At 67.3% G+C, this 57245-nt stretch carries 50 protein-coding genes (2 of these 50 cut by a window edge); 32 read left to right on the top strand and 18 right to left on the bottom strand.

Features of this window, described 5'->3' with window-relative positions:
• A protein-coding gene (gene xth / locus HAV22_RS11615) for an exodeoxyribonuclease III (RefSeq protein WP_166859238.1) crosses the window boundary here: on the bottom strand, positions 1-768 show its 5' portion. It extends 18 nt beyond the left edge of the window; only the first 768 of its 786 coding nucleotides appear in the window; it begins with the start codon at positions 766-768; the stop codon falls past the left edge of the window.
• A 187-nt stretch (positions 769-955) separates the two neighbouring features.
• Here xth and HAV22_RS11610 point away from each other — a divergent pair, with 187 nt between their 5' ends.
• Together HAV22_RS11610 and HAV22_RS11605 are read left to right on the top strand one after the other, a co-directional pair.
• A complete protein-coding gene (locus HAV22_RS11610) occupies positions 956-3355 on the top strand; it encodes a glycoside hydrolase family 31 protein (protein ID WP_166859237.1) in 2400 nt (799 codons plus the stop codon).
• A gap of 117 nt (positions 3356-3472) precedes the next feature.
• Positions 3473-5107, top strand: coding sequence for a hypothetical protein (locus tag HAV22_RS11605; protein WP_166859236.1), 1635 nt, complete (start codon positions 3473-3475; stop codon positions 5105-5107).
• An 18-nt stretch (positions 5108-5125) separates the two neighbouring features.
• On the opposite strand, the gene HAV22_RS11600 is transcribed toward HAV22_RS11605, so the two are convergent.
• Complete coding sequence (locus HAV22_RS11600; protein WP_166859235.1) at positions 5126-5515, bottom strand: cupin domain-containing protein; 390 nt, start codon at positions 5513-5515, stop codon at positions 5126-5128.
• A 199-nt stretch (positions 5516-5714) separates the two neighbouring features.
• Between HAV22_RS11600 and HAV22_RS11595 the strand changes: the two genes are divergently transcribed.
• Positions 5715-8057, top strand: a complete 2343-nt coding sequence (locus HAV22_RS11595; RefSeq protein WP_166859234.1) for a PAS domain S-box protein — start codon at positions 5715-5717, stop codon at positions 8055-8057.
• 4 nt (positions 8058-8061) lie between these two features.
• Here HAV22_RS11595 and HAV22_RS11590 read toward each other — a convergent pair whose 3' ends face one another.
• Complete coding sequence (locus tag HAV22_RS11590; protein ID WP_166859233.1) at positions 8062-8436, bottom strand: group III truncated hemoglobin; 375 nt, start codon at positions 8434-8436, stop codon at positions 8062-8064.
• Positions 8437-8749: 313 nt separating this feature from the next.
• Here HAV22_RS11590 and HAV22_RS11585 point away from each other — a divergent pair, with 313 nt between their 5' ends.
• Both HAV22_RS11585 and HAV22_RS11580 read left to right on the top strand, forming a co-directional pair.
• Positions 8750-9667 (top strand): PLP-dependent cysteine synthase family protein, encoded by a 918-nt coding sequence (locus HAV22_RS11585; RefSeq protein ID WP_371869614.1) that lies wholly within the window; start codon positions 8750-8752, stop codon positions 9665-9667.
• A 21-nt stretch (positions 9668-9688) separates the two neighbouring features.
• The gene (locus HAV22_RS11580) at positions 9689-10234 is read left to right on the top strand and encodes a hypothetical protein (protein WP_166859232.1); all 546 of its coding nucleotides are present in this window, start codon (positions 9689-9691) and stop codon (positions 10232-10234) included.
• Here the strand turns inward: HAV22_RS11580 and HAV22_RS11575 are convergent.
• Both HAV22_RS11575 and HAV22_RS11570 read right to left on the bottom strand, forming a co-directional pair.
• A complete protein-coding gene (locus HAV22_RS11575) occupies positions 10231-10497 on the bottom strand; it encodes a cupin domain-containing protein (RefSeq protein ID WP_166859231.1) in 267 nt (88 codons plus the stop codon). The two genes, HAV22_RS11580 and HAV22_RS11575, sit on opposite strands and share 4 nt — an antisense overlap.
• 95 nt (positions 10498-10592) lie before the next feature.
• The gene (locus tag HAV22_RS11570; protein ID WP_166859230.1) at positions 10593-11963 is read right to left on the bottom strand and encodes an amino acid permease; all 1371 of its coding nucleotides are present in this window, start codon (positions 11961-11963) and stop codon (positions 10593-10595) included.
• 149 nt (positions 11964-12112) lie between these two features.
• On the opposite strand from HAV22_RS11570, the gene HAV22_RS11565 reads away from it, so the two are divergent.
• The gene (locus HAV22_RS11565) at positions 12113-14719 is read left to right on the top strand and encodes an EAL domain-containing protein (protein ID WP_166859229.1); all 2607 of its coding nucleotides are present in this window, start codon (positions 12113-12115) and stop codon (positions 14717-14719) included.
• 15 nt (positions 14720-14734) lie between these two features.
• Here the strand turns inward: HAV22_RS11565 and HAV22_RS11560 are convergent, their stop codons facing one another.
• From HAV22_RS11560 to hmgA, 6 genes are all read right to left on the bottom strand, one after another.
• On the bottom strand, positions 14735-15436 hold the full coding sequence (locus HAV22_RS11560; protein ID WP_166859228.1) for an MBL fold metallo-hydrolase: 702 nt from the start codon (positions 15434-15436) through the stop codon (positions 14735-14737).
• The gene (locus HAV22_RS11555) at positions 15437-15907 is read right to left on the bottom strand and encodes a DUF6691 family protein (RefSeq protein WP_166859227.1); all 471 of its coding nucleotides are present in this window, start codon (positions 15905-15907) and stop codon (positions 15437-15439) included. It abuts the gene before it with no gap.
• Between the two features lie 10 nt (positions 15908-15917).
• On the bottom strand, positions 15918-16352 hold the full coding sequence (locus HAV22_RS11550; protein WP_166859226.1) for a YeeE/YedE family protein: 435 nt from the start codon (positions 16350-16352) through the stop codon (positions 15918-15920).
• 27 nt (positions 16353-16379) lie between these two features.
• Positions 16380-17159, bottom strand: a complete 780-nt coding sequence (locus tag HAV22_RS11545; RefSeq protein ID WP_166859225.1) for an OBAP family protein — start codon at positions 17157-17159, stop codon at positions 16380-16382.
• Positions 17156-18469, bottom strand: a complete 1314-nt coding sequence (locus HAV22_RS11540) for a hemolysin family protein (protein ID WP_166859224.1) — start codon at positions 18467-18469, stop codon at positions 17156-17158. Before HAV22_RS11540 ends, HAV22_RS11545 begins: the two co-directional genes overlap by 4 nt.
• Positions 18470-18568: 99 nt before the next feature.
• On the bottom strand, positions 18569-19849 hold the full coding sequence (gene hmgA / locus HAV22_RS11535) for a homogentisate 1,2-dioxygenase (RefSeq protein WP_166859415.1): 1281 nt from the start codon (positions 19847-19849) through the stop codon (positions 18569-18571).
• Between the two features lie 136 nt (positions 19850-19985).
• Between hmgA and HAV22_RS11530 the strand changes: the two genes are divergently transcribed.
• The 6 genes from HAV22_RS11530 (at position 19986) to HAV22_RS11505 (ending at position 26492) form a co-directional block, all read left to right on the top strand.
• Complete coding sequence (locus HAV22_RS11530) at positions 19986-20891, top strand: LysR family transcriptional regulator (RefSeq protein WP_166859223.1); 906 nt, start codon at positions 19986-19988, stop codon at positions 20889-20891.
• Positions 20892-20916: 25 nt separating this feature from the next.
• Entirely contained in the window at positions 20917-21996 is a 1080-nt protein-coding gene (hppD, locus tag HAV22_RS11525; RefSeq protein WP_166859222.1) for a 4-hydroxyphenylpyruvate dioxygenase, read from the top strand.
• Positions 21997-22377: 381 nt separating this feature from the next.
• A complete protein-coding gene (locus HAV22_RS11520) occupies positions 22378-23193 on the top strand; it encodes a TorF family putative porin (RefSeq protein ID WP_166859221.1) in 816 nt (271 codons plus the stop codon).
• An 8-nt stretch (positions 23194-23201) separates the two neighbouring features.
• The gene (locus HAV22_RS11515; protein ID WP_166859220.1) at positions 23202-25214 is read left to right on the top strand and encodes a methyl-accepting chemotaxis protein; all 2013 of its coding nucleotides are present in this window, start codon (positions 23202-23204) and stop codon (positions 25212-25214) included.
• Between the two features lie 185 nt (positions 25215-25399).
• A complete protein-coding gene (locus tag HAV22_RS11510; RefSeq protein WP_166859219.1) occupies positions 25400-25759 on the top strand; it encodes a CidA/LrgA family protein in 360 nt (119 codons plus the stop codon).
• Positions 25752-26492 (top strand): LrgB family protein, encoded by a 741-nt coding sequence (locus HAV22_RS11505; RefSeq protein ID WP_166859218.1) that lies wholly within the window; start codon positions 25752-25754, stop codon positions 26490-26492. The genes HAV22_RS11510 and HAV22_RS11505 overlap by 8 nt, the downstream gene beginning before the upstream one ends.
• A gap of 96 nt (positions 26493-26588) precedes the next feature.
• On the opposite strand, the gene HAV22_RS11500 is transcribed toward HAV22_RS11505, so the two are convergent.
• Positions 26589-27170 carry a hemerythrin domain-containing protein gene (locus tag HAV22_RS11500; RefSeq protein ID WP_166859217.1) on the bottom strand — a complete coding sequence of 194 codons (582 nt, stop codon included), beginning with the start codon at positions 27168-27170 and terminating at the stop codon, positions 26589-26591.
• A 315-nt stretch (positions 27171-27485) separates the two neighbouring features.
• On the opposite strand from HAV22_RS11500, the gene HAV22_RS11495 reads away from it, so the two are divergent.
• The 3 genes from HAV22_RS11495 (at position 27486) to HAV22_RS11485 (ending at position 30619) form a co-directional block, all read left to right on the top strand.
• Positions 27486-28427 carry a manganese catalase family protein gene (locus HAV22_RS11495; protein WP_166859216.1) on the top strand — a complete coding sequence of 314 codons (942 nt, stop codon included), beginning with the start codon at positions 27486-27488 and terminating at the stop codon, positions 28425-28427.
• A 160-nt stretch (positions 28428-28587) separates the two neighbouring features.
• Positions 28588-29541, top strand: coding sequence for an IS1595 family transposase (locus HAV22_RS11490; RefSeq protein ID WP_166859215.1), 954 nt, complete (start codon positions 28588-28590; stop codon positions 29539-29541).
• Between the two features lie 124 nt (positions 29542-29665).
• Positions 29666-30619, top strand: coding sequence for an IS1595 family transposase (locus HAV22_RS11485; RefSeq protein WP_166859214.1), 954 nt, complete (start codon positions 29666-29668; stop codon positions 30617-30619).
• An 88-nt stretch (positions 30620-30707) separates the two neighbouring features.
• Here HAV22_RS11485 and HAV22_RS11480 read toward each other — a convergent pair whose 3' ends face one another.
• Positions 30708-32054: an MFS transporter gene (locus tag HAV22_RS11480; protein WP_166859213.1), complete on the bottom strand. Its 1347-nt coding sequence runs from the start codon at positions 32052-32054 to the stop codon at positions 30708-30710.
• A 149-nt stretch (positions 32055-32203) separates the two neighbouring features.
• Between HAV22_RS11480 and cyoA the strand changes: the two genes are divergently transcribed.
• From cyoA to HAV22_RS11440, 8 genes are read left to right on the top strand one after another with little or no spacing between them, the layout of a single operon-like run.
• Positions 32204-33226, top strand: coding sequence for a ubiquinol oxidase subunit II (cyoA, locus tag HAV22_RS11475; RefSeq protein ID WP_166859212.1), 1023 nt, complete (start codon positions 32204-32206; stop codon positions 33224-33226).
• 2 nt (positions 33227-33228) lie between these two features.
• Positions 33229-35232, top strand: a complete 2004-nt coding sequence (gene cyoB, locus HAV22_RS11470; protein WP_166859211.1) for a cytochrome o ubiquinol oxidase subunit I — start codon at positions 33229-33231, stop codon at positions 35230-35232.
• The gene (cyoC, locus tag HAV22_RS11465) at positions 35225-35860 is read left to right on the top strand and encodes a cytochrome o ubiquinol oxidase subunit III (RefSeq protein WP_166859210.1); all 636 of its coding nucleotides are present in this window, start codon (positions 35225-35227) and stop codon (positions 35858-35860) included. The genes cyoB and cyoC overlap by 8 nt, the downstream gene beginning before the upstream one ends.
• Positions 35857-36264 (top strand): cytochrome o ubiquinol oxidase subunit IV, encoded by a 408-nt coding sequence (gene cyoD / locus HAV22_RS11460; protein WP_166859209.1) that lies wholly within the window; start codon positions 35857-35859, stop codon positions 36262-36264. Before cyoC ends, cyoD begins: the two co-directional genes overlap by 4 nt.
• A complete protein-coding gene (locus HAV22_RS11455) occupies positions 36264-37079 on the top strand; it encodes an SURF1 family protein (protein ID WP_166859208.1) in 816 nt (271 codons plus the stop codon). The genes cyoD and HAV22_RS11455 overlap by 1 nt, the downstream gene beginning before the upstream one ends.
• A gap of 13 nt (positions 37080-37092) precedes the next feature.
• Entirely contained in the window at positions 37093-38445 is a 1353-nt protein-coding gene (locus HAV22_RS11450; RefSeq protein WP_166859414.1) for an ATP-binding protein, read from the top strand.
• The gene (locus tag HAV22_RS11445; RefSeq protein WP_166859207.1) at positions 38435-38992 is read left to right on the top strand and encodes a response regulator transcription factor; all 558 of its coding nucleotides are present in this window, start codon (positions 38435-38437) and stop codon (positions 38990-38992) included. The genes HAV22_RS11450 and HAV22_RS11445 overlap by 11 nt, the downstream gene beginning before the upstream one ends.
• 44 nt (positions 38993-39036) lie before the next feature.
• The gene (locus HAV22_RS11440; protein ID WP_229421190.1) at positions 39037-40440 is read left to right on the top strand and encodes a metallophosphoesterase family protein; all 1404 of its coding nucleotides are present in this window, start codon (positions 39037-39039) and stop codon (positions 40438-40440) included.
• Between the two features lie 198 nt (positions 40441-40638).
• Here the strand turns inward: HAV22_RS11440 and HAV22_RS11435 are convergent, their stop codons facing one another.
• Positions 40639-41151: a MarR family winged helix-turn-helix transcriptional regulator gene (locus tag HAV22_RS11435; RefSeq protein WP_166859206.1), complete on the bottom strand. Its 513-nt coding sequence runs from the start codon at positions 41149-41151 to the stop codon at positions 40639-40641.
• A 74-nt stretch (positions 41152-41225) separates the two neighbouring features.
• On the opposite strand from HAV22_RS11435, the gene HAV22_RS11430 reads away from it, so the two are divergent.
• The 3 genes from HAV22_RS11430 (at position 41226) to HAV22_RS11420 (ending at position 47921) form a co-directional block, all read left to right on the top strand.
• Positions 41226-42563, top strand: a complete 1338-nt coding sequence (locus HAV22_RS11430; RefSeq protein WP_166859205.1) for a chloride channel protein — start codon at positions 41226-41228, stop codon at positions 42561-42563.
• A 51-nt stretch (positions 42564-42614) separates the two neighbouring features.
• Positions 42615-45437: a bifunctional diguanylate cyclase/phosphodiesterase gene (locus HAV22_RS11425; RefSeq protein WP_166859204.1), complete on the top strand. Its 2823-nt coding sequence runs from the start codon at positions 42615-42617 to the stop codon at positions 45435-45437.
• Between the two features lie 78 nt (positions 45438-45515).
• Positions 45516-47921, top strand: coding sequence for a penicillin-binding protein 1A (locus tag HAV22_RS11420; RefSeq protein WP_371869612.1), 2406 nt, complete (start codon positions 45516-45518; stop codon positions 47919-47921).
• Between the two features lie 4 nt (positions 47922-47925).
• Here HAV22_RS11420 and HAV22_RS11415 read toward each other — a convergent pair whose 3' ends face one another.
• From HAV22_RS11415 to HAV22_RS11405, 3 genes are all read right to left on the bottom strand, one after another.
• Positions 47926-48783: a glucose 1-dehydrogenase gene (locus HAV22_RS11415; RefSeq protein WP_166859203.1), complete on the bottom strand. Its 858-nt coding sequence runs from the start codon at positions 48781-48783 to the stop codon at positions 47926-47928.
• A gap of 74 nt (positions 48784-48857) precedes the next feature.
• Entirely contained in the window at positions 48858-49976 is a 1119-nt protein-coding gene (locus HAV22_RS11410) for a mechanosensitive ion channel family protein (protein ID WP_166859202.1), read from the bottom strand.
• 155 nt (positions 49977-50131) lie between these two features.
• A complete protein-coding gene (locus HAV22_RS11405; protein WP_166859201.1) occupies positions 50132-50317 on the bottom strand; it encodes a DUF3606 domain-containing protein in 186 nt (61 codons plus the stop codon).
• A gap of 199 nt (positions 50318-50516) precedes the next feature.
• Here HAV22_RS11405 and HAV22_RS11400 point away from each other — a divergent pair, with 199 nt between their 5' ends.
• The 4 genes from HAV22_RS11400 (at position 50517) to HAV22_RS11385 (ending at position 53179) form a co-directional block, all read left to right on the top strand.
• A complete protein-coding gene (locus HAV22_RS11400; RefSeq protein ID WP_166859200.1) occupies positions 50517-50840 on the top strand; it encodes a thioredoxin family protein in 324 nt (107 codons plus the stop codon).
• Complete coding sequence (locus tag HAV22_RS11395; RefSeq protein WP_166859199.1) at positions 50837-52141, top strand: MFS transporter; 1305 nt, start codon at positions 50837-50839, stop codon at positions 52139-52141. The genes HAV22_RS11400 and HAV22_RS11395 overlap by 4 nt, the downstream gene beginning before the upstream one ends.
• A 19-nt stretch (positions 52142-52160) precedes the next feature.
• Positions 52161-52565 carry a GFA family protein gene (locus HAV22_RS11390; RefSeq protein ID WP_166859198.1) on the top strand — a complete coding sequence of 135 codons (405 nt, stop codon included), beginning with the start codon at positions 52161-52163 and terminating at the stop codon, positions 52563-52565.
• Between the two features lie 125 nt (positions 52566-52690).
• Positions 52691-53179, top strand: a complete 489-nt coding sequence (locus HAV22_RS11385) for a hypothetical protein (RefSeq protein WP_166859197.1) — start codon at positions 52691-52693, stop codon at positions 53177-53179.
• 76 nt (positions 53180-53255) lie between these two features.
• On the opposite strand, the gene HAV22_RS11380 is transcribed toward HAV22_RS11385, so the two are convergent.
• Entirely contained in the window at positions 53256-54059 is an 804-nt protein-coding gene (locus tag HAV22_RS11380) for a DUF481 domain-containing protein (protein ID WP_308789213.1), read from the bottom strand.
• Between the two features lie 262 nt (positions 54060-54321).
• On the opposite strand from HAV22_RS11380, the gene HAV22_RS11375 reads away from it, so the two are divergent.
• Together HAV22_RS11375 and HAV22_RS11370 are read left to right on the top strand one after the other, a co-directional pair.
• The gene (locus HAV22_RS11375; protein ID WP_229421189.1) at positions 54322-54969 is read left to right on the top strand and encodes a response regulator; all 648 of its coding nucleotides are present in this window, start codon (positions 54322-54324) and stop codon (positions 54967-54969) included.
• 329 nt (positions 54970-55298) lie between these two features.
• A protein-coding gene (locus HAV22_RS11370) for a GGDEF/EAL domain-containing response regulator (RefSeq protein ID WP_166859194.1) crosses the window boundary here: on the top strand, positions 55299-57245 show its 5' portion. It continues 705 nt past the right edge of the window; 1947 of the gene's 2652 nt are visible here — the first part of the coding sequence; it begins with the start codon at positions 55299-55301; its stop codon lies off the right edge, out of view.

Below are 57245 nucleotides of genomic sequence, written 5' to 3'. Positions count from 1 at the left end.
GTCCAGTTCGACCCACGTCGGCGCATGGTCGCTGGGTTTCGGGCGCGCGCGCACGTCGCGGTCGACGCCGGCCGCCTTCAACTTCGGCGCCAGCGCGGGGCTGAGCAGCAAGTGGTCGATGCGCAGGCCCGCATTGCGGCCGTACGCGTCACGGAAATAGTCCCAGAACGTGTAGATCACTTCGTCCGGATGCATCGTGCGCAGCGCATCCGTCCAGCCCTGGTCGAGCAGCCGGCGGTACGCCGCGCGCGTCTCCGGCCGGAACAGCGCGTCGTCGACCCAGCGCTCGGGCTTGTAGACGTCCAGCTCCGTCGGCATCACGTTGTAGTCGCCCGCGATGACGACGGGCGCGCCCGAATCGATCAACTCCTGCGCCCGCACCTGCAGCCGGTCGAACCAGCGCAGCTTGTAATCGAATTTCGGCCCCGGCGCCGGATTCCCGTTCGGCAGGTACAGGCAGGCGACGAGGATGCCGTTCACGGCGGCCTCGATGTAGCGGCTCTGTTCATCGTCCGGGTCGCCCGGCAGCCCGCGCTGCAATTCCTGCGGTTCCACGCCGCGCGCGAGGATCGCGACGCCGTTCCAGCTTTTCTGGCCGTGCCAGATGGGGCAATAGCCGGCCGCGCGGATGTCCATCTCCGGGAATTTTTCCTGCGGCGCCTTCAGTTCCTGCAGGCAGGCGACGTCGGGCTGCGTCTCTTCCAGCCATTGCAGCAGGGCGGGGAGACGGCTGCCGATCCCGTTGACGTTGAAGGTGGCGATGCGCATGGGGTCTCTCGTGTATTGTCGTCGCCGCTATTCTGACCCGGGAATGCGAAGGCTGCCGCACGGCGCGACGAAGTAGTCAAACTACGGCGTATTTTAACGGATTCACGGCAAACTTACACGGCGATGTAATTTTTCTACGTTAACCGGTTAGAATTCCAGCTTCCAACAACGACAACGACGGGAGACCATGAAACCCATCCCCCATGCCGTGCTCGCCCTGTGCCTGCTCGCCAGCCTGCCCGCGTCCGCGCAGACCGATGCCCGCACCTTCCTCGGCTACCGCAACGACAACGGCACCCTCGACATCGCCGCCAGCGACGGCCGCTACCTGATCCGGCCGTATGACGCGAACATCGTCGAGACGACGTTCGTGCCGCGCGGCGAGACGTTCGACCCCGTCTCGCATGCCGTCGTGCTGGCGCCCGGCCAGGCGAAGGCGACGATCACGGACGCGGACGACCGCATCCGGCTCGTCACCGAGGGCATCACGGTGACGGTCGAGAAGTCGCCGCTGCGCATCAGCTACGCGTACAAGGGCCGGCCGCTCGTCGCGGAGAAGGGCGGTTACGGCCACGCGGGTGACCTGGAGAGCATCGAGTTCGCGCTCGAGGGCGACGAGGCGCTGTACGGTGCCGGCTCGCGTGCCGTCGGCATGGACCGCCGCGGCCACCGCTTCCGCCTGTACAACAAGGCGTCGTACGGCTTCGGCGACCACGCGGAGCAGATGGGATATGGCATTCCGATGGCGCTGTCGTCGCACAAGTACGCGCTGCACTTCGATAATCCGCAGGCCGGCTGGCTCGATTTCGACAGCCGCAAGGACGGCACGTTGCGCTACGAAGTGATGGGCGGCCGCAAGACGTATCAAGTGATCGCGGGCGACGACTGGGCGCAGGTGATGGACGAGACGACCCGGCTGACGGGCCGCCAGCCGCTGCCGCCGCGCTGGGCGTTCGGCAATTTCGCCAGCCGCTTCGGCTATCACACGGAAAGCGAGGCGCGCGCCGTCGTCGACAAGTTCATCGCGGACGGCATCCCGCTGGACGCCATCGTGTTCGACCTGTACTGGTTCGGCAAGACCGTCAAAGGCACGATGGGCAACCTCGCGTGGGACCGCGACAGCTTCCTGCACGCGGAAGCGATGATGGCCGACTTCAAGAAAAAGGGCGTCAACACCGTCGTCATCACGGAGCCGTTCGTGCTGACGACGTCCAAGCGCTGGCAGGAAGCCGCGCAACAGGGCGTCCTCGCGACGGACGCGGCCGGCAAGCCGTTCACGTTCGATTTCTTCTTCGGGAACACGGGCCTCGTCGACGTGTTCAAGCCGCAGGCGCGCGACTGGTTCTGGCACATCTACAAGGACCTGAAGGCGGGCGGCGTCGCCGGCTGGTGGGGCGACCTCGGCGAACCGGAGATGCACCCGTCGGCCGCGCACCACGCGACGGGCACGGCGGACCAGGTCCACAATATCTACGGCCACGAGTGGGCGCGGCTGATCGCGGACGGCTACGCGCGCGACTACCCGCAGGAGCGTCCGTTCATCCTGATGCGCTCCGGTTATTCGGGCTCGCAGCGCTTCGGCATGATCCCCTGGTCCGGCGACGTGCACCGCGGCTGGGACGGCTTGCAGTCGCAGATGGAGATCGCGCTGCAGATGGGCATGCAGGGTCAGGCCTACATGCATTCCGACCTCGGTGGTTTCGCGGGCCCCGTGTTGGACGACGAGCTGTACGTGCGCTGGCTGCAGTACGGCGTGTTCCAGCCGATCTTCCGCCCGCACGCGCAGGAAGAAGTGCCGGCGGAAGCCGTGTTCCGCACGCCCGCGGTGAAGGCCCTCGCGCGCACGGCGATCCGTCTGCGCTATGCCATGCTGCCGTATAACTACACGGCCGCGTTCGACGACAGCGTCACCGGCATGCCGATGATGCGTCCTGTGCTGTTCGACGATCCGGACGCCGAGATGATGTCCACGAAGGACGTCGCGTCGACCTATCTGTGGGGCCCGGACTTCCTCGTCGCCCCGGTCACGGCGCCGGGCGCGGCGCGCAAGGAGGTCGTGTTCCCCCGCAAGGGCAGCGTGTGGTTCGACTTCTACACGGACGCGCCGCACCGCGGCGGCATCGTCGAAGTCGTTGCCACGCGCCCCGACCGGATCCCCACGTTCGTGCGCGCGGGCGCGTTCGTCCCGCTCGCGCAGCCCGTGCAGAGCACGCGCGACTATTCGACGGCGAAGCTGGACCTGCATTACTGGCACGATGCCGGCGTCGCGCGCGCCGAGGGGCACCTGTACGACGACGACGGCCACACGGCGCACGCGTACGAGTCGGGCAAGTACGAGCTGGTGCGGTTCGCGAGCCGTTTTGCGGACGGTCGCCTCGCGCTCACGATCACGCCGGAGGCCGGCGCCGCTGCGACGCCGACGGCCCGTACGTTCGGTCTCAAGGTGCACAACGTGGGCACCCGCCCACGCGCCGTGCGCGCGGGCGGCAAGGCCGTCGTGTTCCGCTGGGATGCGGCGCGCCGCCTCCTCGACGTACCGCTGCCTGCCGTCCGGTCGGCGCCGCTGGAAGTCGACGTGACCTTGTGAGGTGACTTCGGATCGTACGTCGTGGCAACAGCGTACGATCCGCGGCGGCAGGCGCGCTCCGCACTCGTACCGGATTCGGTACACTGCCCATCCGGGATACCGGAACGCAGACGCGCCATGAAGACCCAATTGTTGCAAGACCTCCAGGAAAGCGGCTCCACGCCGCTGGCTGCCGGCGAAGCGATGCCGCCACCGTCCCAGCCGCGCCGCAAGCCCGTCGTGCTGGCGGACGAGACGCGGACGCCGTCGATCCCGCCTCCCCCAACGGCGGCGGTGCCAGCGGACGAGGCCCACACACCACCTGAACCGCCGCGCAGGCCCGCCGTGTGGCACGGCCCGGCGGCGCAGCGGGTCGATGCGGGTACGCCCGGACAACGACTCGGACCCCGTACCGCGCGGCGTGCACCCGACGTGGCGGCACGCGGGACCGGTGTCGCCATCGAAGCGTGGGCCGAACGGGCCGCGCTGGCAGGTGCAGGGGAGTCCCGGCCGGCACCTGCGCCGCAGCAGGGCGGGGCGCCGGGACCGGAGCGGCCGACCATGGACGTCGCGGCGTTTTTCGGTCGCGACGAACGCAGGAGCGCATCACACCCGGCAGGGCCGCAAACCGCCGCGGTGGAGCCGGCCCGAGCGGCCACATCCGGCGACTCGACACCTGCACTCCCTGCCACGCCGGCGCCGCGCACCGCGCCCGCAGGCACCACGCAGGGCGACGCTCTGGCGGGGGCCGCGGCCGTACCGCGCCGTCCGGATCCGAGCGACGTGCCCGCCGGCCTCGCAGAGCGCGAATCCGGCATCGGCCCTGTGCCGCCGCCCGTCGCGGCGCCGGGCGGCGACGCACAAGCGCCTGTGTCGGCCCGGCCAGCGGACGGCAGCGCGCCGGGCATCCCCGTTCACGGACACGTGCCTGCCGTCCAGTCGAACGCCAGCGTACGACCGCAGGGTGTCGAACCCGACCGCGCGGCCCGCCAACTGCCGACCGCGCGGCCGGACGACACGACGTTGTTGCGTGCCCCAGCCGACGAACGCGGGCCAGCCGCGCAATGGAGCGCGACGCCGCGCGCGTCCGCGCCCGATCCACGTACGGAACCGATGCCGGAGAGAGTCGCCTCCCCGGTCCGGGCCGCAGCGGATACGCCTGTGTCGCCTTGGCGCCGGCTGTGGAAGCGCCGCGTCGTGGCGTGGAGCGCTGCCGGCGCATTGGCAGCGGGCGTCGGGGGTGGCGCCGGGTGGCTGTACGCGGGAAGCCGCGCCGAGAGCGTGCCCGTGGCCGCGAACACGGCGCAAGCCACTGCGACGCGCGGCGCACAGGCCTATGCCGCCCGCGAGCCGGCCCCCACGGTCAAGGCACCGCCGACCGCCTCGGCGCCCGAACCGGCCCAAGCGCCGACCCCGTCATCGGCCGCGCCCATCGACGCTGTGAAGCCACCTCCGCCGGCCGAACCGGAGGTCAAGCCCGCCCCGCCAGCCCCCGCGCCGGCCGTGACTCCGGCCGCGCCGCGGTCCGTGGCGACGGTCGACCTCGACGCACCCAAGCGCGCCGCGCGCCACGCTGCTGCTGCCCGCAGGCGCGCGGCCGAGAAGGCACGGCGTGACGCTACGCCGGAGGTGCGGCCGGCCAAGGCGGAGCCGTCGCCGCGCGAGCGCCGCGAGGAAACCCTGATGCAATGCCGGGCGCACGGCTACGACGAACGCCAGTGCATCCGGCGCGGCTGCGCGATGACGCGCTATGGCTTTGCTTGCCGTGGCTAGGCGCGGGCCGGTCGTGGATCAGTGGTGACCGTGCTGTCTTTCGTAGTCGTCCGCTTCGGCCTTGGTCGCGTGGACCGTGCCGTCGGGATGCTCGGGTGGCGTGTAGAGTGTGTACAAGCGCATCGGTTCGGTGTCCGACGTGTTCACGACGTTGTGTTCCGTGCCGGCCGGGATGACGACGGCGACGCCGTCCTCGAGGTCGTGCCGTTCGCCATCCAGGGTGGCGACGCCGCGTCCCGCTTCCACGCGGATGAACTGGTCGTGGCCCTCGTGCTTCTCGAGGCCGATCTCTTCGCCGGGCTGCAGGGTCATGATGACGAGCTGGCTGCGGGGTGTCGTGTAAAGCACTTCACGGAAATTGTTCCCAGCTAGCGTTTTTTCTTCAAGGTTGATGCTGTAACCCGACATGGTGGCTCTCCGAAATGGTCGTTGACGCGGCCCGGCGACGGCCGGACGCCCGGATTGTAGCGGACGCGCCCCGTTGCCGCACACGCAAGTGGTAACGGGCATGCAATATTGTCTGTAAGGATATAAAAGTTTCAACCTGAGCATTAAAATTCCCAAGAATGTTATACTTGGATTGTGAACGTTTGACCTTCTTGCCTCCATGACTTCTGATTTCAACACGCAGCGCCGCATGCAACTGCTGGTCGAGCGCGTCGCCGACTATGCGATCTACATGCTCAATCCGGACGGCACGGTCGCGAGCTGGAACGCGGGCGCGCGCCGCTTCAAGGGCTATACGGAGGCGGAGATCCTCGGCGAGCATTTCTCGCGCTTCTACACGCCGGCCGACCGGGCTGCCGGCCTGCCGGAGCGGGCGCTCGCCACGGCGCTGGAAAAGGGACGCTTCGAGGCGGAAGGCTGGCGCGTGCGCAAGGACGGCAGCCATTTCTGGGCGTCCGTCGTTATCGATCCCATCCTTGACGACGAAGGGCACCTGCTCGGCTTCGCCAAGATCACCCGCGACATCAGCGACAAGAAGCTGGCGCGCGAAGCGCTGCGCCGCAGCGAGGAACAGTTCCGGTTGCTCGTCGACAGCGTCATCGACTACGCGATCTACATGCTGTCGCCGGAAGGCCTCGTCACGACGTGGAACGCGGGCGCGCGCAATATCAAGGGCTATGCGGCCGACGAAGTGATCGGCACGCATTTCAGCCGCTTCTACACGGAAGAAGATCGGCGCGGCGGCCTGCCGGAACGCGTGCTGGCGACGGCGCGCGAGCACGGACGCTTCCACGGCGAAGGCCTGCGCGTGCGCAAGGACGGCTCGAGGTTCCGGGCCGACGTCGTCGTCGATGCGATCCGCGATGCCGAAGGCCGCCTGGTCGGCTTCGCGAAGATCACGCGCGACGTCACGCAGCGCGTGCAACTGGAAGAAGCGCGGGACGCGCTGCAGCACGCGCAGCGCCTGGAAGCCGTCGGCAAGCTGACGGGCGGCGTCGCGCACGACTTCAACAACATCCTGCAGGTGATCGGCGGGTGCCTGCAATTGCTGGGCGGGGCCGTGGCGGGCCAGCCGTCCGGCCAGCGGCACCTGCAGATGGCGCTGGGCGCCGTCGACCGCGGCGCCAAGCTGTCGTCGCAGCTGCTCGCGTTCGCGCGCCGCCAGCCGCTGCAGCCGTATGTGCTGAACCCGGGGCGTATCGTGCGCAGCATGGAAGACCTGGTGCGGCGGGCCGTCGGCGAACACGTCGAGGTCGAGACGGTCGCGTCGGCGTCGCTGTGGAACACGATGCTCGACCCGCACCAGCTGGAAAACGTCGTGCTGAATCTCGCCATCAACGCGCGCGACGCGATGCCCGGCGGCGGCAAGCTGACGATCGAACTCTCGAACACGATGCTGGACGATACCTACGTGAGCGCCGCGCACGAAGTCCCGTCGGGGCAGTACGTGCTGCTCGCGATTTCCGACACGGGCACCGGCATGACGCCCGACGTGCGTGATCGCGCGATCGAGCCATTCTTCACGACGAAGGGCGAAGGGCAGGGCACGGGCCTCGGCCTGTCGATGGCGTTCGGCTTCGTCAAGCAGAGCGGCGGCCATTTCCGCATCTACAGCGAAGTGGGGCACGGCACGACGATCAAGGCCTACTTCCCGCGCGCGCTGGAGGCCGAGCAGACCTTGCCGGAACCCGTCGCGGGCGAAGTGCGCGGCGGTACCGAGACGATCCTCGTCGTCGAGGACGATCCGAACGTCCAGGCGACCGTCGTCGGCATGCTGACGGAACTGGGCTACCACGTGCTGCGCGCCGACGATGCCGACATGGCACTGGCCGTGCTCAAGGCCGGCGTGCGCTGCGACCTGCTGTTCACGGACGTCGTCATGCCGGGCAAGGTGAAAAGCACGGAGATGGTGCGCCAGGCCAAGGCGCTGCTGCCGGACATGAAGGTCCTGTACACGTCCGGCTATACGCAGAACGCGATCATCCATGGCGGCCGGCTCGACCCCGGCGTGGAACTGCTGTCGAAGCCTTACCGCCGGGAGAAGCTGGCCAGCAAGGTGCGCCAATTACTCGGCACGCCGGAGGCCGCGGCGGAAGCGCCCGCGCAGGCTTCGGGCAATCCGGCGCCCCTGTTGCGCGTGCTGCTCGTCGAAGACGATGCCCGGGCGCGCGAACTGTATCGCGACATCCTGCTGCCGGCCGGCATCCAGGCTGACGAAGCGGCCACGGCCGGCGCAGCACTCGACATGCTCGCGCGCGAACGGTATGACGCCGCCGTCGTCGACTACAGCCTGCCCGACCTGGACGGCTTGACCCTGGCCCGGCGTATCGTGGCCGCGTATCCCGACGTGGCGCTCGTGTTCGCGTCGGGCTACGGCAGCCTGGTGGCGGGCGTGTCCGACGTCACGGCGCGCGTGCTCACGAAGCCGTTCACCGACCTGCAATTGAAACAGGCGCTGCTCGCGGCGGCGGCCGACCGCACGGCGGCCGCCCAGCGCGCCTGACGCCTCAGACGCGGATATCGCCGAAGAAGCCCAGTTGCAGGCTGGACGCGATGCGCTGCGCCACGACGAGAGCGTCCGACGCGCCGTCGATGCCGAACACGTCGATCGCCGTCAGGCGGAACAAGGTGAGCCAGCGGACGAAGTGGTCCGTCTCGATGCCGGACAGCGCCATGTGCTTGCCGAACACATTGCCCTGGAAGTCGCCCTTACCGAGCAGCACCTTGGTCCAGAACGCGTACATGCGCGGCATGTGCTCGTGCCAGCGGCCGGCCAGCTTCGCCTCGAACACGGGAGACAGCACGGCGTCGTCGCGCACGCGCGCGTAAAACGTGTCGACGAGGCGGACGATCGACGCTTCGGTGATGGCGGGAGAGGTCATGCGGGGCTCTGCGTGGAATGAAGGTCCCGGCGGCGCGGATCGCCCGGGAACTTCATTCTAGCAAAGATGCATCTGATATGTATCTTCTGCGGCTGCTGTGGCGGCGCAGCGATACAGGCATTTTCATACGGACGTTGCGGCTGCCTGGATAAACCAATTTGGCGACACCCGCCGTCGACTGCCTTGCCGGCGAGGGCCGCTGCCGGTTAAGGTGGACGATTGCCCGCGCGGCGCGCACGATTTCCAATCCGACGCCATCGAAAGGATTGTTGTGCTAGTCTTTCTTAGCGGCAATCTCAGTGAAAGGATCGGCGTGGAATCGCAAGTCAAGTCTTCCGTGATGGACGCAATCGGCAACACCCCCGTCGTCAGGCTGGCGCGCCTGTTTCCCGACGTGGACGTAGTGGCGAAACTGGAATATATGAACCCCGGCGGCAGCATCAAGGACCGCATGGTGCGGCATATGCTGAAAAGCCTGCCCGCCGGGACGGCGCGCGTCGTCGAAAGCTCGTCCGGCAACACGGGCGCCGCGCTCGCGATGGCCAGCGCCGTGCTGGGGCTGCGCTGCGACGTCACCGTGCCGAAATCGACCAGCACCGAGAAAATGAAGCGCATCCGCGCCTACGGAGCCGAGGTCCATCCGTGCGCGCCCGACGACGGCAGCGATCCGGCCGGCGGCTACCACGCCGTGGCCGAACGCCTCGCGCGGGACGGTGGCGCCCATTACCTCGACCAGTACCAGTCGATATTGAACCGCGAAGCGCACTACCTCGACACGGGCCCGGAACTGTGGCGCCAGGTGGCGGGTGAGATCGACGTATTCGTGTGCGGCATCGGCTCGGGCGGCAGTATCTCGGGCATCGGCCGCTACCTGAAGGAGCAGAAGCCCGGCTTGACCGTCATCGGCGTCGAGCCGAGCAACTCGGCGTACCGGGAAGCCGTCACGGCCACGCCCGCCGCCGGGCCGTTCGCGAGCGTCGTGGAAGGCGTGGGAAAGCGCCTGCCGTCGCGCAGCTTCGACCCCGGCGTCGTCGACGACGTCGTGCAGGTCGCGGACGACGTCGCGCTCGACTGGTGCCGTCGGCTCGCGCGGGAAGAGGGCATCCTGGCCGGCGGATCGAGCGGTTGCGTCGCGGCCGGCATCGCGGCGCTGCTGCCCCGTCTCGCCGGCAAGCGGATCGCAACCGTGTTTCCCGACTCCGGCGTGTACTATCTGTCAAAGTACTTCTGATTCCTGATATCGGACCTGACCGTGTCGGACCTGATCGCCCTGCTCGGTGCCCGCATCCCCGCCAACCTGGCGCCGTTCATGCTGGCCAACGTCGCCGTCCCCGCCGTGCGCGGGCTGCCGCATGGTCCGGACGTCGTCGCCCGGCGGCTGGGCTGCCCGTGCGGCAGCTGGGAGCTGAAGCTGCGCACGGCGCGGCGGCGCGAGCGGCGCGGGCTGTTCGGCCGCAGGATGGTGACGGCGCCCGTCGCCCCCGTGTACGCGGCGTGCCCCGTGTGCGGGCGCGAAGTGCTGTTGTTCGACCCGGCCGTGCACGGCTGGAACGGCCGCCACGGCCACGGTGTGCGCCCGGATGCGGACGACGAGGCGTGGTTCGGCACGGCGGCCGGGGAGGTGATCGTCACCTACGCGTACCAGGCCGAGGACGAATACCGCGCCATGCTGGAGGATGGCTGTCCCGACCCGCAGGACTGGTTCGACTGCTTCGCCGTCGTGTTCCGCGCGGCCGGCACGCCGCCCGTGCTCGTGCTTGCGGACGAGTGCGCGACGCGCAAGGAAACGCGCGTCTAGCGCCGCCCGGACAGGTAGTCGACGCCCTCGGGCCCGTAGCTTTCCCGGTGGGGCTCGGCGCGGCGCAGGTGGAACACGTCGCCCGCGCGGTAGATCTTGATCTCGCCGCCCGCGTGGATGCGGATCTCACCGGCGAGAATCAGCGCCTTCGCCTCGAACGGATGGGCGTGGTCGGCGAGGCTGCCGTTCGGTTCGCGGTGGACGCGGACGGGTTCCGCATAGCCTTCCGCCTTCAAGGTATCGAGAAATGCCTGTTGTTCCATGCCGGGCTCGCAGTGGTTGCAGTTCGCGGTTCGTGATCAGGGAAGTGTACCATTCGTCCCGCACGATACGCGCGCCGGCAGCGCCGCCGTCGGCGTCAGGAAGCGACCCGCGCAACGCGCGCGCGCCGTCCCTCGGCGACGCGGTAGCCCGCTGCCAGCACGACGAGCCACGCCGGGATCATCCACACGGACGGACGCAGGTCGGGCGTCGCATACATGATGGCGACGATGCCCGCGAGGTACACGAGGCACACCCAGTTCGTCAGCGGATACAAAGGGCTCGGGAACGCCGTCGGCACCCCGGCCGCCCGCTTGGCGGCGCGGAAGCGCAGATGGCTCCAGCTGATCATCGCCCAGTTGATGAGCATGCCGGCGACGGCGAGGCCCATCAGCAGGCCCAGCGCCTTGCCCGGCACGGCATAGTTCACGCCGACGCACAGCGCGGTGGCGACGGCCGACACGCCCAGCGACGTGAGCGGCACCCCGCGCGCGTTCACGCGCAGCAGCGCGCGCGGCGCGTGGCCCTGCACCGCGAGGCCGTACAGCATGCGGCTGTTCGAGTACACGCAGCTGTTGTAGACGGACAGCGCGGCCGTCAGCACGACGACGTTCAGCACGTGCGCGACGATGCCGGCGTCCAGCGCCTTGAAGATGAGGACGAACGGGCTCGCGCCCGGTACGATCTGGTCCCACGGGTACAGCGCCAGCAGCACGGCCAGAGCGCCGACGTAGAACACGAGGATGCGCCACAGCGTCTGGTTCGTCGCGCGCGGGATCGAGCGCGCCGGATCGGCCGCCTCGGCCGCCGTGATGCCGATGACTTCCAGCCCGCCGAACGAGAACATGATGATGGCCATCGACATCACGAGGCCCTTGATGCCGTGCGCGAAGAAGCCGCCGTGCGTCCACAGGTTGGCGACGGACGCCTGCGGCCCGGCGCCGCCGCTCGCCAGCAGGAACACGCCGTAGACGATCATCGCGACGATGGCGGCCACCTTGATGACGGAAAACCAGAACTCGCTCTCGCCGAACGCCCGTACGTTGATCAGGCTGATGCCGTTCGCCAGCAGGAAGCAGCCGAGCGCCGACACCCACGTGGGCACGTGCGGGAACCAGTACTGCACGTAGATGCCGACGGCCGACAGTTCCGCCATGCTGACGAGCACGTACAGCACCCAATAGTTCCAGCCGGAGACGAAGCCCGCGAAGCGGCCGCAGTATTTGTCTGCGAAGTGGCCGAACGAGCCGGCGACCGGTTCGTCGACCATCATCTCGGACAGCTGGCGCATGATCAGAAAAGCGATCAGGCCCGCAATGGCGTAGCCTAGCAACACGGACGGTCCGGCCAGCCGGACGGTCTCCGCGACGCCGAGGAAGAGGCCCGTGCCGATGGCGCCGCCGAGGGCCATCAATTGGATGTGCCGGCTCTTGAGGCCGCGGTGCAGTTGGGTGTCGTCGGAGGCCATGATGTCCGCTTGCTAAAAGACAAGGATTCTAAAGCAAACGGAGCCAGCGGGGAATTGTCACAAATAACTTGCAAACATGCTTTAAATTAAGCACTCTTAATGCGAATTCGTCTCTGGGCCGGACGACGAACCTCCGAGGTGAGAATGTCATGATTCAACCTTCCGATGCCGGATTTGCCGCGCTGTTTTATGCGCATCCCGTACCGATGTGGGTCTACGACCTCGAGACATTCCGGTTCGTGGCCGTCAATGCGGCGGCAATCGTGCATTACGGGTATTCGGAGGCCGAATTCCTGGCCATGACGCTGCACGACATCAGGCCGCCGGAAGAACAGCTGCGCCTGAACGAGAACCTGCGGCAGCCGTCGGTGCCGAGTATCGAGAAGTCCGGAATCTGGCAGCATGTGAAGAAGGACGGCGCATTGATCGACGTGGAGATCACGTCGCATCCGCTGTGGTTCAACGAACGGGCTTGCCGGTTCGTGCTGGCCCACGACGTCACGGAGCGGCTCGCCGCGCACGACAAGATCATGCGCCTCAGCCGGATCTATGCCGTGTCGAGCGGCATCAACGCCGCCATCACCCGCATCCATACGCGTGATGCGTTGTTCGACGAAGTGTGCCGCATCGCCGTGCACGACGGCGCGTTCAAGACGGCCTGGATCGGCGTGCTCGATCCCGGCACCGTCGACGGGCGCGTGGTCTCATGGTACGGCAGCGAACGACGCAACGTCGACCGGGTGCGCCTCACGCTGCGCACCGACGGCCCCGACAGCATGAGGCCGGCCTGCGTGGCCGCGCGCGAAGGCCGCGTCGTGATCTGCAACGACGTGTCGACGGACCCCAGCCTGGCGGCGATCGCGCAGGACATACTCGAGGAAGGACATCGTGCCATCGCCGCGATGCCGCTGTCGTCGGGGGGCCGTGTCGACGCGGTGATGGTGTTCGTCGCCGATACCGTCGGCTTCTTCGACGCGGAAGAACTCAAGCTCCTCGACGACCTGGTCGGCGACCTCGACTTCGCATTGCAGTTCATCGACAACAAGGAGCGGCTCAGTTACCTGGCGTATTACGACGTGCTGACGGGACTCGCGAACGGCAGGCTGTTCGAGGACCGGCTCGCGCAGTTCATCCATGCGGCGCAACCCGGACAGGGTATCGGCACGGTCGTCGTCAACATTGACCGCTTCACGCAATTGAACGATGCGCTCGGACGTCACGCGGGCGATGCCCTGTTGAAGCAGGTCGCGCGGCGGCTCGACGAGGTACTCCCGAGCGGCGCCAGCCTCGCCAGGATCGGGGGCGCCACGTTTGCCATCGCGATCGCCGAACTGGCGCACGACGCCGATCTTGAAAACATCGTCGAAGAAGCTGTTCTGGCGACGATCAATCAGCACTTCAAACTGGACCCGCATGAGGCGCGCATCCACGCACGCGCCGGATTGGCCCTGTTCCCGCGCGATGGCGGCGATGCCGAAAAGCTGCTCAAGCACGCGGAAGCGGCCTTGCAAAGTGCCAAGCGACTGGGCAAGTCGTATCTGTACTACTCGCCGGCGATGAACGCCGCGCACGCCTCCAGGCTCGCGCTGGAATCGGAGCTGCAGCACGCCCTCGACGCGCAGGAATTCGTCGTGCACTACCAGCCGCGCGTCGACCTGCTGAGCGGACGCATCGTCAGCGCCGAAGCGCTGATCCGCTGGCAGCATCCGCGCCGCGGCCTCGTGTATCCCGGCACCTTCATTCCGCTGGCGGAAGAGGTCGGGCTGATCGAGCCGATCGGCGACTGGGTGCTCGACACCGTCTGCGCGCAACAGGCCAGCTGGCTGGAACGCCAGCTGGCCATCGTGCCCATCGCGGTCAACCTGTCGGCAGCCCAGCTCAAGAACCTGAAGATCGTGCAAAAGGTCAGCGCTGCGCTGGCCCGGCATCAACTGCCTGCCCACCATGTGGAGCTCGAACTGACGGAGTCCATGGTGATGCACGACGTGGAGACGGCGGCAACCCATTTGCAGGCCTTGAAGGCGCTGGGCATCCAGTTGTCGCTGGACGACTTCGGCACCGGCCACTCGTCGCTCGCCCACTTGCAGCGTTTTCCGTTCGACGTTGTCAAGATCGATCGGGCGTTCATCCGCGACGTGAATTCGAATACGGGGAATGCGGCGATCGCGACCGCGATCATCGCGATGGCGCACAGCCTGCACCTGCGCGTGGTCGCGGAAGGCATCGAAACGGAAGGGCAGTTGCAATTCCTGCGCAGGCGCCGCTGCGACGAGATCCAGGGGTTCTACGTCACCGAGGCGGTGCCGGCCGCTCAGTTCGAAGTGATGCTCGTCCACAAGATGCAGCTGATGCTGGGGGACCAGGTCGACGACGATACCTTGCTCATCGTCGATGATGACGCCGGCAACCTGGCGATCCTGCGCCGGCTGCTGCAGCGGGAAGGCTACCGCGTGCTGACGGCAAGCAGCGGGCAGGAAGGTTTCGACCTGCTCGCGTTGAACAAGGTGCGGGTCATCGTGGCCGACCAGGACATGCCCGGCATGTCGGGCACCCAGTTCATGGGCATCGTCAGGGAACTCTATCCGGACACGATCCGCATCATCCTGTCGGGACACACCGATCTCGCTGCGGTCACGGACAGCGTGAACCAGGGCGAACTCTTCAAGTTCATGACGACGCCGTGGGACGATGGCGAGCTCGTCAGGAATATCCGCGACGCGTTCCGGCTGCACCGCCAACGCAACGGCCAGTTGTGACGGGCGCCGCGGCGATCAACCGCCGTGCGGCAACCCGAGATTCCGGTTCGCGGGCACCGCAATGTCGATCAGCTTCGGCTGCGGCAGGTGCAGGTTGTCCATCAAGGCGATGAATTCGTCGCGGCTGCGGCCGACGACCCGCGCGTTGTGCGCCTTTTCCCAGCCGATCGTCGTCACGGCCTGGCCGTTGTAGTCGTGTGCGGGCCACACGCGCGTCGTGTCGGGCAACGCGAACAGGGTAGCGGTGATGCTGTCGTACAGCGCGGCCGAGCTGCCGCCTTGAAAGTCGGTGCGGCCGCAGCCGCCGATCAGCAGGGTGTCGCCCGTGAACACATTGTCGCGCCAGACGTACGACATATGGCCGGCCGTGTGGCCCGGCGTGTGCAGCACGGTGATCGTCTCGCCGGCGCCGAAGCGGATGACGTCGCCGTCGTGCAGCTGGAGTTCCGCTGACGGTACGCCGCATCCGCTCGGCGCGGCCGTGTGCGCGCCCGTCAGCTGGTGCAGGCGGCCGGCCGACGTGACGTGGTCGGCGTGGACGTGCGTCTCGATGACGTAGTCGAGCCGCAGCCCCAGGCGCGCGAGGTGGGCGAGGTCGCGTTCGCAATGATGGTCGACGGGGTCGATGATGACGGCCCCGTCGCCGCCCGGACCGGCGAGGATGTAGGTGTACGTCGACGACGCCGTGTCGAACAGCTGGATGGGATTTGTCTGCATTCAATCTCCTGGCGGGCCCGCCGCGGCGTGGGCAGCGCCGCCGTGCGTGCCGATACCGGCGCGGATCCGCTCGACCGTTTCGAAGATGGCCATGCCCGCCACCATCGCCGCAACGAACAGCAAGGTCGAACGGCCGCCCACGGCGAGCGCGGTCAGCGCCGGTCCCGGGCAATAGCCGACGAGGCCCCAGCCGACGCCGAACGTCACGCTGCCCAGCACGAGCGGCACGTCGATCCGGCCCGCGCCCGGCACATGGATGGCGCTGCCGAACAGCGGCCGCACGCGCGTGCGCGCGACGCGGAACGCGACGGCGGCCACGAGCACGGCGCCCAGCATGACGAACAACAGCGACGGGTCCCACTGGCCCGCCACGTCGAGGAAGGCCAGCACCTTGGCAGGGTTGCTCATGCCGGACAGGATCAGGCCGCCCCCGAACAGCAGGCCGGCGAGGAAGGCGGTGACGAGGTTCATCGCGGCCTCCTCAGCGCCCCAGCACGTGGCGCACGACGAACACGGTGACGAAGCCGGCCGCCATGAAACACGCCGTCGCCAGCAGCGAGCGCGGAGACAGCCGGGCGACGCCGCACACGCCATGGCCGCTCGTGCAGCCGGACCCGAACCGCGTGCCCACGCCGACGAGCAGCCCGCCGAGCGCGAGCAGCGCCGGGGAATGGTCGATCTGTGCGGGCGGCATCGCGCGCATCGCCAGCCAGACGATGGGTGCGACGAACAGCCCGAGCACGAATGCGACACGCCACGCGACGTCGCCGCGCGCCGGACGCAGCAAGCCGCCGAGGATGCCGCTGACACCGGCGACGCGGCCATTCGCGAGCAGCAGCAGGGCCGTTGCCAGCCCGATGAGGATGCCGCCGGTTAAGGACGCCCACGGCGTGAAATGCAGCCAGTCGATGCGCATGATCAGTCCTCCTGTGAAGACCCCAATCTACCGCGCCGGCGCCGCGCTGTCGACGACTCCCGGTATGTCTTGCGTGGCCTGCTGGAATGTTCCCTTCAGCGCATCGACGCCGCCCTGCGGATGGGCTTGCGGCCTCAAGTCCGCGCGTGCCTTGCGCTTGCTGCCGGTGTGCACTTTCATGCGGATGTCGCGCTCCTCGACCACGCTGGGAAAGACTTCGCCATCGCGGTTGAACGACCAGCCCAGCATCGGCGCGCCCAGCGGCAGCGCGTCGCCCGGCTTGCCGTTTGCGCCCGTGTTCCACACATGCCACGTCTTGCCGTAGCTGTTCATCTTCTTCGCCATCAGCGCATGCTCGGCCGCCGCCGGCAGGCCGGGCGCGACCAGGAGGCCGCTCAGGATTTCGCCGTTGTGCGGGTGCCAGTAGGGGCGCTCGTCGGCCGGCAACGTGGCGTACAGTTTTTCCGAAATGATGTATTCGATCCCGGTCAGGTTCGCCGTGCGCGTATTGCCGTCGAACAGCGCGCACTGCGCGAGGTCTTCGTTCACCTGGCGGCAGAAGTGGTGCGCTTCGACCTGCATGTCCGGATGGTCCTTCATCGGATGAAATCCGTCCAGGTAGATGTCGAAGCCGGCCAGCGGTGCGTTGCCTTGCAGGATCTTCGCGCCGGCCTCGAGCGCGCGCGTGCCCGCCGCCTTGGGCGCCCCCGCGGGTGCGGTGGGCGGTGGGGTGCGCTGGGCGGCAGATGCCGTGGCGGCGGCGAGCAGGGCGCAAGCCAGGGCGGCGGCGAAACGGGGATGGGTCATGGCTCCTCCTTGGGTAGCGATGGGGTGACGAGCAGGCGGTCGATACGGTTGCCGTCCATGTCGGCCACTTCGAAGCGCCAGCCGGCCCAGTCCAGCCAGTCGCCGGTCCGGGGGATGACGGCCAACTGGTACAGCATGAAGCCGGCCAGGGTGTGGTAGGCGCCGCCGTCCTCGTCGGGAAAGCGGACGGCGGCGCCCGTCAAGTGGCGGAAGCGGTCGAGCACCATGCTGCCGTCCACGAACCAGCTGCCGTCCTCGCGCCGGACGGCATCCGGCTGGCCGTGGTCGACCGGGGGCGCGACGCCGCCGACGAGCGCCGTCATCACGTCCGTCAGCGTCACCATGCCCTGGATGTCGCCGTATTCGTCGACGATCAGCGCGAGTTCCGTGCGCGCCTGCTTCAGTTGCTCCAGCAAGTCGATGGCGCTGCTCGTGTCCGGCACATACAGGATCGGCTCGACGGCGGCCGCGATGTCGATGCCCTGCAACGACTGGCCGCGGATCGCCTGGCCGAACAGGTTGCGCGCCCGTACGATGCCGAGCACCTGCGAGCGGTCGCCACGGTACACGGGAAAGTGGCCGTACGGCGACGCGGCGATGCGCTCGAGGTTGCGGTCGAGCGGCTGGTCGAGGTCGAGGCAGTCGAGGTCGACGCGGGGCGTCATCAGCGCGCGCAGGTGCCAGTCGTCCAGGCGCAGCGCGCGCGCGGCGATGTCGTACTCCGCCTTCTCGAACACGCCCGCATCCGCGCTTTCCTTGATCATGCCCGTCACTTCCTCCTCGGTCGGCGTCTCGTCCTTGCTGTGATGCATGCCGAGCAGGCCCATGATGCCGTCCGTCGTCATCGCGAACAGGCGCACGAACGGGTGCGCGAGGCGCGACAGTACGTGCAGCGGCCGCGCCATGGCGGCCGCAAGCTGTTCCGGGTACAGGATCGCGATGCGCTTTGGCACCAGCTCGCCCAGCACGATCGACGCGAACGTGATGCCGGCGACGACGACCACCAGCGCGGCCGGGCGCGCATAGCCGTCCGGCATGCCGATGCGGGCGAGGCCGGGTGCCAGCTGCGTCGTCAGCGACGCTTCGCCGAACGCGCCGTTGAAGATGGTGATGAGGGTGATGCCGACCTGCACCGTCGACAGGAGGCGGGTCGGGTCTTCGTGCAGCTCGAGCGCGCTGCGGGCGCCGGCGCTGCCCGCGGCCGCCAGCTTTTCCAGCCGCAGGCGCTTGGCGGACACAACGGCGAGCTCGGACATGGCGAACACACCGTTGAGCAGGATGAGGGCGAGGATGATGACGACGTCGGCCATGCGTGTCCCGGGCGGTGCCGGGGCGGCCCGCGCCGCCCGCCGGCGGATCGATCATCGCATGAGGGAATCGGGTCGGGTCGCACAGCTCGACCCGGCCGTTCAGGGCTTCGCTGGATTGAAATGCTTGGCGATGCCGGCCCAGCACTCGTGGTAATTGCCCTGCAACTGGGGTGATTGCAGCGCGTACGGCGTCGCGGCGAGCGGATTGCGCGTCTCGAACATGAATGCCATCGTGTCCGTGACCTTGTGCGGACGGCTCGTGTCGGCGCCGCTCGCCTTGTCGAACGTGGCGGCGTCCGGGCCGTGGCCGCTCATGCAGTTGTGCAGGCTGGCGCCGCCCGGCAAGAAGCCGTCCGCCTTCGCGTCGTAGGCGCCGTGCACGAGGCCCATGAATTCGCTGGCAACGTTGCGGTGGAACCAGGGCGGGCGGAACGTGTCCTCGCCGGCGAGCCAGCGCGGCGGGAAGATGACGAAGTCCAGCGTGTCGACGCCGGGCGTGTCCGACGGGGCCTGCAGCACGAGGAAGATGGAAGGGTCAGGGTGGTCGTAGCTGATCGAGCCGATCGTGTTGAAGTGGCGCAGGTCGTATTTGTACGGCACATAGTTGCCGTGCCACGCGACGACGTCCAGCGGCGAGTGCTTGACGCCGGCGCGCCACAGGTTGCCGCCGAATTTCGCGATCAGTTCGAAATCGCCTTCCACGTCTTCGTAGCGCGCGACCGGGGTGAGGAAGTCGCGGGGGTTGGCGAGGCCGTTCGAGCCGATCGGGCCCAGGTCCGGCAGGCGGAGCAGGGCGCCGAAGTTTTCGCAGACATAGCCGCGTGCCTCGCCGTCCGGCAGGTCGACCGTAAAACGGACGCCGCGCGGGATCACGGCGATCTCCTGCGGTTCGACGTCGAGCAGGCCCAGTTCCGTCGCGATGGCGAGCCGTCCTTGCTGCGGCACGATCAGCAGCTCGCCGTCCGCGCAGTAGAAATAGCGGCCCTGCATGGGACGGTTCGCGGCGTACACGTGGATCGCGCAGCCCGTCATTGCGGCCGGCAAGCCGTTGCCGGCCATCGTCACGAGACCGTCGATGAAATCCGTTGGCGCGTCGGGCATCGGCAGCGGGCTCCAGCGCATCTGGTTCGGCGAGGGTGCGATGCCGTCGAAGCCGGCGGAGATGCGGCCATTGCCCATCGGTTCGAACGGGCCGTGCATGGCGGACGGGCGGATGCGGTACAGCCAGGAGCGGCGGTTATGGCCTCGCGGCGCCGTGAACGCCGTCCCGGACAATTGTTCAGCGTACAGGCCGTAGGCGACGCGCTGCGGTGAATTGCGGTGCGCCGGCAGGGCGCCGGGCAGGGCCTCCGTCGCGAACTCGTTGCCGAAGCCGGACATGTAGCCGTCAGTCGAAACAGTCAAGGGAATCTCCAGATTGCGTGGTGTTTATGACACTGTAGAGGACTGCGCGTAGTTTTACGAGATGAATACAAAAATGTAGACTATTTAGACTATCAATAACACTATCTCGTGCATGATCGAACCCTCTAGCATCGACCTGAATCTGTTGTCGGTATTTCAGGAGGTCTACCGCGAACGCCAGATCTCGGCCGCCGCGAGGCGCCTGGGCCTGACGCAATCGGCCGTGAGCAATGCGCTGGCGCGGCTGCGGCGCACGTTCGGCGACGAGCTGTTCGTGCGCACGGCGCACGGCATGCAGCCCACGCCGCTCGCGCAGCAGATGGCCGAGCCGATCGGCGCCGCGATGGCCCAGGTGGCCCTCGCGCTGTCGCAGCGCAGCCGTTTCGACCCGGCCACGAGCGGCCGCCGCTTCACGCTGGCGATGACGGACGTGGGCGAGGTGTACTTCATGCCGGTGCTGATCGAGCGCTGCCGTGCGATCGCCCCGAACGTGGAGATCGCGTCGATCCGGGCGAACGGCCTGACGTTGAAGGACGACATGGAGACGGGCAGGGTGGACCTGGCGATCGGCGCGTTCGAGGACGTGTCGGAAGCGCTGTACCACCGCGCGCTGTTCCGCCAGCGCTTCGTGAGCATGTTCCGCAAGGATCATCCGCTCTCGACGGGCAAGGTGGACCTGGCGCGCTTCGTGGCGGCCCCGCACCTGATCGTCGATGCGGCGCAGAGCCCCTACGACCGCGTCAACGGATTACTGGAAAAGGCCGGGGTGACGGCCGGTGCCCGCTTCCGGGTGCCGCATTTCACCGCGGTGCCGTACATCGTCAGCACGAGCGAGCTGGTGGTGACGGTGCCGCAGAAACTGGCCGAGAGCGCGGCAAGCCCGTTCGGCCTGAAGTGGATCGAGCCGCCGCTCGCCCTGCCGACGTTGCAGACCAACGTCTTCTGGCACCGGCGCTTCAACCACGATCCCGGCATCCAGTGGCTGCGGGGACTGATCGCCGACGTGTTCGCAGAGTGACAATTTAATCGATAGAGGATAGACAATGGCCGACCTGTTTGACAATCCGATGGGGCTGATGGGCTTCGAATTCGTGGAATTCGCATCGCCCACCCCGGGCGTGCTGGAACCCGTGTTCGAGGCGCTGGGCTTCAAGAAAGTTGCCGTGCACCGCTCGAAGGACGTCGTGCTGTACCGCCAGGGCGACATCAACTTCATCGTCAACAACGAGCCGAAGAGCGCCGCGTATTATTTCGCGGCCGAGCACGGCCCGTCGGCCTGCGGCATGGCGTTCCGTGTCCAGAACGCCCATAAAGCCTACGCGCGCGCGCTCGAGCTGGGCGCCCAGCCGCTCGACATCCCCACCGGCCCCATGGAGCTGCGCCTGCCGGCCATCAAGGGCATCGGCGGCGCCCCGCTCTACCTGATCGACCGTTTCGAAGACGGCAAGTCGATCTATGACATCGACTTCGAATGGATCGAGGGCACCGAACGCCACCCGGTCGGCCACGGCCTGAAGATCATCGACCACCTGACGCATAACGTCTACCGCGGCCGCATGACCTACTGGGCCGGGTTCTACGAGAAGCTGTTCAACTTCCGCGAGATCCGCTACTTCGACATCAAGGGCGAGTACACGGGCCTCACGTCGAAGGCGATGACGGCGCCGGACGGCATGATCCGCATCCCGCTGAACGAGGAGGGCAAGGCGGGCGGCGGCCAGATCGAGGAATTCCTCCTGAAGTACAACGGCGAAGGCATCCAGCACATCGCGCTGCTGACGGAAGACATCTTCGCGACCGTGGACGGCTTGCGCGCGGCGGGTGTTCCGCTGATGGCCGCGCCGCCGGCCACGTACTACGAGATGCTGGAAGGGCGCATCCCCGGCCACGGCCAGGACGTGGAAGCACTGAAGGCGCGCGGCCTGCTCGTCGACGGCACCGTCGAGGATGGACACCAGCGGTTGCTGCTGCAAATTTTCTCCGAGACGCAGCTGGGGCCCGTGTTCTTCGAATTCATCCAGCGCAAGGGGGACGAGGGCTTTGGCGAAGGCAACTTCAAGGCGCTGTTCGAATCGATCGAGCGCGACCAGCTCAAGCGCGGGGCGCTCAAGACCGCCGCGTAATCGCATGCGCCTGGTGGGCACCGGGTAACCACCGGCATACCTCGTACAGCACCGTAGGGTGGGCACCCCGTGCCCACGCGTCCAGCCCGCGCGCCACAATCGGCCCGGCGCCCGAAAATCCCGTCTTTTCAAGGTGTTAAGCGTTTTTCGCGCACACCCGTTCACTTCATTTTCAGTCATGTAACGCCGCAACCACCAACTGTTGCGCGCATGTCTCATTCCGGCGTTTCCCACAAATTTCACGCAAATTTGTAACCAAAAAACGCTGAGCACCGACTAGAATTTCCGTGCGGCACTACTTCCGACCGACTTTCAGTAACCGAACCGCCCGGCCACCCGCGGTGGCGCATCGCCGTTCACGAACCCCGACTACCGACACCAATGAGCACCCGACACCGTCCGGCCCTTGCGCCGTTTGCCTGCCTGCTGGCCGCCTGCACCTTCGCGCACGCGGGCGAAGCGACGCCCGACGCACCGATGACGGCGGAGGCGCCGGCGGCCGACAGCCCGCTGAGCGCGACAGTGTCCATCAACTCGCAGTACGTCTCGCGCGGCATCCGCCAGACGTGGGGCCGCCCAGCCGCGATGGCTGCCGTCGACTACGCGCATCCGAGCGGCTGGTCCGCGGGCACGTCCGTCATCAACGTCGACGACCGCTTCATCGAGAAGGGTACGGTCGAGTGGGACCTGTACGGCGGCTATAGCGGGAACGCGGGGCCGATCGGCTGGTCGGCGATGGTCTACTGGTACAAATACCCCGGCGCCCGCATCGGCGCGACCGATACCTCGTTCGACTATGGCGAGCTGTCCGGCGGCCTCAGCTGGAAATCGCTGTACGCCCGCTACAACTACACGTTCAGCCGCGATTTCTTCGGCATCCAGAACGCCCGCGGCACGGGCTACCTGGACGTCGGCGCCGACCAGCCGCTGACGAAGTCGCTCACGCTGAACGTGCACGCGGGCGACGGCCGCGTGGCCGGCAGCGGCAACGGCATCTGGGACTGGCGCGACGTCAAGGCGGGCCTGACCCACAAGCTCGAGGACGGCTGGACCGTCGCCCTGAACTACACCCGCGCGCTCGGCGCGACGGGCGTCTATGACCGCTACACGACGGGCGTGCCCCGTGCCGACGGCCGCCTCGCCGTGTCGAACGTGGCGCGGCGTGCCGTCGTGCTGTCGCTGACCCGCAAATTCTAGGAGATTCCATGAGCCGCACCCCCCTGCCGTCGCTGTCCCTGACGGCGAAGATCTGCGCCACGGCCACCACGCTCGTCGTGCTGAGCCTCGCGGCCACGTCCGCCGTCATCGCCGTGCGCAGCAGCGATTCCGCCGAAGACGCGAGCATGCGCCTGGCGCGCACGTCCGCGCGCGAAGCCGCCGCGGCCGTGCAGGCGCAGCTCGGGGCCAAGCTGGGCGCCGTCTCCAACCTCGCGGGCGCCATGAGCGCGCTGCGCGCGGGCGACATCGTGCCCACCCGCGAGCAGTCCGCGTCGATGACCCAGGCGACGATCCGCGGCTCGGCCGACTTCATCGGCGGCGCCGTCACGTGGGAACCGAACGCGCTGGACGGCAAGGACGCCGACTACGCGGGCAAGGGCCCCGAATACGATGCGACGGGCCGCTACATGCCGTATTACACGCGCAACCCGGACGGCACCATGCACGTGGAACCGATCGTGTGGCCGACGACGCCGGGAGCGAACGACTGGTACGACATACCGAAGCGCACCGGCAAGGTGTTCTTCACGGAGCCGTACACGTATCCCGTCAACGGCAAGGACATCATGATGGCGTCGCTCGTCGCGCCGATCCTCGTCAAGGGCGAGTTCCGCGGCACCGCGAGCGCCGACTTCCAGCTGACGCACCTGGGCGAGATCCTGGGTGCGATCCGCGTGCTCGACGGCGGCCGCTTGTCGCTCGTCTCGAACGGCGGCCTGTACGCGAGCAACCCGGACGCGGCGAAGACGGGCAAGAAGGCCGACGACCTGCCGGCCGCCGCGCTGGCCGCCGTGCGCGCGGGCCAGACCTACGAATTCGTCGACCGCGGCCGCATGGTGCACTTGCTGCAACCGCTGCGGCTGCACGACGACATCGCGCCGTGGGCCATCCAGCTCACCTTCCCGCACAGCGTGGCGACGGCCAGCGCGCGCCATCTGATCGGCTATTCGCTGATCGCGTCGCTGATCTGTGCGATCGTCGCCGCCATCGTGATGGTCGCCGTGCAGCGCCGCCTGACCCGCCCGCTGCGCGTCCTCGGTGCCACGATGACGGACCTGGCCGGCGGCAACGCCGACCTGTCGGCGCGCCTCGACGCGCGGGGTCGCGACGAGCTCGCGCTGATCGCCGCCGGCTTCAACGGCTTCGTGGCGAAAATCCAGGACGTCCTCGTGCAGGTGCGCGCCAGCGCGGGCAGCGTGGCCGCCGCCAGCGTCGAGATCAGCCGGGGCAATATGGACCTGTCGGGCCGCACGGAGCAGCAGGCCGGCGCGCTCGAAGAGACGGCGGCATCGATGGAACAACTGACGGCGACCGTGAAGCAGAACGCGGACAATGCCCGCCAGGCCAACCAGCTCGCGTTGTCGGCGTCGGAGACGGCGCAGCGCGGCGGCGCCGTCGTGGCCGAAGTCGTCGAGACGATGGCCGCCATCGACACGGCGTCGCGCAAGGTCGTGGACATCATCGGCGTGATCGACAGCATCGCGTTCCAGACCAACATCCTGGCGCTGAACGCGGCCGTCGAAGCGGCGCGGGCCGGCGAGCAGGGCCGCGGCTTCGCCGTCGTCGCCTCCGAGGTGCGGGCGCTGGCCCAGCGCAGCGCGGGCGCCGCGAAGGAAATCAAGACCCTCATCGGCGCCGCGTCCAGCGAAGTGGAGGCGGGCAGCGCGCTCGTGCACGACGCCGGCCGCACGATGGCCAACGTCGTCGCCAGCGTGCGCCAGGTGAGCGACATCGTCGCCGAGATCACGGCCGCCAGCGTGGAACAGAGCACCGGTATCGGCCACGTCAACCAGGCCATCGTGCAGATGGACGGCACGACGCAGCAGAACGCCGCGCTCGTCGAAGAGGCGGCGGCCGCCGCCGACAGCCTCCACCAACAGGCCGAGCTGCTCGTGGCCCTTGTCGGCGAATTCCGCCTCGACGGCGAGGCAGCCGCACCGGCGCCGGCCCGTCCCGCGCTGGCCGCGCCGGCACCGCGTCAGGCCCTCGCGGCGGCCTGACGTTCGCGCCATCGCCGCTGCCGCTGAACGCGGACGACACCATGTCGTACGTCGACGCGATGACGAGCCTCCTGCAGCCGACGCGGCGCTGACCGCGCGGCCACGCGGCGGGCCCGTTGCTGCTATGCTTCGGACGGCGCGGCCGCCGGGGCCGCATCGAATCTGCTGTCGCCGAAGGAGGTCGCTTGCTGCTCGCGTTTGCCGTTTTGCTTGTATTTCAATGTCTCGGAGAAGGGTTCGTATTCCTGACCGGACTGCCGGTGCCGGGCCCCGTCGCCGGCATGCTGCTGTTGCTGGTTGCCCTCGTCGCGTACCCGCGGCTGCACGAGATCGTCGAGGCGGGCGCGAACGAGTTGCTGCGCCACCTGTCGCTGCTGTTCGTGCCGGCCGGTGTCGGCATCGTCGTGGCGGCCGCCAGCGGGAATGGGCACTGGCTCGCGATCTGCGCGGCGGTCGTCGGCAGTACGTTGCTCACGCTGGCCGTCACGGCACTCGTGCTGCAGGCGCTGACGCCCGCGCACAGGAAGGGGAAGGGCGATGTTTAGCTTCCACGAACTCACCCATTTCTGGGTCTACCTGTCGGCGTCGCCGCTGCTGGGCCTGACCGTCACGTTGTGCGCGTACCTGTTCGCGCAATGGGTGTACGCGCGCTGCGGGTTTTCTCCGCTGGCGAATCCCGTCGCCATCGCGATTGCCCTGGTCAGCCTCGTGCTCGCGGCGAGCGGCATGTCGTACCAGCGCTATTTCGCCGGTGCGCAATTCGTCCACTTCCTGCTGGGTCCCGCGACCGTCGCCCTCGCCGTGCCGCTCGCGCGCCAGGTGCCGCGGCTGCGGCGCAGCCTGTTTCCCCTGGCGTGCGCGCTGCTGTGCGGCTGCGTGACGGCGATCGTCAGCGCAGTCGGCATCGCCGTGCTCATGGGCGCGTCGCCGGAACTGGCGCGCTCGCTGGGACCGAAATCGGCCACGTCGCCCATCGCGATGGCCGTCTCCGAACACCTGGGCGGCTTGCCGGCACTCACGGCCGCTCTCGTCGTCAGTACGGGGATCTTCGGCGCCGCCACGGCACGCTTCCTGATGAGCGCGCTGCGGGTCGAGTCGCACGCGGCGCAGGGGCTCGCGTTGGGCGTGGCAGCGCACGGCATCGGCACGGCGCGCGCGTTCCTGGTCAGTCCGGAGATGGGCGCGTACGCGGGCCTCGGCATGGGGTTGAACGGGGTGTTGACGGCCTTGCTCGCGCCGTGGCTGGTGCCACTGCTGCTCCGCTGGTTCGGCCAATGAGAAACCCGCCACCGCGCGCGGACGCGGTGGCGGGCGAGGCGAGGACGCGAGGTCCTGCCGGGGAGCGCATGCGGCCTGCGCCGCAGCGACAAACCGTCAAGCCGGCTGCTTGCGCGTGAACGCGCGCGCGGCGAACAGCGCGCTCGCGACGCCGACGACGATGGCGGCCGTGCTGCCCGAGAAGCCGACGGCCGTGTTGGCGGCGATCTTGCCGGCCTTCGGCGTCACCAGCTCCAGCCGGCGCCGCGTCATCAGCACGCCCAGCTCGCACAGCCGGTCGCGGCTCAGCGCCTGCTCCGCTTCCGGCAGCAGCACCGTTTCCTCGTCGGCCACATGGTGCTGCACGTCGCGCATCAGTTCGAACACGAGGTCGTCGTGGCGCGGCGACTTCGGGTCGGTACGGCGCAGTTCCGCGATGACGCCGCGCATTGCATCGTGTTCCGGCACGCTCTTGTCCATGACTTTCTGATCGTGGGTACGTTCGCGCATGACGGGATAGAAGATTTCCTCTTCCAGCGTCGCGTGGATTTCCAGTGCATCGCAGATCGTTTCGGCCAGCGCCTTCTTGACGGCGGGACGCTTGTCGCGGGTGTACTGGTGGAACGTCACCATCACGTGCGAGTGATCGAAGCGGATCATGTCGGTGATGGACGGACTGAGTTTTTTCAGGGAAAACATGAGCGTCTCCTGTATGCAGTGGCGTCGGTATAGATGCATGGTAGTGCGCACGCTAGAGCTGCCGCGTAGGAGGGCAACGCACGATCTTGTCGGCCGATGACGCATGGGACGCCGGGTCCGGGCCGGCAATCAGCAGTCCGTTCCCTCCTGTCCAGAACGCGCTGTGCGCGGCAGGTCATCGCTTCGGCTCCTACACAGACACGGCATCGTTTCTGATGTCGGCACTCCGTAACGCTGCGAAGATGGCAACAGGTCCGCGCGATCACGCAGAACGCGTTGCGCGCGGCCATCCAATCACACTCTGGAGGGATCGGAATGTTTGCACACAACAAGCGCCTGCAATACACCGTGCGCGTCAATGAGCCGAATCCGGGTCTGGCCAACCTCATGCTCGAACAGTTCGGCGGCCCGCAGGGCGAGTTGGCGGCGGCCATGCGTTACTTCACCCAGGCCGTCAGCGAGGACGATCCGGGCCGCAAGGACATGCTGTTCGACATCGCGACGGAGGAGCTGAGCCACCTCGAGGTAATCGGCCACATCGTCGCCATGCTGAACAAGGGCGCCAAGGGCGAGCTCGCGGAAGCCGTCGACAGCGAGGCCGACCTGTACAAGAAGATCCAGGGCGCCGGCAACGACAGCCACGTGACGCAAGTGCTGTACGGCGGCGGACCCGCACTCGTGAATTCCGCCGGCGTGCCGTGGACGGCCGCCTATATCGACACGATCGGCGAGCCGACGGCCGACCTGCGCTCCAACATCGCCGCCGAGGCGCGCGCGAAGATCGTCTATGAACGCCTGATCGCGCTGACGGACGATCCCGGTGTGAAGGAGGCGCTGGGCTTCCTGATGACGCGCGAGATCGCGCACCAGAAATCGTTCGAGAAGGCCCTGTATTCGATCGCCCCGAACTTCCCTCCGGGCAAAATGCCGGGCGACCCGCGCTTCGCCAACACGTATTTCAATATGTCGCAGGGGCCCGGCGAGATGCGCGGCGCCTGGAACCAGGGCGAGAACTGGGATTACGTCACGGACCGCGACAAGCAGATGGCCGTCGATGGCGGCTCGGGCGAGGCCGAGGTCAAGCTGCCGGCCAAGGACGTCGACCTGCTGCGCCAGATGGCCGAGCGCACGATGTCCGACCCGACCATCGACCCGCCCACCGGGGCTGAACTGGGCATGGGCAACCAGACCCTGGCCGACGGCCGCACCGTGAGCCCGGGGGCGCAGCCGAGCCCGGGGTCGCCGCCGCTGCACTGACGCCGCGGCTTTCGCGTTCGCCAGCGCCGCCCGGTCCCGGACCGCGCGGCGCTTTTCCATGCGCGCGGCAAAAAAAATGGCTGTGTTCGCGGTAGTTATGTGAACTGAACCGAGTTGCAACTGTCATACGTATCGTCGAGTTGACTCATGAGGAGTGACGATGCGCGGCCTGACGTTCGACGAGTTGTTCGCCATGTTGACGGCGGCGCAATTGTCCGCCGTCGACCTGGCTCGGCTACGAGAATGGATCGCGGGCATTGCCCATCCGGCCGAATGCATCGCGCTGATCGAGCAGGCCGCGCGAGGACGGCCATGTCCGCGCTGCGCTTGCGTTCGCGCCCATCGCTGCGGCCAGGCGAGTGGGCTGCAGCGTTTTCGCTGCCTCGGCTGCGGACGCAGCTACAACGCGCTGACGGGCACCCCGCTTGCCAGGTTACGGAAGAAAGAGCATTGGCTGCCGTACCTGCATTGCGTCCTCGAGTCGCGCACCGTGCGAGAAGCTGCGCGCGTCGTCGGCGTGCATCGCACGACCAGTTTCAGGTGGCGCCATCGCTTCGTGCCGGGCGCCATGCGCGATCGGCCTGCAGCGCTGACCGCCATTGTCGAAGCGGACGAAACGTACCGGTTGGAATCACAGAAGGGCTCGCGCAACATGACACGTAAGCCGAGGAAGCGCGGTGGCGTGGCAAAAAGGCGCGGCATCAGCGGTGAACTCGACTGCCTTCTCGTCGCGCGCGATCGCAGCGGGCAGACGCTCGATTTTCATACCGGCCGCGGCCAAGTGACGGTGGCGCAATTGGAAAAATGCCTGCGGCCCGTGCTGCCGGCGGACGTGCTCTTGATCAGCGATTCGGCGCTCTCGTACCGTCACTTCGCCAAGCAGGCGGGCATCATGCACGAGACGGTGAACGTGAAGGCGGGCGTTCGGGCGCGCGGCGCAATTCACCTGCAGAACGTGAACGCCTGGCACAGCCGGTTCAAGAGCTGGTTGGTGCGGTTTCGCGGCGTCGCGAGCCGCTACTTGATCAATTACTCGGGCTGGCAACGGGTGCTCGATGCGCGACGGCTGACGACGCCGGCTCATCTGCTGTGCGCCGCTGTTCAGCTCGGCTAAACGACCGGCTCGCCGAATTAACGCGAACACAGCCAAAAAAATGGCTGTGTTCGCGGTAGTTATGTGAACTGAACCGAGTTGCGACTGTCATACGTATCGTCGAGTTGACTCATGAGGAGTGACGATGCGCGGCCTGACGTTCGACGAGTTGTTCGCCATGTTGACGGCGGCGCAATTGTCCGCCGTCGACCTGGCTCGGCTACGAGAATGGATCGCGGGCATTGCCCATCCGGCCGAATGCATCGCGCTGATCGAGCAGGCCGCGCGAGGACGGCCATGTCCGCGCTGCGCTTGCGTTCGCGCCCATCGCTGCGGCCAGGCGAGTGGGCTGCAGCGTTTTCGCTGCCTCGGCTGCGGACGCAGCTACAACGCGCTGACGGGCACCCCGCTTGCCAGGTTACGGAAGAAAGAGCATTGGCTGCCGTACCTGCAATGCGTCCTCGAGTCGCGCACCGTGCGAGAAGCTGCGCGCGTCGTCGGCGTGCATCGCACGACCAGTTTCAGGTGGCGCCATCGCTTCGTGCCGGGCGCCATGCGCGATCGGCCTGCAGCGCTGACCGCCATTGTCGAAGCGGACGAAACGTACCGGTTGGAATCACAGAAGGGCTCGCGCAACATGACACGTAAGCCGAGGAAGCGCGGTGGCGTGGCAAAAAGGCGCGGCATCAGCGGTGAACTCGACTGCCTTCTCGTCGCGCGCGATCGCAGCGGGCAGACGCTCGATTTTCATACCGGCCGCGGCCAAGTGACGGTGGCGCAATTGGAAAAGTGCCTGCGGCCCGTGCTGCCGGCGGACGTGCTCTTGATCAGCGATTCGGCGCTCTCGTACCGTCACTTCGCCAAGCAGGCGGGCATAATGCACGAGACGGTGAACGTGAAGGCGGGCGTTCGGGCGCGCGGCGCAATTCACCTGCAGAACGTGAACGCCTGGCACAGCCGGTTCAAGAGCTGGTTGGTGCGGTTTCGCGGCGTCGCGAGCCGCTACTTGATCAATTACTCGGGCTGGCAACGGGTGCTCGATGCGCGACGGCTGACGACGCCGGCTCATCTGCTGTGCGCCGCTGTTCAGCTCGGCTAAACGACCGGCTCGCCGAATTAACGCGAACACAGCCAAAAAAATGCCCCGGCGAACCGGGGCATAAGCTCTGCTTCCTTCAAACAGTGAATCAGTTGCGGATCTCCAGCGCCCGGTTCAGGCTCAGCGCGGCCAGCGATCCGACGGCGCCGGAAAGCAGGTACAGGCTGACGTAGCCGAGGCCGAAGTTCGCGGCCAGGCCCAGCGCCACGAGTGGGGCGAAGGCGGCGCCCACGAGCCACGCGAGGTCGGACGTCAGCGCGGCGCCCGTGTAGCGGTATTGCGGCAGGAAGTTCGACGTCACGGCGCCCGAGGCCTGGCCGTACGACAAGCCGAGCAGCAGGAAGCCGATCAGGATGAACGCGTTCTGGCCGGCCACGCCGCCGTCCATCAACGTGGGGATGAAGCCGGAGAACAGGGCGATCAGCGCGGCCAGGGTGCCCAGCGTGTTGCGGCGCCCGAACTTGTCGGCGATGAGGCCCGACGCCAGCACGCCCACGATGCCCAGCCCCGCGCCCATGATCTGGACCTGCAGGAAGTCGGCCATCGAGCGGGTGTCGTACAACTGGATCCACGACAGCGGGAACACGGTCACCAGGTGGAACAGCGCGTAGCTGCACAGGGCGGCGAGGGCGCCGATGACGATGTTCGTGCCCTGGTTGCCGATCACTTCCCGGGCCGGGGCCGGGTCGAGTTCATGCTCGTCCAGCAGGTGCGTGTAGTCCGGTGTCGAGACGAGGCGCAGGCGGGCGAAGAGGGCGACGACGTTGATCGCGAACGCCACGTAGAACGGATAGCGCCAGCCCCACACGAGGAAATCGTCCTGCGACAGCTGCGCCATCAGGTAGGAAAATAGCCCCGCCGCGATGATGAATCCAGTTGGTGCGCCAAGTTGTCCCAACATCGCGTACCATCCTCGCTTGTTCTCGGGCGCGTTGAGTGCGAGCAGCGACGGCAGCCCGTCCCACGACCCGCCCTGGGCGACGCCCTGGCCGATGCGCAGGATGGCCAACGAGACGATCGACCACTCGCCCCAGCGAGAATACGTGGGCAGCATCGAGATGGCGACCGTCGCCGAGCCCATCAGGAACAGCGCGATCGTCAGCTTGATCTCGCGGCTGTAGTGGCGTTGGATTGCCATGAAGACAAGTGACGCGATCGGTCGCGCGACGTACGCCAGCGCGAAGATGGCGAAGGAATACAGCGTGCCCTCCAGCCGGTCGGCGAACGGGAAGAACACGGCGGGAAACACGAGCACCGAAGCGATCGCATAAACGAAGAAGTCGAAGTATTCGGAAGCGCGGCCGATGACGACGCCGACCGCGATCTCGCCCGGCGCAATGTTCGTGTCGCGGGTGTTGATGTTCCGGGCCCCGGAGTGGGGTGCTGTGATGGGAGCGGCTCCTGCGCCGCCGTACGTGTTCGGGGTGCCTTGCATGTCTTCGTCTCCTTATTAGCCGACGGCCCTTGGCCCCTCAGAAAAGCTGCAAAACGGATAAGGGTAGGACAAAACGTCCAATCGCCAAACGCACGCCGTTGGCGTTACATTAGCATGTTATTTTTCCCATGTAACGTAAAACACAAAGCATGATTCCAAAGACCCTCCGTCGCGGAGTGTTCCTCTCCCCACTGTTAGCGGCCCTTGCCGGCTGCAACACGGTGGTGATGAACCCTTCCGGTGACATCGCCAAGCAAGAGGCGGATCTGATCGTCGTTTCGGTGATCCTGATGCTGCTGATTATCGTCCCCGTGATGATCCTGATTATCTGGTTTGCCCATAAATACCGCGCGAGCAATACCGAAGCGGCCTATGAGCCCGACTGGGACCACTCGACCAAGCTGGAACTGGTCATCTGGGGCGCGCCCCTGCTGATCATCATCGTGCTGGGTCTCGTGACCTGGATCTCGACCCACAAGCTCGATCCGTACCGCCCGCTGGACCGCCTGGCCGAAGGCCGCCCGGTCCCGGCATCGGCCAAGCCGCTCGTGATCGAGGCCGTGGCGATGGACTGGAAATGGCTGTTCATCTATCCGGAGCAGGGCATCGCCACCGTGAACGAACTGGTCGTCCCCGTCGACGTGCCGGTGCGCTTCAAGATCAGCGCGACGTCCGTCATGAATGCGTTCTACGTGCCGGAACTCGCGGGCATGATCTACGCGATGCCGGGCATGGAAACGACCTTGAACGCCGTGCAGAACAAGCCGATCCAGTCGGTGGGCTTCTCCGCCAACTACAGCGGCGCGGGCTACTCGGACATGCGCTTCGGCTACCGCGGCGTGCCCCAGGGCGATTTCAACAGCTGGGTGCAGTCGGTCAAGACCGGCGGCGGCGCCAAGCTCGACCGCGCGAACTACCTGACGCTCGAAAAGCCGAGCATCAAGGAGCCGGTGCACCGCTATGCGGCCGTCGACGACGACCTCTACTATCGCGTCCTGAACCGCTGCGTCGCCGACGGCGTCGTCTGCCAGGACAAGATGATGAACGACGACGCGAAGAAGGCCCGCGAAATGGCGATGCGTAACACGCCACAACATGCGGCAGCGACCCGCCTGGCCCAGGCCAACGGCGAGGTCTGCACCACGCCCAATGATTCCGTAAAGAAGAAGTAATCATGCACGATCAATTTGACTTAGCGAAGTTGATCTTCGGTCGGCTCAGCTGGGAAGCGATTCCCTATCACGAGCCGATCCTGATCGGTACCTTTATCATGGTGGCACTGGGCGGCATCGTCGGTCTCGCCCTGCTCACCAAGTTCAAGCTGTGGGGCTATCTCTGGAACGAGTGGTTCACCAGCATCGACCACAAGAAGATCGGCATCATGTACATGGTGCTGGGTCTCGTGATGTTCCTGCGCGGCTTCGCCGACGCGCTGATGATGCGCGCCCAGCAGGCGTTCTCGTTCGGCGATTCGCACGGCTTCCTGCCGCCGCACCACTACGACCAGGTCTTCACCGCCCATGGCGTGATCATGATCTTCTTCGTGGCGATGCCGTTCGTGACGGGCCTGATGAACTACGTCGTGCCGCTGCAGATCGGCGCACGCGACGTGGCGTTCCCGTTCCTGAACAACTTCTCCTTCTGGATGACGACGGCCGGCGCGATCCTCGTGATGGCGTCGCTGTTCGTCGGTGAATTCGCCCGTACCGGCTGGCTGGCGTTCCCGCCGCTGTCCGGCATCCTGGCGAGTCCGGACGTGGGCGTCGACTACTACATCTGGTCATTGCAGGTGGCGGGTGTCGGCACACTTCTGTCGGGCGTGAACCTGGTCGTCACCATCGTCAAGATGCGCGCGCCGGGCATGGACCTGATGAAGATGCCGGTGTTCACCTGGACCGCCCTGTGCACCAACATCCTGATCGTGATGGCCTTCCCGATCCTGACCGCCACCCTGGCCATGCTCGGCCTGGACCGTCTGTTCGACACGCACTTCTTCACGAACGAACTGGGCGGCAACGCCATGATGTACGTGAACCTGATCTGGATCTGGGGCCACCCCGAGGTCTACATCCTGATCCTGCCGGCGTTCGGCATCTACTCGGAAGTCGTCGCGACGTTCTGCAACAAGCGCCTGTTCGGCTACTCGTCGATGGTCTATGCGACCGTCGTGATCATGGTCCTGTCGTACCTCGTGTGGCTGCACCACTTCTTCACGATGGGGTCGGGCGCGAGCGTGAACTCGTTCTTCGGCATCACGACGATGATCATCTCGATCCCGACCGGCGCCAAGATCTTCAACTGGCTGTTCACCATGTACAAGGGCCGCATCCGCTATGAACTGCCGATGATGTGGACCGTGTCGTTCATGATCACCTTCATCATCGGCGGCATGACCGGCGTGATGCTGGCGATCCCGTCGGCCGACTTCGTGCTGCACAACTCGCTGTTCCTGATCGCCCACTTCCACAACGTCATCATCGGCGGCGTGCTGTTCGGCCTGTTCGCGGGTATCAACTACTGGTGGCCGAAGATGTTCGGCTTCCGCCTCGATCGCAAGTGGGGCGTGTACTCGTTCTGGCTGTGGTCGATCGGCTTCTGGGTCGCGTTCACTCCGCCGTACATCCTGGGCTTCATGGGCGTCACCCGCCGCATGAGCCACTTCGACGACCCGTCGATCCACTACCTGTTCCAGATCTCGCTGGTGGGTACCCTGATGATCGCCGCCGGTATCGGCTGCCTCCTGATGCAGATCTTCGTGTCGATCCTGAACCGCAAGGCACTGGCCGACGTGACGGGCGACCCGTGGAATGGCCGTACGCTGGAATGGTCGACGTCGTCGCCGCCGCCGGACTACAACTTCGCGTTCACTCCGGTCGTGCACGACAACGACACGTGGGCCGACATGAAGAAGAACGGCTACAAGCGTCCGCTGAAGGACTACGTCGCCATCCACATGCCGAAGAACACGTGGGCCGGCCCCGTGATCCCGGGCATCTCGTTCCTGATGGCGTTCGGCATCATCTGGCACATGTGGCTGCTGGTGGGCGTGACGTTCGTCGGCATGATCGCCGTCGCCATCTACCACACGTTCGATTACAAACGCGACTTCTACATCCCGGCGGACGAAGTGACCCGCACGGAAGAAGAACGCACCCGTATGCTGGAAGCCCATGTCTGACATTAACGTAACCCACGCCGGCGCCGCGAGCGCCGACCCGAGCTCGCGCTACTACGTGCGCGAGCACCATCCGGAAAACGGCACGCTGCTCGGTTTCTGGATCTACCTGATGAGCGACTGCCTCATCTTCGCCTGCCTGTTCGCGACGTATGCGGTCCTCGGCCGCAACTACGCGGGCGGTCCGTCGGGCGCCGAGATCTTCGAGCTGCCGACCGTCGCCCTGAACACGGCGTTCCTGCTGTTCTCGTCGATCACGTACGGCTTCGCCATGCTGGCCGCGCAGAAGAAGAACGTGAAGGGCACGCAGATGTGGCTGCTCGTCACGGGCATCTTCGGCGCCTGCTTCCTGTTCCTGGAACTGCAGGAATTCGCGCACCTGATCCACGAAGGCAACGGCCCGTGGCGCTCGGGCTTCCTGACCGCGTTCTTCTCGCTGGTCGGCACGCACGGCCTCCACGTGACCTTCGGCATCGTGTGGCTCGTCACGCTGATGTTCCAGGTCGGTAAGCACGGCATCAACGCCGCCAACTACCGCCGCCTCGCCTGCCTGTCGATGTTCTGGCACTTCCTGGACGTCATCTGGATCGGCGTGTTCACCTATGTTTATCTGATGGGAGTCCTGCCATGAGCGATCACCACCACGCCCATGGCCACGGCCACGGTCATCACGACGATGACCACCTGCACGCCCACGGCAGCTTCAAGGATTACACGATCGGCTTCATCCTGTCCGTGATCCTGACGGCGATCCCGTTCTGGCTCGTGATGACCCACCAGCTGGCACCGGGCACGACGAAATTCGTCATCCTCGGCTTCGCCGCGGTGCAGGTCGTCGTGCACATGGTGTACTTCCTGCACATGAACTCGAAGTCGGAAGGCGGCTGGAACATGATGGCGCTGATCCTGACCGTCATCCTGCTGTTCATCGTGCTGACCGGCTCCGTCTGGGTCATGTACCACATGAACGCCAACATGATGCCCAATATGGGCAACGACGGCGGCGCGGTACACGGCATGCACGACATGCAGTAATGGCGAGGGACGATCTTGCCGCAGCGCCGGCCCGCCGGCACCGGGGTTTGTCTCCGTTGCTGGCAGCGTGCGCGCTGCTGCTGATCGTCCTCTTTGCCGGCCTGGGCACCTGGCAGGTCTACCGCCTGCAATGGAAACTGGACCTCATCGCACGCGTGAACGCACGCGTGCACGCTGCCCCGGCGCCCGTGCCGCCGCGCGAACGCTGGGCCGGCATCACTCCCGCATCCGACGAGTATCGACGCGTCGCGCTGCGCGGGACTTATCTCTACGATCTCACCACACCCGTCCAGGCCCTCACGGAAGAGGGTAGCGGCTACTGGCTGCTCACGCCGATGTGCACGACGGATGGCGCGATCGTCATCGTCAACCGCGGCTTCATTCCCGCCGACCCGGGCGCGCGCACGCGCTACGCGCCGCAGCGCGCGGCCGGCGACCCGTGTGCGGACGCCCGCGGCGCTGCGGCCGGCGTCACGGGCTTGTTGCGCACGAGCGAGCATGGCGGCGCCTTCAGCCGGACGAACGACGCGGCCGCCGGCCGCTGGTACACGCGCGACGTGGGCGCCATCGCCGCCGCGCGCGGCCTCGGCACGACACGCGCCGTCGCACCATTCTTCGTCGACGCGGCCGCGCGCCAGAATCCGCCGGACAGCCCGGACCAGCCCGTCGGTGGCCTCACCGTCGTGAATTTCCCGAACAGCCACCTCGTGTACGCCATCACTTGGTATGCTCTCGGTTTGATGGTCGCCGGCGCATGGTGGTGGGTCGCGCGCGGCCACGGCCGGGAACACGAGGACGATGAACGACACGACTGATCTGTTGAAGCGCATGGTCGAGCGGGGCGCCGACAAGGCCGCGGACGCCGTGGCGCAGCGCGCCCGCACGGCGTCCGCCGCCGACGTCGAATACGTCGCCGGCCACAAGAACATGCTGCAGCTGATCGAGCTGCGCTGGATCGCCGTCATCGGCCAGGTCACGACCATCGCCGGCGCGATCCTCGTGTTCGACGTACACCTGCCGCTCGTGCAGATGCTCGAGGTGCTCGCGTGCCTGATCGCCTTCAACATCGCCAGCCATCTGCGCTGGCACGAACACCGGCCCGTCACGAACAGCGAGTTGTTCCTCGCCTTGCTCGTCGACGTGGCCAGCCTCACGATGCAGCTGTACCTGTCCGGTGGCACGACGAACCCGTTCGCGTTCCTGTACCTGCTGCAGGTGATCCTGTCGGCCGTGTTGCTGGAAGCGTGGTCCACGTGGACCATCGTCGCCATCACGCTCGCGTGCCTCGCGGGCCTCTCCGTGTTCGCGAAGCCGCTCGCGCTGCCGTTCGACCACGCGCGCGGCATCTCGAGCCTGTACGTGCAGGGCATGCTGATCTGCTTTACGTTGAACGCGGCGCTGCTCGTCGTGTTCATCTCGCGCATCACGAACACCTTGAAGGGCAAGGCCGCGCAGCTCGCCGACCTGCGCCAGCGCGCCGCGGAGGAAGAGCATATCGTGCGCATGGGCCTGCTCGCGTCGGGCGCCGCGCACGAACTGGGGACGCCATTGGCGACGCTATCCGTGATCCTCGGCGACTGGAAGCGCATGCGCGAATTCAAGGCGAACCCCGACCTCCTGGAAGAAATCACGGAAATGGAAACGCAACTGAAGCGCTGCAAGTCCATCGTGAGCGGCATCCTGCTGTCGGCCGGCGAGGCGCGCGGGGAGTCGGCCGCGCGCACGACGATCCGCGGCTTCCTCGACAAGCTCGTCGAGGAATGGCAGCACAGCCGGCCCGTGCGCGAATTCGACTACCGCAACCGGATCGAGCACGACCTGCCCGTCGCCTTCGACTCCGCATTGAAACAAATGATCGACAACGTGCTGGACAACGCGTTGGAAGCGTCGCCCGACTGGGTCGGCGTGGACGCTTGTGTCGCCGACGGCACACTCGCGCTGACCGTGCTCGATCGCGGCCCCGGCTTCGCCCCGGCGATGCTGGCCCAGTTCGGCAAACCGTACCAGTCCAGCAAGGGCCGTCCCGGCGGCGGCCTGGGCCTGTTCCTCGTCGTGAACGTGGCCCGCACCCTGGGCGGGACGGTGCAGGCCGTGAACCGTCCGGAAGGCGGCGCCGCCGTCACGCTGACGTTGCCGCTGTCCGCGATCGCGCTCGACAAGGAACCCTCACATGTCCACTGACGACGACCACGAAGAAGAAGCACGCCTCCTCTTGATCATCGAAGACGACGACGCATTCGCCCGCACGCTGGGCCGCTCGTTCGAACGGCGCGGCTACCAGGTGCTGCAGGCGCCTGGCCTCGACGAGGCGCAGGACCTGCTGAAGGACCATACGCCCGGCTATGCCGTCGTCGACCTGAAACTGAAGGGCAACAGCTCGGGCCTCGCCTGCGTGCAGATGCTGCATGCGCACGACCCGGACATGCAGATCGTCGTGCTGACCGGCTTCGCCAGCATCGGCACCGCGGTCGAAGCCATCAAGCTGGGCGCGTGCCAATATCTCGCGAAGCCGTCGAACACGGACGACATCGAGGCCGCGTTCGGCCACGTGGCGGGCAACACGGAGCTGGAACTGACGAACCGCTCCACGTCGATCAAGACGCTGGAATGGGAGCGCATCCACGCCGTGCTGGCCGAGACGGATTTCAATATTTCCGAGGCTGCGCGCCGGCTCGGCATGCACCGCCGCACGCTCGCGCGCAAGCTGGAAAAGCAGCGCGTCAAGTAAGCGACGCGTCCGTGCTACATTGCCGGCTTTACCGGACACACGCGATGATCTCCATGTTCCTGCAATCCCGCACGGGCGCGCTGGCCGCGGCGCTGCTGCTGGCCGGCTGCGCCAGCTTCGGTCCCGGGCAGCCGCCCGCGGCCGCCTTCGTCGTGCTCGGCACGGACGGCGCTCCGCTGGCACGCGCCATCACGACGGCACGCAACTGCCCCGCGATCACCATCGATGGCCGCACGGCGCCGATGGCGGTGCGCGCGCCGTTCGCGCCGATCCCGCCGCGCGGCAAGGGCCACAGCGCGACCGTTCATCCGGAGGCGCCGTCGAGTCCCGTGCTGTCCTGCGAGACCGCGATCCCGGCGGGCAGCACGCACGTGGACGTCGCCGGCCAGCCGCTCCCGCTGCCGAAGGGCGACGTGACACGCATCGTCGTGATCGGCGACACGGGGTGCCGCCTGAAAGGCAAGGAGTTCCAGGACTGTAACGACCCGGACGCGTATCCGTTCGCGCGCGTGGCCGCGAGCGCGGCCGCGTGGAAGCCCGACCTCGTCGTGCACGTGGGCGACTATCACTATCGGGAAGACCCGTGCCCGGCCGACCGGCCCGGTTGCGCGGGCAGTCCGTACGGCTACGGCTGGGACGCGTGGAACGCCGACTTCTTCGCGCCCGGACGCGCATTGTTCGCAGCCGCGCCGTGGGTCCTCGCGCGCGGCAACCACGAGACGTGCGCACGGGGCGGGCAGGGCTGGTGGCGTTTCCTCGACCCCCACCCGTACGATCCGGCCGCGAATTGCGACGACCCGGCCACCGACGGCCGCGCCGACTACACGGATCCGTACGCCGTCCCGCTGGGTGGCGACGCGCAGCTGATCGTGTTCGATACCGCGGACACGAACTGGAAAGGCTTTGCGCCGGGCGACGCGCGCGTCCAGCGCTACGCCGGCACGTGGCGCAAGATCGACGTGCTCGCACGGCAGCGGCGTCACAACGTCGCCGTCGACCACCACCCGCTGTACGCGTTCGGCGCGACGCGCGATGCGAAGACGGGTGCCGTCACGCTGTTCGGCGGCGACGCCGGCCTGACGCAGGCGTTCGGCGCACTCGACCCGCGCCTGCTGCCGTCCTCGATCGACGTGCTGCTGTCCGGCCACGTGCACCTGTGGGAGCAGGCGAGCTTCGCGACCGACCACCCGACGCAGTTCGTCGCGGGCTTCGCCGGCACGGCGGAAGACATTGTCCCGCTGCCGCCTACGGCCCCCGCCGGGCAGTCGCCGGCGCCCGGCGCCGTGCTCGAGGCCCTGAGTTCCTGGATCGACGGCTTCGGTTTCATGACGATGGAGCGCACGAGCCCGGACACGTGGCGGGTCGTCGTCCACGACCGCGACGGCCGCGAGCGCAACACGTGCACCGTGACGGGACGCCATTCCCGCTGCGCCGTGCCGCAGGTCTGACGGTGGCGCGCCCAAACTACATTGCTACAAAAGTGATTGCCCGCGATACATCGCTTGTGTCACAATGGGCGTGAGCGCAGGGTAGCGTGCAGCCGCCCCGCGATCAGCGATGAGGATTGCTTGTATTGGGCCCGCGGTGCGCCGCGGGCCATTTTTCATGCAGCGCCCACGAACGAGACTCCGCCCGTGCGCGGCGGGCTACATCTGCGACAGCAGCACGTTGCCGCTGGCTTCGTCCGCTTCGAGCAGGGCGATCAGCTTGCCGAGGTCCTGCTCGAGGCGGGACAGCGTGGCGGCGTCGAGCGCGGACAGGGCGTCCGGCAGCACGCCGGCAAAGGGGAGGGGAGCGCTGCGCAGCACGTCGGCCCCGGCCGGCTGGATGCGCAGCGACACGCTGCGGCGGTCGGTGCCTTCGCGGCTCGTCGCCACGAGGCTTCGTTCGACGAGGCTCTTGATCAGGTTGCTGGCCGTCGACTGGTGGATGTCGAGCTCGCGCGCGAGCTCGGTCACGCCGATGCCCGGCCGGCGGTCGATGACGGACAACGCCCACAGCTGGGCACCGCCGACGCCCGCTTCGCGCTCGACCTGGCGGAAATGGGTTTTGACGGCGTTGAAGACGACGCGGAACTGGCGCAATACCCGCGTCGACGACGGTGGCGACGGCAGCGTGTCCGGCTCGGCGGCCGGATTGGAATGAGAAGACGAGGACATGCAAGAATGATAGCGGAAATGCCGACGATCCGCCGAAAAATGACGATCGGACAACGATCCGCCGGGTGCCTGCCATGAACGCGGCACCGGACCTGCGCCGCGAACTGGGCGACTGGCGCCTGTGGGCCGTGCGCGCCACGGTGATGCTGCTCGCCGCGGCGGCCGGCCTGACGGTCGTCTGGTTTTCCTGGCTCGCCGACCAGGCGTACGAACGCTTCCTGGCGCTGCGCGCGCTGGCGTGGTGGAGTCCCCTCGTCTGGACGCCGACGTGCACGGCGCTCGTCGTCTGGTGCACGCGCCGGTGGTTCCCCGGCGCCGCCGGCTCCGGCATCCCGCAGGTGATGGCCACCCTCGACACCAAAGTCGGCGACGGGGAGCGCGGCCTGTTCGTGTCGCTGCGCCTGACGATCGCCAAGATCGTGCTCACCGCCGGCGGCCTGCTGGGCGGCCTGTCGCTGGGCCGCGAAGGCCCGTCCGTGCAGATCGCGGCCGGCGTCATGCTGCAGGCCCGCCGGATGATCCCGGCCGGCAGCGCCGTCGGCATCCACGGCCTGCTCGTCGCGGGCGGCGCGGCCGGCATCGCGGCCGCGTTCAACACGCCGCTGGGCGGGGTCATGTTCGCGATCGAGGAACTGGCGCGGGCGCCGGAACAGCGCTCCAGCGGCCTGATCATCGCCGGCATCGTGCTGGCCGGCCTCGTCGGCGTGTCGGCACACGGCGACGGTGCCTATTTCGGCGTCATCCACGCGCCCGCGGTCGGCCTCTGGCTGTTGCTCCCCGGCCTGTTCGTGGCGATCCTGTCCGGCCTGGCCGGCGGGCTGTTCTCGCGGCTGATGATCGCGTCGCTGTCGGGCAGCGGTCGCGACGTGGCCAGCCGATTGCGCGCACGCCGCCCCGTGCTGTTCGCGGCCGTGTGCGGTCTCGCGGTCGCCATTGTCGGCCTTGCGACGGACGGCGCCGCATTCGGTTCCGGCTATGCGAGCACGCGCCACATGGTCGAGGGGACCGCCGCGATGCCGTTCGCGTATGCACCTTTCAAATTCCTCGCCACATGGCTGACGACGTGGGCCGGCGTACCGGCCGGCATCTTCGCGCCGTCGCTGGCGATCGGCGCCGCGTTCGGCAACGACGTCGCGCTCCTGTTGTACCACGTGCAGGTGCCGGCGCTGATCGCGCTCGGGATGGTCGGCTTCCTCGCGGCCGCCACGCAGGCCCCGCTGACGGCCTTCATCATCGTGATGGAAATGGTCGACGGCCACGCGATGGTGTTGAGCCTGATGGCGTGCGCGCTGGTCGCGTTCGCCGTCGCGCGCCTCATCAGCCGGCCGCTTTACCCGACCTTGGCCAACCTGCAACTCGCGCGGATTCCGACCCCGGCCGTGGCGCCGGAACAACGCGCAGCGGCCGACTGAAGCGGCGCGAAAATAAGACGGTCACGCAGGACCACTATGCTAGGATGGGGCATGCTGACACGGAAAGTGCGCTCCGGCCGCATCCGCCCGCGGTCTCCGACGCCCGCCGCAGTTCTCACGCTGCTGGCGGGACTGGGTCTTACTGCCGTACTGGTCATCGGCATGGTCGACGGCGAACGGGAGCGGGCCCGCTCCGAGTTCCTGCAGCGCGCGGAAATCCGCAACGCCACCGTCACCCGCAGCTTCGGCGACGCGCTCGACGTGCTGCAGGCGGCGAACGCCCTGTTTGCCTCGGTCGGCCTCGCGACCCGCGCCGAATTCGGCGCGTTCGCCCGGCCGCTTCTCGGCAATCACCCGTACCTGCAAGCCGTCGTGTTCCACCGCATGGTCAGCCACGCCGAGCGGTCCGCGTTCGAGGCGGAGAACCGGCGTTTCCGGCCGGATTTCGCGATCCGCGAACGGCACGTGGACGGCAACACGATCACCCTCGTGAACGCGGCCCCGCGGCCGCGCTATCTCGTCGTGGACTATATCGAGCCGACGCAAGGGAACGAGGTCGCGGTCGGCTACGACCTGTTTTCGTACGCGCCGCACGGCACCGCGTTCATGCGCGCCGTCGACACGGGGCAGCCCGGATCCAGCCAGATGCTGCCGCTGCTGCAGCGCCGCGACCACCTCGGCTTCATCCTGCTCATGCCCGTGTACGAGCGCGGCGCGCCGCTGACCAACGCCGCCGCGCGCAGTGCCGCCGCGCTGGGTGACACCGCGGTCATGATCGACGTGGCCGCGCTGGTCGGCTCGACCCTCGAGAAATCGAAGATGCTGCGCAGCAGCGGACTCAGGGTCGAACTGTACGGCCCCGGTGTGGATGGCCCGCAACGCGCCTACTTGCACGACTCGCTGGACAAGGCCTCCGGCCCTGCGTGGCGGGCGTGGTTCGGCGACGCCGTGTTCTCGAACCGCCACCCGTTCCTCGTGGCAGGCATGCCGTGGGAGCTGCGCGTCACGGGACGGTCCAGCGCAATGGCGGGCGGCGCCGGGCCGCTCACGGCGCTGATCCTCGGCTGCCTCGTCAGCGTGGCGACGTCGGCCTACGTGCAAAGCCGCGTGAAGCGCACGCGGCGCATCGAGGCCCTCGTCGAGACCCGCACGGCCGACCTGCACGAGGCGCTCGACGCGCTGCGGCTGTACCGGCGCGCCATCGACGCGAGCGCCAACGCCGTCATCCTCATCAGCGCGACGCGACCCGGCTACCCGGTCGAATACGTGAACCCGGCGTACGAGCGCATCCGCGCCTACAACGCGGCCGACGTCGTCGGGCGGGGCCTGGCGGAGCTGGGCGCGCGCGAGCCCGACCAGGCCGCCGTGGCCGAGCTGCGCGCCGCCATCCGCGAGCGGCGCGAGGGACACGTGTCGATGCGCCTGTCGTGCGACGACGGCCGGGATATGCATGCGGAGGTCTATATTGCGCCCGTCAACAACGAGGACGGCGTCACGACGCATTTCGTGATGACGCAGTACGACGTGACGATGGCCAAGCGCTACGAGGCCGAGCTGGAGGCGCGCGCCCGCTTCGACACGCTGACGGGCCTCGCCAACCGCTCGCTGCTGCACGACCGCATCGACAACGCGATCGCCATGGCGGCCGGGCGCGGCACCGTGTGGGTGGCGGCGCTCGACCTCGACCACTTCAAGTTCGTCAACGACACGCTGGGCCACGACGCGGGCGACCAGTTGCTGAAGGCGGCCGCGCAGCGCATCAGCGCGGCCGTCGAGCGCGCGGACACGGTCGCGCGCACGGGCGGCGACGAATTCGTGCTCGTGCTGCCGGGCCGCGAGAACGAGTCCGAGGCGGCGGCCACCGTGCGCGCCGTGCTGCAGGCGCTGGCCCATCCGCTGGAGCTGTCCGGGCAGGACCTCGTGCTGACGGGCAGCGCGGGCCTCGCTGCGTATCCCGCCGACGGCAGCGACGCGGCCACGCTGATCCAGCACGCGGAGGTGGCGATGTACCGGTCGAAGGAACTGGGCCGCAACATGGTGCAGTTCTACATGCCGACGATGAACGCGCGCGCCCGCGAACGACTCGCGCTGGAGGGCGCGCTGCGCAGCGCGCTCGTGCACGACGAATTCGAGCTGTACTACCAGCCGCAGGTCGACCTGGAATCCGGCGTCGTCGTCGGGCTGGAGGCGCTCATCCGCTGGCGCCATCCGAGCATGGGCATGGTGCGGCCCGACCGCTTCATCAACCTGGCCGAGGAAACGGGCCTGATCGTGCCCATCGGCGCCTGGGTGCTGCGCACGGCGTGCCGGCAGAACCGCGCGTGGCAGCATGCCGGCTTCGGCCCGCTGCGCATCGCGGTGAACCTGTCGGCGCGCCAGTTCGCCGAACCGAACCTCGTGCCCGACATCGCGCGCGTGCTCGACGAGACGGGATTGTCGGCGTCGTGCCTCGAAGTCGAGATCACGGAAAGCCTCGTGATGGGCGACGTGGAGAGCGCGATCCGCACGATGCGCGAACTGAAGCTGATGGGCGTGAAACTGTCGATCGACGACTTCGGCACGGGTTATTCGAGCCTGTCGTACCTGCGCCGGTTTCCCGTCGACGTCCTCAAGATCGACCGCAGCTTCGTGCGCGACATCCCGTTCGACGAGGACGATGCGGCGATGGTCGCCGCCATCATCGAGCTGGCGCGCGGACTGCGCATGCGCGTGATCGCCGAGGGTGTCGAGACGGAGGCGCAGCTCGACTACCTGCGCCGGCGCGGCTGCGACGAGGTGCAGGGCCACGTGTATGCACAAGCGGCGTCGGGCCCCGAAGTCGAGCGCCTGCTGCGCATGGGACGCCACATGCTGCCGCACAATGCGACCGTATGAGCGCGGCCTAACCGACCCGCCCCGGGTCGTCGGCTATACTTGCGGACGTATCGACAAGGAAGCCGACAGGAAACAAGAGTGGATGACCATAACGACGGCAAGCGCTGGGACGGGCGCGAACGCCGCATGATCGACCGCGCGGGTGCCCGCGCCAGGGAAGCCTACGCACGGGCCCACGGCCACCTGATGACGAAACCGCCGCACGTGCGCTGGCTGTACATCGCGGCCGGGTTGCTCCTGTTGCTCGTCACGCTGTTCGCGCTGTGGATCGCGCTGCTGTTCCCCCTCACGCCCGGCATCGAGGACGTCAAGCAGGCGCGCGTGGCGCGGGCCACGGTCGTCGTCTCCGCGGACGGCCGCCAGCTGGCCAGCTTCGAGCAGGGCGTGCAGATGAAGGTGCCGCTGTCGCAGGTGTCGCCGAACGTCGTCAACGCCCTCATCGCGACGGAAGACCACCGCTTCTACGACCACCACGGCGTCGACTTCACACGCATCGGCGGCGCGCTCGTCGCCAGCCTGAAGGGCGATCCGCAGGGCGGCTCCACGATCACGCAGCAGCTGGCGCGCAATATGTTCCGCGACGAGATCGGGCGGGCGCGCAACATCAACCGCAAGCTGAAGGAACTCATCACCGCCTTCAAGATCGAGAACACGTACAGCAAGCCGGAAATCCTCGAAGCGTACCTGAACACCGTGCCGTTCCTGTACAACACGTACGGCATCGAGGCCGCGGCGCACACCTATTTCAACAAGACGGCCGCGCAGCTCAACGAGACGGAAGCGGCCACGCTCGTCGGCATGCTGAAGGGGACGGCCTACTACAACCCCGTGACGAACCCGGAGCGCTCGCTGGCGCGGCGCAACGTCGTGCTGGGGCAGATGCTGAAGGCAGGCGTGTTCGACGAGGCGCGCTACCGCCAGCTCGTCAAGCGCCCGTTGCGCGTGCACTTCGCCCGGCTCGCCGAGCACACCGGACGCGACGACCATTTCACCGCGTACGTGCGGCGCTGGCTGGTGGAGTGGGCCGACAAGAACGACGCCGACCTGCAGCAGGACGGCCTCGTCGTGCAGACGACGCTCGACTACGACCTGCAACAGGCGGCGCTGCAGGCCGTCAAGACGCAGGCGGGCGCGCTGCAGGCCATCGCCGACGTCGACTGGGCCCATTCCTGGCCCATCAACGCGACGACCACGCAACCCTATGTCGACATGCGCGGCGGCGTCAATCCGTTTGAATACTACTGGTCGTCGCACGGCGAGCTGCTCGAGACCTTCGTCCGTGAATCCGCCTCGTACCGCAAGGCAGTGGACGGGGGCGAGAATCCCGTCGCGGCGCTGAAGCGCCTGAAGGCCGACCGCGATTTCATGCGCCAGCTGAAGGCCGCGAAGTCGCGCCTGGAGGCGGGCTTCCTCGCGATGGATCCGAACACGGGCGAGATCAAGGCGTGGGTCGGCAGCCGCGACTTCGAGCGCGAGCAGTACGACCACGTGTCGCAGGCCGCGCGCCAGCCCGGCTCCACGTTCAAGCCCATCGTGTACGCTGCCGCGCTGGAAAAGGGCATCGCGCCCGACCATCCCTACCTCGATGCCGTCACGACGATCCGCTTCGCCGACGGCACCGAGTGGCGTCCGACGGACAACAGCGGCACGACGGGCCGCCAGCTGACCTTGCGCGATGGCCTCGTCTACTCGAAGAACACGATCACGGCGCAGGTCGTGCGCGACATCGGCGTGGCGCCCGTCGTCAAGCTCGCGCAGGACCTGGGCGTCCGCACGAGCAAGCTGGCGAAGGTGCCGTCGATCGCGCTGGGCACGAGTCCCGTCACCTTGCTCGAGATGGTCAATGCCTATTCGACGATCGCGGCGCAAGGCGAATACCGCAAGCCCGTGTTCGTGCGCCGCATCACGGACCGCAACGGCCAGGTCGTCGCCGACTTCGGGCAGCAGACGCCGCAGCGGGTGCTGTCGCAGGAATCCGCGGTCACCCTGATCGACATGATGCGCGGCGTGATCAACCGCGGCACGGGCACGGGCATCCGCTACCGCTTCGGCATCACCGCCGACGTCGCGGGCAAGACGGGTACGACGCAGAACAACGCGGACGCGTGGTTCATCATGATGCACCCGAACCTCGTCGCGGGCGCGTGGGTCGGCTTCAACGACAACCGCGTGACGATGCGCTCCAACTACTGGGGGCAGGGCGGCCACAGCGCCATCCTGCTCGTGGGCGACTTCTTCAAGTCCGTACTGGGCAGCGGCAAGATCAGTGCGGACGCGCTGTTCCCAGGCGGGCACAAGCCGGAGCCCGTGATCCGCCATGAAGAAGCGCCACCGGAAGAGGACATGGAAGAGGGCGGCGACATGCAGCAGGAAGGCGGCCCGCCGGCCGATACGCCGCAGCCGCCGGACAACGAGGCGCCGGCGCCGCCGCAGCCAGAGTTGCAGCAGGAAGGCATCACGCTGCCGCCGCCGAACGACGCGTGACGCGTCACAAAATCGGGGTGCCTCCGGTGACCGGAACCCGCGCGCCCGAGATGTAGCTGGCCTCGTCCGACGCGAGCAGCACGTAGACGGGCGCCACTTCGACCGGCTGGCCCGGCCGCTTCATGGGCACCTGCTGGCCGAAGCTCGCCACCTCGTCCGGCGGCATCGTCGACGGGATCAGGGGCGTCCAGATCGGCCCGGGCGCCACCGAATTCACGCGTATCCCCTTCTCGGCCAGCAGCTGCGCGAGGCCGGCCGTGAAATTGGCGATGGCGCCTTTCGTCGTCGCGTACGCGAGCAGGGTGGGCTTCGGGTTGTCGGAATTGATGGACGTCGTGTTGATGATGCTCGATCCCGGCTTCATGTGCTTCACGGCCGCCTTACAAAGATGGAACATCGCCGCGATGTTGACGGCGAACGTGCGGTCCCATTCGTCGTCCGGGATGTCTTCCAACGACGTGCGCGTCATCTGGAAGGCGGCATTGTTGACCAGGACGTCGATGCGTCCGAATTCCTGCGCGGCGCGGTCGACGATGGCGCGGCAGTGGGCCGGGTCGGCGATGTCGCCGGGGACCAGCACGGCCTTGCGTCCGGCGTCGCGCACGAGGCGTTCCGTGGTGCGCGCGTCGTCGTCCTCGTTCAAGTACGAGATCAGGACGTCGGCGCCTTCGCGCGCAAAGGCGAGGGCAACGGCGCGGCCGATGCCGCTGTCGCCGCCCGTGATCACGGTCGCTTTGCCGGCGAGCCGGCCATGGCCGACGTAACTCGTCTCGCCATGATCGGCCTGCGGGTTCAAGGCTGCTTCGTGGCCTGGCGGGGTCTGTTGTTGCTGGGGTTGCTGGCGCTGTCGTTCTGCGGGCATCGTGGCCTCCTCGAAAAACGTGGAGCCACGGATTCTAGGCCGGGACGCCGGCTCGCGGCGTCCCGTTCCTCTGGTCAATGCATCGGACGGAGCTGCCGGCCGTCCGGACGGCGCGTGTCGCCGTCGTTGGCTGCCGGCTCGTGCACGAGCAGTTCCTGCGCGCGTGGCGCCGTCGAGATGCCCATCTCGCGCAGCATGCGCATCGTCTCCAGCAGCACGGCCTGCTGGGTGCGCAGGAACAGGGGGTAGTTCGCGTCGGACAGGTTGTAGACGACGTCGTATTCCAGGTAGTTCTGGTCCATCGTCGTCAGGCTCACGTGGTCCAGCTTCACCTTGTCCTTCGCCTCGATGATGGCCGACAGCCGCTCCGGCACCTGGGCCGCCAGATCGGCCGGCGTGGCCGGGTTCACGCGCAACGTGTACTGCACGCGCCGCGTGTTCTGGCGCTTGAAGTTGTGCACGGTCTTGCGCAGCAGCTCCGCGTTGGCGATCACGATCTGCACGCCGGACAGCGCGCGGATGCGCGTCGTCTTGAGGCCAACGTGTTCGATCGTGCCGAAGAATTCCGGCACGGAGATGGCGTCCCCGACCTCGAACGGCTTGTCGGTGGCGATCGCGAGCGACGCGAACAGGTCGCCCAGGATGTTCTGCACGGCCAGCGCGACCGCGACGCCGCCGATGCCCAGGCTCGCGACGAACGTCGTCACGTTGATGCCCAGGTTGGACAGCATCGCGAGCAGGAACACCGTCCACACGCTCCATTGCAGCGCCCAGATCACGAGGGTGTGCGCGACCGTCACCTGCTCGTCCTCGAGGCCCCGGCCGTGCACGCGGAAATAGCGGCGCGCCGTCACGGCGATCGCGTGGTGCAGGTACACGGCCAGCTGCGCACCGAGCGTGATGAACCACAGGTGGCCGATGCGCTGGTCCCACGGCGGCGGCAGGTCGAGCAGCGACGCGCCGATCAGCAGCGACGTGGCGACGATCGCGAGATTGCTCGTGCGCGCGATCGTGTGGCGCAGCACGTCGACGATGGGCTTGCGGGCGCGTGGGCCGTCCAACTGGTCGAGCTTGCGGCGGACCAGGTGCACGGCGCCGTGGATGGCCACGAAGCTCACGACGGCTGCCGCGAGCGCGATGGCGGCATCGGTCCAGCCGATGTCGAGACCGGAAACAAAGGCGCGAAGAGTCATTGGGCTCCTTTCGGAAGACGTTCAGGGGAGCGGAGGGATGGCTGGGGGATGCGCACGGATGCGCACCGCCTGCCGGCGCGTGGGCGCGGCGCCCACGCCCGTGGCGGAAGAGCAGGGTGGCGACGGCGCGGGCAGGACGCCGCGCCGCGCACCTGTCAGTGACGCGTGCCGGAGATGTGCTGGCGCACGGCGTCGGCGCTGTTCCCGGCTTCCTTGACGGCATTGGCCAGCTCTTCCTCGGTGACGCCCAGTTCCTTCGTCCAGTACTGGACTTCCCATTTCTCGTGCATGTTGATGCGCGAACGGTCCTGCCCACCGCGGTTCTGCAGATTGTCGGACATGATGGCCTCCTTGATCGGTATGAGCGCAGCATGCCAGCGAGCGTGGCCGTATTCCGTTCGGTGTTTCACGTTGCGGGCACATGAAATACCCATTATTTTCGGGTTTCGCCCGGCAAACCGCCTGTCGCGGGTTGCCTTGGGCTTACGGCACGAGGGGGTTTTGTTGTAGGCTAGCGCGATCGACAACCAGGAGACTTGCATGACGAAGCCTTACGACACCGCCCAGCCCGAGCGCAGCGCCATCGACGCGCTGCCGGGGGTGGTCGCCCTCGATTTCGGTACCAACTGGTGCGGCTATTGCCAGGCGGCCGCCAGCCACATCGACGCCGCGCTGGCACCGTACGCCGGCGTGCAGCACATCAAGGTCGAGGACGGTCCCGGCCGCAAGCTGGGGCGCTCCTTCAAGGTCAAGCTGTGGCCCACCGTCGTCGTGCTCAAGGATGGCCAGGAAGTCGCGCGCGTCGTGCGTCCGGTCGACAGCCGCGAACTGGCCGACGCGCTGACCCAGGCCGGTGCCGCATGAGCGGGGCTGCCACGCATGCGCATCCCGCGCGGAACCGCCCGGCGACCGTCCTGTTCGCCAGCCTGATCGGCACGACCATCGAGTTCTTCGACTTCTACATCTACGCCACCGCGGCCGTGCTGGTGTTCCCGAAGCTGTTCTTCCCGGCCAGTGACGCCGCCGCGGCCACCCTGCAATCGCTGGCGACGTTCGCCATCGCGTTTTTTGCGCGCCCCGTCGGCTCGGCCGTGTTCGGCCATTTCGGCGACCGCGTCGGGCGCAAGGCCACGCTCGTCGCGGCGTTGCTCACGATGGGCCTGTCGACCGTCGTGATCGGCCTGTTGCCGACGTATGCCACGATCGGCACGGCGGCGCCGCTGCTGCTCGCGCTGTGCCGCTTCGGCCAGGGCCTCGGCCTCGGCGGCGAATGGGGTGGCGCCGTGCTGCTGGCGACGGAAAACGCACCGCCGGGCAAGCGCGCCTGGTACGGCATGTTCCCGCAGCTGGGCGCGCCGATCGGCTTCTTCCTGTCGAGCGGCGTGTTCCTGCTGCTGTCCGGCATGCTCAGCGATGCGGAATTCCTCCGCTACGGCTGGCGCATCCCGTTCCTGGCCAGCAGCCTGCTCGTGCTCGTCGGGTTGTACGTCCGGCTGAAGATCACGGAAACCCCGGATTTCCAGGCCGTCCTCGACCGCAACGAGCGCGTGAAGCTCCCGGTCGCCGCCGTGTTCGCGAACCATACGCGCGCGCTCGTGCTGGGGACGCTGGCCGCGCTGGCCACCTTCGTCGTGTTCTACCTGATGACCGTGTTCGCGCTGAGCTGGGGCACGTCCGCGCTCGGCTATTCACGCCAGCAGTTCCTGCTGCTGCAGCTGGGCGCGATCGTGTTCTTCGGCCTCACGATCCCTGTCGCGGCCGTGCTGGCGGACCGTCACGGCCGCCGCGCCGCGATGATCCTCGTGTCCGTCGGGCTCGCGCTGTTCGGCCTGCTGTTCGGGCCGATGTTCGGCTCGGGCAAACTGACGTACGTCGCACTGTTCCTCGTGCTGGGCCAGTGCCTGATCGGGCTGACGTACGGCCCGCTGGGCACGCTGTTGTCGGAACTGTTCCCGCCGGAAGTGCGCTACACGGGGGCGTCGCTGACGTTCAACCTGTCCGGCATCCTGGGCGCGTCGCTGGCGCCGTATGTGGCAACATGGCTCGCCACGAACTACGGCCTGCAGACGGTGGGCTGGTATCTCAGTGCGGCGTCCATCATCAGCCTCGTCGCGCTGCTGTTGACGGCACCGGCACCCCGGGGAACCCCGGCCGCCGCACGCTGACGACTACACGGGAGGAGCGATGGGACTCTTGGGCGGGTGCATGTGCGGCGCGGTGCGCTACGAGGCGGAAGGCGAGCCGTTCCACCCCACGTTATGCCATTGCGTGGATTGCCGCCGCGCGAGCGGGGCGCCCGCGCTCGCATGGTTCAGCGTGCGGCGCGACGCGCTGCGCTGGACCCGCGGCACGCCCGCGCTCAATCCGTCCAGTCCCGGCGTCGAACGGCAGTTCTGCAGCGCGTGCGGCACGCAGCTGACGTGGCGCGGCGCCGCGGCGCCGGACGAGATCGACGTGACGATGGGCAGCCTGGACGATCCGAACGCCGTCGCGCCCGCCGACCACACGTACGAAGCGCAGCGCGTGCATTGGCTGCACCTCGCAGATGAAATGCCGCGTTACCCCGAGACACGTGATCAAACCAAATAGTATTGACGTGGAAGACACATTCATCGGTATCTTTGCAACAAAATTACAAGATAGTACATAAAGATGAGCACGAAACATTAGCAGATCGTTAAAATGGAGTTCCAACCATTTACACGGAGAACTTCATGTTCAAGTCTGTCCTGCGTCTTGCCACCGGTACTGTCCTCTTGTCGGCCGCGCTGTGCGCGTCCGCCGAGGCCGCGACGTACCGGGACTTCAAGGTGTCTGGCGTGCTGCAGGAAATTCCAGGGCCGTCCTCGCGCTGCGCCTCGAATTACGGCGGCACCATCCTGGGCTACGGCACGAGCAGTGTCGGCAAGGTCACGTTCATAGCCACCGATTGCATCACGCCGAACGGCGCCACCTATACCTTCAGCGACGGCAAGTTCATGATCACGACCATGAGCGGCGAGCTGATCTTTGCGAACTACAGCGGCCAGTTCGTGCCGACGGGCGACGGCGCCAAATACGTATTCAGCAATGCCACGTTCCAGATCACGGGCGGCACCGGCCGCTACGCGAAAGCGAGCGGCGGCGGCGACTTGGCCGGTACCGAGGATCTCGTGACGGGGCAGGGCACGATCCAGCTGACGGGCTCGATCCTGTCAAAATAAGAGCAGGATAGAAAGGAAAACGGCCGGGTCGCCCCGGCCGTTTTTCATGGGTTGTGCTCGTGGCGAACGCGACCGATCAGAACGAGTAGACGAGCGTCAGCGACGTCTGCGTATCCGTGTTCTTCTTCGTGTCCGGCACGTTCGTATCGTTGCGGGCGCTGAACGCCGCCTTCATCTGCATCGTGCCGTTGATCTTCGTGCTCAGCGCCGTCTCGGCGATCGAGTGCATGTTCGACGTGCCCCGCTCCACGCTGACGCTCTGCGAGAACGCGGCGGACGGGCTCACCCGCCAGCGCAGCTGCGCCGCGCCGCGCACGGTCATGCCGGATTCGATGCCCCCGGTCGCATTCTCTCCGTGGAAGTAACCCGGACCCACTTCGACGTCCACGGTCTCATTATCGCGCTTGAGCAATTGCGTACCGTAACCGACACCCACGGACGAGTAACGCGTGTACGCACCGAACTTGTCGTTCACGTGCGAGCCCAGCAGGAACGCACGGTTCCCGTCTTCCAGCAGCTTGAACGCCGCCTTCGCCGAGACGGAGTAGCGTTCGGCCGACCGCGTGCGTGTCGTGCTGCCGTCGCCGTGGTGCGTGACGTCTTCCTTGAAATACCCGCTGAAGATGTACTCGTTGCTCCAGTTGGCCATTTCGTGGCGCGCATCGACCTTGCCCGTCACGGACGTGCCTTCGGTGTTGCCCGACGTCGTGATTGCGCCTAGTTCGGCCGACGTGTACCAGTTGCTGCCTTCCGGTATCGCGGTCGCGGGCGCCTGGGTGAAGTAACTGGACGAGGGCACGCTGTCGCCGAGGTCGTCCGGAGCGGCCATCGCCGCTCCCGCGCTGGACAGGGCCAGCACACAAAGCATCAGAGATTTCATGGGCATTGGTACGGCTGCCTTGCGTCGCCATCGAAGCGATGAACAGCCTGGAGTTCACGGATCGTCTGCCGGGCGAGCTCCGCCGGCGGAGGCGACATTGTAGCCCAAAGCGCCGACGGAAATACTTTCGCGCGGAAATTTTACATATTGACGTGGAGGAACGAATCGAAAGATAATGCAATTGTCAACTAAAGAATGATTATGTTTGCAATTCCGGGCAACTGTTGCCTAAAATCTCTACTTTGCCGACATACCGGCGTGAATGTGTGAAGGGAGCACTTTGATCAGGCTAGTCATCGCCGACGATCATGAATTGATCCGGGAAGGAATCAAGAAGATCGTACGGCCCTGCGTCGACCTAAAAATCGTCGGCGAAGCCGCGGACTTGAAGCAAGCCATCGCTCTAATCGCCCAGGTTCGCCCGGACGTCGTGATCCTGGACCTGACGCTGCCCGACTTCGACGGGCTGGACGGACTCGCCGAATTGCGCCGCCACTTTGCCGACCTGCGGGTCGTCATCCTCAGCATGCATCCGGAGGAGCGCTATGCGCTTGCCGCGTTGCGCGCCGGGGCGCTCGGCTACGTGTCGAAGGCGATGGCGTCCGCCGAGCTCGTGGACGCCGTGCGCCGCGCGGCGCAGGGAGGCACGTGGATCGGCCCGCGTGTCGGCGCGCTGCTCGCGCAGGAGACGCTGCCGGGCGACCGGCCGCCGCACCACAGCCTCACGCCGCGCGAGGCGGAAATCGTCGCGCTGATCGGTGCCGGCCTGCAGATCAAGCAGGTGGCCGCCGAACTGGGGATCAGCATCAGTTCCGTCAACACCTACCGCAGCCGTATCTTCCGCAAGATGGGGTTATCGACGAACGCCGCGCTGATCCGCTATGCGCTGCAGCACGGCTTGGCCGGCTGAACCCCGGACAAGTGTTGTTTTTGTTCCAATATTGAAACATTGTTAAAGTACGGCTGTCATAAAATTCGCGACAGCCAATGTGAAGTCTGCGCGTGAAATTGTGTCGCCAAGTGTGAAATCCGTGTAAAACGGACAGACATCGTTGCAAGTGTAAATACAGTCGCGGACGGCTGCCGGCCCTCGGTCGCATATTAATGCTTCGCTATCTTGGCTAGTATCAAAGCATTAATGCCAAAGCAATACGTCGAAGGCCGGCATGTAGGGATTACCGCTGGCCGCAGCGTGCCGTCACGGCCGCTGACCGAGTCACGGACCGGGAGTATCCCATCATGACCACGCACGCGACAGAGCACTCCACCCGGCCGTACGACATCCTCGTGGCCGAGGACAGCCCCACCCAGGCCCGCCATCTCGCGCAATTGCTCGCACAGGATCAGGATTGCCCCGCGCACGTACGCGTGGCGGCGGACGGCGCGTCCGCGCTGCAGGCCGCGCGCGAGCACGTGCCCCACCTCGTCATCAGCGACATCGCCATGCCCGGCATGGACGGCTACATGCTGTGCCGCGCGCTGAAGGACGACCCGCGGCTGGCCGCCGTGCCCGTCCTGCTGTTCACACGCCTCACCAGCCTGCAGGACCTCGTGCGCAGCCTGGAGGCGGGCGCGGACGGCTTCGTGCGCAAGCCCTACGACGACGCCCAGATGCGCGCCCGCGTGCGCCGCATCCTGCATGGCCGCGCCGCGGGCAACCTTGCCGGGCCGCTGGACGTCATGGCCGAAGAGCGGCGCCACATCCACGAACTGCTCGTCGCCACGCATGACGAGGCGCTGCGACTGAATGCCGAACTGGCCGCCCAGGGGGCGGAACTGGCGCGGACGGTCGATTCGCTGGCCATCGTGGGCAACATCGCGGCCGCCCTCAACGAGGCCGCCGGCGAGGGCGACGTCGCGCACGCCGCGCTCGACCACTTGCTGCGCGTGCCGTCCGTCGCCGGCGCCGCCATCGCCGCGCTCGATGCGGACGGCGTCACGCGCCCGCTGGCGCAGGGCGGCGACGTGCCGGGACCGCACGAGTGCGGATGCGCACAGGACCCGACCGCCGGCGCCGCGGCGGTCGTCTGCTTGCCGCTGCAGACGGGCGGGCGCCCCCTTGGCTTGCTGCACGTGCGAGCGGCGCGCGAGGGCTTCGCCGCAGAGGACCGGCAACTGCTCGCCAGCGTGGCGCAACAGGTCGCCCTCGCGCTCGAGCGCGCGCGCCTGTACACGCGGGCGGAAGCGCTCGTCGCCGAGCGCACGGCGGCGCTGCGCTCCGAACGCAACCGCTTGTCCGCCATCGTGGAGTCGGCAGGCACCCTCGTGCTCCAGACGGATCCGGATGGGCGCATCGTGACGTTCAACCGCGCCTGCGAGGAATCGCTGGGCTGCCGCGCACGCCACGCGCTGGGCCGCTTCTACTGGGACGTCGTGCGCGGCGCGGACGACCCCGACGCCATGCGCCGTGCGCTCGCGGGCCTGGCGGACGGCACGCCGCCGCCGCGCCTGCAGGGCGACTGGCGCACGAAGGCCGGCCGCACGCGCAGCATCGCCTGGACGCACACGCAGCTGCGGCGCGAGGACGGCACCGTCGAATGCGTCCTCGCCACGGGTGTCGACGTGACGGAATTGCGCGGCGCGGAGCAACGCCTGCACTATGCCAACAACTATGACAGCGTCACGGGCCTGCCGAACCGCGACCTGTTGCGCGAGCGCCTGCGCCGCATGAAGGCGGAGGCGCGCGACGACGGCGGCATCCTCGGCTTCATGCTCGTGCGCTTCGGGCGCATGGCGCTGATTCGCGAAGCACTCGGGCCGGTCGCCGAACAGGCCTTGCTGCAGGAGGCCGGCAACCGGCTGCGCGAGGTGGCCGGCCCGGACTTCGTCGCGCGCTTTTCGGAAGGTGCGTTCGCATTCCTGCTGCAGCGCGCCGACGCCGCGGAACTGGCCCCGTGCGCCCGCCGCTTGCTCGCCGCGCTCGGCGCGCCGTACACGCACGACCAGGAGGAATTCCACCTCGACCCGGCCATCGGCATCGCCGTCTATCCGAACGACGGCGTGGCCTACGAGACGCTGGCCCGCGGTGCGGAGACGGCGCTGCGCCAGGCCGCGGACGGCGCCAGCCAGCGCTGCGCGTTCTACCGGCCGGAACTCAACAGCGGCGCCAACGACCGCTTCAAACTGGAGAACGCGCTGCGCCGCGCGCTCGAACGGGACGAGCTGGAATTGCATTACCAGCCGCAG

The organism is Telluria antibiotica (assembly GCF_011682055.1).
GTDB lineage: Bacteria > Pseudomonadota > Gammaproteobacteria > Burkholderiales > Burkholderiaceae_D > Telluria > Telluria antibiotica.
Note: the sequence above shows the minus strand (reverse complement) of the source record. Positions and strands in the feature narration are given on the sequence as shown.

Excerpts from the sequence above, each read along its gene's own strand:
- HAV22_RS11610 (WP_166859237.1), top strand. The coding sequence starts at position 956 with ATGAAACCCATCCCCCATGCCGTGCTCGCCCTGTGCCTGCTCGCCAGC.
- HAV22_RS11605 (WP_166859236.1), top strand. The coding sequence starts at position 3,473 with ATGAAGACCCAATTGTTGCAAGACCTCCAGGAAAGCGGCTCCACGCCG.
- HAV22_RS11600 (WP_166859235.1), bottom strand. The coding sequence starts at position 5,515 with ATGTCGGGTTACAGCATCAACCTTGAAGAAAAAACGCTAGCTGGGAAC.
- HAV22_RS11595 (WP_166859234.1), top strand. The coding sequence starts at position 5,715 with ATGACTTCTGATTTCAACACGCAGCGCCGCATGCAACTGCTGGTCGAG.
- HAV22_RS11590 (WP_166859233.1), bottom strand. The coding sequence starts at position 8,436 with ATGACCTCTCCCGCCATCACCGAAGCGTCGATCGTCCGCCTCGTCGAC.
- HAV22_RS11575 (WP_166859231.1), bottom strand. The coding sequence starts at position 10,497 with ATGGAACAACAGGCATTTCTCGATACCTTGAAGGCGGAAGGCTATGCG.
- HAV22_RS11570 (WP_166859230.1), bottom strand. The coding sequence starts at position 11,963 with ATGGCCTCCGACGACACCCAACTGCACCGCGGCCTCAAGAGCCGGCAC.
- HAV22_RS11565 (WP_166859229.1), top strand. The coding sequence starts at position 12,113 with ATGATTCAACCTTCCGATGCCGGATTTGCCGCGCTGTTTTATGCGCAT.
- HAV22_RS11560 (WP_166859228.1), bottom strand. The coding sequence starts at position 15,436 with ATGCAGACAAATCCCATCCAGCTGTTCGACACGGCGTCGTCGACGTAC.
- HAV22_RS11555 (WP_166859227.1), bottom strand. The coding sequence starts at position 15,907 with ATGAACCTCGTCACCGCCTTCCTCGCCGGCCTGCTGTTCGGGGGCGGC.
- HAV22_RS11550 (WP_166859226.1), bottom strand. The coding sequence starts at position 16,352 with ATGCGCATCGACTGGCTGCATTTCACGCCGTGGGCGTCCTTAACCGGC.
- HAV22_RS11545 (WP_166859225.1), bottom strand. The coding sequence starts at position 17,159 with ATGACCCATCCCCGTTTCGCCGCCGCCCTGGCTTGCGCCCTGCTCGCC.
- HAV22_RS11540 (WP_166859224.1), bottom strand. The coding sequence starts at position 18,469 with ATGGCCGACGTCGTCATCATCCTCGCCCTCATCCTGCTCAACGGTGTG.
- hmgA (WP_166859415.1), bottom strand. The coding sequence starts at position 19,849 with ATGTCCGGCTTCGGCAACGAGTTCGCGACGGAGGCCCTGCCCGGCGCC.
- HAV22_RS11530 (WP_166859223.1), top strand. The coding sequence starts at position 19,986 with ATGATCGAACCCTCTAGCATCGACCTGAATCTGTTGTCGGTATTTCAG.
- hppD (WP_166859222.1), top strand. The coding sequence starts at position 20,917 with ATGGCCGACCTGTTTGACAATCCGATGGGGCTGATGGGCTTCGAATTC.
- HAV22_RS11520 (WP_166859221.1), top strand. The coding sequence starts at position 22,378 with ATGAGCACCCGACACCGTCCGGCCCTTGCGCCGTTTGCCTGCCTGCTG.
- HAV22_RS11515 (WP_166859220.1), top strand. The coding sequence starts at position 23,202 with ATGAGCCGCACCCCCCTGCCGTCGCTGTCCCTGACGGCGAAGATCTGC.
- HAV22_RS11505 (WP_166859218.1), top strand. The coding sequence starts at position 25,752 with ATGTTTAGCTTCCACGAACTCACCCATTTCTGGGTCTACCTGTCGGCG.
- HAV22_RS11500 (WP_166859217.1), bottom strand. The coding sequence starts at position 27,170 with ATGTTTTCCCTGAAAAAACTCAGTCCGTCCATCACCGACATGATCCGC.
- HAV22_RS11495 (WP_166859216.1), top strand. The coding sequence starts at position 27,486 with ATGTTTGCACACAACAAGCGCCTGCAATACACCGTGCGCGTCAATGAG.
- HAV22_RS11490 (WP_166859215.1), top strand. The coding sequence starts at position 28,588 with ATGCGCGGCCTGACGTTCGACGAGTTGTTCGCCATGTTGACGGCGGCG.
- HAV22_RS11485 (WP_166859214.1), top strand. The coding sequence starts at position 29,666 with ATGCGCGGCCTGACGTTCGACGAGTTGTTCGCCATGTTGACGGCGGCG.
- HAV22_RS11480 (WP_166859213.1), bottom strand. The coding sequence starts at position 32,054 with ATGCAAGGCACCCCGAACACGTACGGCGGCGCAGGAGCCGCTCCCATC.
- cyoA (WP_166859212.1), top strand. The coding sequence starts at position 32,204 with ATGATTCCAAAGACCCTCCGTCGCGGAGTGTTCCTCTCCCCACTGTTA.
- cyoB (WP_166859211.1), top strand. The coding sequence starts at position 33,229 with ATGCACGATCAATTTGACTTAGCGAAGTTGATCTTCGGTCGGCTCAGC.
- cyoC (WP_166859210.1), top strand. The coding sequence starts at position 35,225 with ATGTCTGACATTAACGTAACCCACGCCGGCGCCGCGAGCGCCGACCCG.
- cyoD (WP_166859209.1), top strand. The coding sequence starts at position 35,857 with ATGAGCGATCACCACCACGCCCATGGCCACGGCCACGGTCATCACGAC.
- HAV22_RS11455 (WP_166859208.1), top strand. The coding sequence starts at position 36,264 with ATGGCGAGGGACGATCTTGCCGCAGCGCCGGCCCGCCGGCACCGGGGT.
- HAV22_RS11450 (WP_166859414.1), top strand. The coding sequence starts at position 37,093 with ATGGTCGAGCGGGGCGCCGACAAGGCCGCGGACGCCGTGGCGCAGCGC.
- HAV22_RS11445 (WP_166859207.1), top strand. The coding sequence starts at position 38,435 with ATGTCCACTGACGACGACCACGAAGAAGAAGCACGCCTCCTCTTGATC.
- HAV22_RS11440 (WP_229421190.1), top strand. The coding sequence starts at position 39,037 with ATGATCTCCATGTTCCTGCAATCCCGCACGGGCGCGCTGGCCGCGGCG.
- HAV22_RS11435 (WP_166859206.1), bottom strand. The coding sequence starts at position 41,151 with ATGTCCTCGTCTTCTCATTCCAATCCGGCCGCCGAGCCGGACACGCTG.
- HAV22_RS11430 (WP_166859205.1), top strand. The coding sequence starts at position 41,226 with ATGAACGCGGCACCGGACCTGCGCCGCGAACTGGGCGACTGGCGCCTG.
- HAV22_RS11425 (WP_166859204.1), top strand. The coding sequence starts at position 42,615 with ATGCTGACACGGAAAGTGCGCTCCGGCCGCATCCGCCCGCGGTCTCCG.
- HAV22_RS11415 (WP_166859203.1), bottom strand. The coding sequence starts at position 48,783 with ATGCCCGCAGAACGACAGCGCCAGCAACCCCAGCAACAACAGACCCCG.
- HAV22_RS11410 (WP_166859202.1), bottom strand. The coding sequence starts at position 49,976 with ATGACTCTTCGCGCCTTTGTTTCCGGTCTCGACATCGGCTGGACCGAT.
- HAV22_RS11405 (WP_166859201.1), bottom strand. The coding sequence starts at position 50,317 with ATGTCCGACAATCTGCAGAACCGCGGTGGGCAGGACCGTTCGCGCATC.
- HAV22_RS11400 (WP_166859200.1), top strand. The coding sequence starts at position 50,517 with ATGACGAAGCCTTACGACACCGCCCAGCCCGAGCGCAGCGCCATCGAC.
- HAV22_RS11395 (WP_166859199.1), top strand. The coding sequence starts at position 50,837 with ATGAGCGGGGCTGCCACGCATGCGCATCCCGCGCGGAACCGCCCGGCG.
- HAV22_RS11390 (WP_166859198.1), top strand. The coding sequence starts at position 52,161 with ATGGGACTCTTGGGCGGGTGCATGTGCGGCGCGGTGCGCTACGAGGCG.
- HAV22_RS11385 (WP_166859197.1), top strand. The coding sequence starts at position 52,691 with ATGTTCAAGTCTGTCCTGCGTCTTGCCACCGGTACTGTCCTCTTGTCG.
- HAV22_RS11380 (WP_308789213.1), bottom strand. The coding sequence starts at position 54,059 with ATGAAATCTCTGATGCTTTGTGTGCTGGCCCTGTCCAGCGCGGGAGCG.
- HAV22_RS11375 (WP_229421189.1), top strand. The coding sequence starts at position 54,322 with ATGTGTGAAGGGAGCACTTTGATCAGGCTAGTCATCGCCGACGATCAT.